At 56.4% G+C, this 45,224-nt stretch carries 41 protein-coding genes and 1 tRNA gene; 29 read left to right on the plus strand and 13 right to left on the minus strand.

Annotated features, from left to right (window positions below):
- Positions 1 to 50: 50 nt before the first annotated feature.
- The 5 genes from RBQ93_RS11080 to RBQ93_RS11100 all read left to right on the plus strand — a co-directional run bounded on the left by RBQ93_RS11080 (position 51) and on the right by RBQ93_RS11100 (position 3,962).
- Positions 51 to 314: a DUF2442 domain-containing protein gene (locus RBQ93_RS11080; RefSeq protein WP_320372182.1), complete on the plus strand. Its 264-nt coding sequence runs from the start codon at positions 51 to 53 to the stop codon at positions 312 to 314.
- A 1-nt stretch (position 315) separates the two neighbouring features.
- Positions 316 to 924, plus strand: a complete 609-nt coding sequence (gene gmk, locus RBQ93_RS11085) for a guanylate kinase (RefSeq protein ID WP_320372183.1) — start codon at positions 316 to 318, stop codon at positions 922 to 924.
- 58 nt (positions 925 to 982) lie between these two features.
- Positions 983 to 1,189, plus strand: a complete 207-nt coding sequence (gene rpoZ, locus RBQ93_RS11090) for a DNA-directed RNA polymerase subunit omega (protein WP_320372184.1) — start codon at positions 983 to 985, stop codon at positions 1,187 to 1,189.
- A 99-nt stretch (positions 1,190 to 1,288) separates the two neighbouring features.
- Positions 1,289 to 3,439 (plus strand): bifunctional (p)ppGpp synthetase/guanosine-3',5'-bis(diphosphate) 3'-pyrophosphohydrolase, encoded by a 2,151-nt coding sequence (locus tag RBQ93_RS11095; protein WP_320372185.1) that lies wholly within the window; start codon positions 1,289 to 1,291, stop codon positions 3,437 to 3,439.
- A 142-nt stretch (positions 3,440 to 3,581) separates the two neighbouring features.
- Positions 3,582 to 3,962, plus strand: coding sequence for a RidA family protein (locus tag RBQ93_RS11100; protein ID WP_320372186.1), 381 nt, complete (start codon positions 3,582 to 3,584; stop codon positions 3,960 to 3,962).
- 57 nt (positions 3,963 to 4,019) lie between these two features.
- Here the strand turns inward: RBQ93_RS11100 and rpmB are convergent, their stop codons facing one another.
- The gene (rpmB, locus tag RBQ93_RS11105; RefSeq protein WP_012470332.1) at positions 4,020 to 4,214 is read right to left on the minus strand and encodes a 50S ribosomal protein L28; all 195 of its coding nucleotides are present in this window, start codon (positions 4,212 to 4,214) and stop codon (positions 4,020 to 4,022) included.
- Between the two features lie 80 nt (positions 4,215 to 4,294).
- On the opposite strand from rpmB, the gene RBQ93_RS11110 reads away from it, so the two are divergent.
- From RBQ93_RS11110 to RBQ93_RS11120, 3 genes are all read left to right on the plus strand, one after another.
- Entirely contained in the window at positions 4,295 to 4,891 is a 597-nt protein-coding gene (locus RBQ93_RS11110) for a YdcF family protein (protein ID WP_320372187.1), read from the plus strand.
- An 88-nt stretch (positions 4,892 to 4,979) separates the two neighbouring features.
- The gene (gene thrC / locus RBQ93_RS11115) at positions 4,980 to 6,362 is read left to right on the plus strand and encodes a threonine synthase (RefSeq protein WP_320372188.1); all 1,383 of its coding nucleotides are present in this window, start codon (positions 4,980 to 4,982) and stop codon (positions 6,360 to 6,362) included.
- Between the two features lie 6 nt (positions 6,363 to 6,368).
- Positions 6,369 to 7,259: a zinc-ribbon domain-containing protein gene (locus RBQ93_RS11120; RefSeq protein WP_320372189.1), complete on the plus strand. Its 891-nt coding sequence runs from the start codon at positions 6,369 to 6,371 to the stop codon at positions 7,257 to 7,259.
- Here the strand turns inward: RBQ93_RS11120 and RBQ93_RS11125 are convergent.
- Entirely contained in the window at positions 7,256 to 8,593 is a 1,338-nt protein-coding gene (locus RBQ93_RS11125) for a DEAD/DEAH box helicase (RefSeq protein ID WP_320372190.1), read from the minus strand. The two genes, RBQ93_RS11120 and RBQ93_RS11125, sit on opposite strands and share 4 nt — an antisense overlap.
- Positions 8,594 to 8,774: 181 nt before the next feature.
- On the opposite strand from RBQ93_RS11125, the gene RBQ93_RS11130 reads away from it, so the two are divergent.
- The 5 genes from RBQ93_RS11130 to lgt all read left to right on the plus strand — a co-directional run bounded on the left by RBQ93_RS11130 (position 8,775) and on the right by lgt (position 12,599).
- Positions 8,775 to 9,743 (plus strand): polyprenyl synthetase family protein, encoded by a 969-nt coding sequence (locus RBQ93_RS11130; RefSeq protein ID WP_320372191.1) that lies wholly within the window; start codon positions 8,775 to 8,777, stop codon positions 9,741 to 9,743.
- 48 nt (positions 9,744 to 9,791) lie between these two features.
- Complete coding sequence (locus RBQ93_RS11135; RefSeq protein ID WP_320372192.1) at positions 9,792 to 10,313, plus strand: TlpA disulfide reductase family protein; 522 nt, start codon at positions 9,792 to 9,794, stop codon at positions 10,311 to 10,313.
- Between the two features lie 13 nt (positions 10,314 to 10,326).
- On the plus strand, positions 10,327 to 11,055 hold the full coding sequence (locus tag RBQ93_RS11140) for a cytochrome c biogenesis CcdA family protein (RefSeq protein ID WP_320372193.1): 729 nt from the start codon (positions 10,327 to 10,329) through the stop codon (positions 11,053 to 11,055).
- A gap of 3 nt (positions 11,056 to 11,058) precedes the next feature.
- On the plus strand, positions 11,059 to 11,493 hold the full coding sequence (locus RBQ93_RS11145; protein WP_320372194.1) for a VOC family protein: 435 nt from the start codon (positions 11,059 to 11,061) through the stop codon (positions 11,491 to 11,493).
- A gap of 332 nt (positions 11,494 to 11,825) precedes the next feature.
- Positions 11,826 to 12,599, plus strand: a complete 774-nt coding sequence (gene lgt / locus RBQ93_RS11150; protein WP_320372195.1) for a prolipoprotein diacylglyceryl transferase — start codon at positions 11,826 to 11,828, stop codon at positions 12,597 to 12,599.
- A 59-nt stretch (positions 12,600 to 12,658) separates the two neighbouring features.
- Here the strand turns inward: lgt and RBQ93_RS11155 are convergent, their stop codons facing one another.
- Entirely contained in the window at positions 12,659 to 13,906 is a 1,248-nt protein-coding gene (locus RBQ93_RS11155) for an HD domain-containing protein (protein WP_320372196.1), read from the minus strand.
- 135 nt (positions 13,907 to 14,041) lie between these two features.
- Here RBQ93_RS11155 and RBQ93_RS11160 point away from each other — a divergent pair, with 135 nt between their 5' ends.
- Positions 14,042 to 14,872, plus strand: coding sequence for a response regulator (locus RBQ93_RS11160; protein WP_320372197.1), 831 nt, complete (start codon positions 14,042 to 14,044; stop codon positions 14,870 to 14,872).
- A 74-nt stretch (positions 14,873 to 14,946) separates the two neighbouring features.
- Here RBQ93_RS11160 and RBQ93_RS11165 read toward each other — a convergent pair.
- Positions 14,947 to 15,032: transfer RNA gene (locus RBQ93_RS11165), tRNA-Leu, on the minus strand.
- A gap of 93 nt (positions 15,033 to 15,125) precedes the next feature.
- Between RBQ93_RS11165 and recG the strand changes: the two genes are divergently transcribed.
- Both recG and RBQ93_RS11175 read left to right on the plus strand, forming a co-directional pair.
- Positions 15,126 to 17,417 carry an ATP-dependent DNA helicase RecG gene (gene recG / locus RBQ93_RS11170; RefSeq protein WP_320372198.1) on the plus strand — a complete coding sequence of 764 codons (2,292 nt, stop codon included), beginning with the start codon at positions 15,126 to 15,128 and terminating at the stop codon, positions 17,415 to 17,417.
- A 31-nt stretch (positions 17,418 to 17,448) separates the two neighbouring features.
- Positions 17,449 to 17,790, plus strand: coding sequence for a hypothetical protein (locus RBQ93_RS11175; RefSeq protein ID WP_320372199.1), 342 nt, complete (start codon positions 17,449 to 17,451; stop codon positions 17,788 to 17,790).
- A gap of 232 nt (positions 17,791 to 18,022) precedes the next feature.
- Here RBQ93_RS11175 and RBQ93_RS11180 read toward each other — a convergent pair whose 3' ends face one another.
- From RBQ93_RS11180 to RBQ93_RS11210, 7 genes are all read right to left on the minus strand, one after another.
- The gene (locus tag RBQ93_RS11180; protein WP_320372200.1) at positions 18,023 to 18,784 is read right to left on the minus strand and encodes an ankyrin repeat domain-containing protein; all 762 of its coding nucleotides are present in this window, start codon (positions 18,782 to 18,784) and stop codon (positions 18,023 to 18,025) included.
- Complete coding sequence (locus RBQ93_RS11185; protein ID WP_320372201.1) at positions 18,781 to 19,320, minus strand: hypothetical protein; 540 nt, start codon at positions 19,318 to 19,320, stop codon at positions 18,781 to 18,783. Before RBQ93_RS11185 ends, RBQ93_RS11180 begins: the two co-directional genes overlap by 4 nt.
- Positions 19,321 to 19,356: 36 nt before the next feature.
- Complete coding sequence (locus RBQ93_RS11190) at positions 19,357 to 19,947, minus strand: DUF1566 domain-containing protein (RefSeq protein WP_320372202.1); 591 nt, start codon at positions 19,945 to 19,947, stop codon at positions 19,357 to 19,359.
- 175 nt (positions 19,948 to 20,122) lie between these two features.
- Complete coding sequence (locus RBQ93_RS11195) at positions 20,123 to 22,012, minus strand: hypothetical protein (RefSeq protein ID WP_320372203.1); 1,890 nt, start codon at positions 22,010 to 22,012, stop codon at positions 20,123 to 20,125.
- Between the two features lie 13 nt (positions 22,013 to 22,025).
- The gene (locus tag RBQ93_RS11200) at positions 22,026 to 26,027 is read right to left on the minus strand and encodes a hypothetical protein (RefSeq protein WP_320372204.1); all 4,002 of its coding nucleotides are present in this window, start codon (positions 26,025 to 26,027) and stop codon (positions 22,026 to 22,028) included.
- On the minus strand, positions 26,024 to 26,854 hold the full coding sequence (locus RBQ93_RS11205) for a hypothetical protein (RefSeq protein ID WP_320372205.1): 831 nt from the start codon (positions 26,852 to 26,854) through the stop codon (positions 26,024 to 26,026). The genes RBQ93_RS11200 and RBQ93_RS11205 overlap by 4 nt, the downstream gene beginning before the upstream one ends.
- 69 nt (positions 26,855 to 26,923) lie before the next feature.
- On the minus strand, positions 26,924 to 28,117 hold the full coding sequence (locus RBQ93_RS11210; RefSeq protein ID WP_320372206.1) for an NADase-type glycan-binding domain-containing protein: 1,194 nt from the start codon (positions 28,115 to 28,117) through the stop codon (positions 26,924 to 26,926).
- Between the two features lie 327 nt (positions 28,118 to 28,444).
- Here RBQ93_RS11210 and RBQ93_RS11215 point away from each other — a divergent pair, with 327 nt between their 5' ends.
- Both RBQ93_RS11215 and RBQ93_RS11220 read left to right on the plus strand, forming a co-directional pair.
- Complete coding sequence (locus RBQ93_RS11215; protein ID WP_320372207.1) at positions 28,445 to 28,714, plus strand: AbrB/MazE/SpoVT family DNA-binding domain-containing protein; 270 nt, start codon at positions 28,445 to 28,447, stop codon at positions 28,712 to 28,714.
- Entirely contained in the window at positions 28,704 to 29,000 is a 297-nt protein-coding gene (locus RBQ93_RS11220; RefSeq protein WP_320372208.1) for a hypothetical protein, read from the plus strand. Before RBQ93_RS11215 ends, RBQ93_RS11220 begins: the two co-directional genes overlap by 11 nt.
- A 67-nt stretch (positions 29,001 to 29,067) precedes the next feature.
- On the opposite strand, the gene RBQ93_RS11225 is transcribed toward RBQ93_RS11220, so the two are convergent.
- Entirely contained in the window at positions 29,068 to 29,547 is a 480-nt protein-coding gene (locus RBQ93_RS11225) for a tRNA (cytidine(34)-2'-O)-methyltransferase (protein WP_320372209.1), read from the minus strand.
- Positions 29,548 to 29,650: 103 nt separating this feature from the next.
- Between RBQ93_RS11225 and serA the strand changes: the two genes are divergently transcribed.
- From serA to RBQ93_RS11280, 11 genes are all read left to right on the plus strand, one after another.
- Positions 29,651 to 31,261, plus strand: coding sequence for a phosphoglycerate dehydrogenase (gene serA / locus RBQ93_RS11230; protein ID WP_320372210.1), 1,611 nt, complete (start codon positions 29,651 to 29,653; stop codon positions 31,259 to 31,261).
- A 191-nt stretch (positions 31,262 to 31,452) separates the two neighbouring features.
- Entirely contained in the window at positions 31,453 to 31,995 is a 543-nt protein-coding gene (gene pyrR / locus RBQ93_RS11235; protein WP_320372211.1) for a bifunctional pyr operon transcriptional regulator/uracil phosphoribosyltransferase PyrR, read from the plus strand.
- An 18-nt stretch (positions 31,996 to 32,013) separates the two neighbouring features.
- Positions 32,014 to 32,949, plus strand: a complete 936-nt coding sequence (locus RBQ93_RS11240) for an aspartate carbamoyltransferase catalytic subunit (protein ID WP_320372212.1) — start codon at positions 32,014 to 32,016, stop codon at positions 32,947 to 32,949.
- 90 nt (positions 32,950 to 33,039) lie between these two features.
- On the plus strand, positions 33,040 to 34,317 hold the full coding sequence (locus tag RBQ93_RS11245) for a dihydroorotase (protein ID WP_320372213.1): 1,278 nt from the start codon (positions 33,040 to 33,042) through the stop codon (positions 34,315 to 34,317).
- 20 nt (positions 34,318 to 34,337) lie between these two features.
- Positions 34,338 to 35,471, plus strand: a complete 1,134-nt coding sequence (gene carA / locus RBQ93_RS11250; protein ID WP_320372214.1) for a glutamine-hydrolyzing carbamoyl-phosphate synthase small subunit — start codon at positions 34,338 to 34,340, stop codon at positions 35,469 to 35,471.
- A complete protein-coding gene (locus tag RBQ93_RS11255) occupies positions 35,471 to 36,400 on the plus strand; it encodes a radical SAM protein (protein ID WP_320372215.1) in 930 nt (309 codons plus the stop codon). The genes carA and RBQ93_RS11255 overlap by 1 nt, the downstream gene beginning before the upstream one ends.
- Positions 36,397 to 36,726, plus strand: a complete 330-nt coding sequence (locus RBQ93_RS11260; RefSeq protein ID WP_320372216.1) for a DMT family protein — start codon at positions 36,397 to 36,399, stop codon at positions 36,724 to 36,726. Before RBQ93_RS11255 ends, RBQ93_RS11260 begins: the two co-directional genes overlap by 4 nt.
- Before the next feature lie 77 nt (positions 36,727 to 36,803).
- Positions 36,804 to 40,004: a carbamoyl-phosphate synthase large subunit gene (carB, locus tag RBQ93_RS11265; RefSeq protein WP_320372217.1), complete on the plus strand. Its 3,201-nt coding sequence runs from the start codon at positions 36,804 to 36,806 to the stop codon at positions 40,002 to 40,004.
- Positions 40,005 to 40,021: 17 nt separating this feature from the next.
- The gene (gene carB / locus RBQ93_RS11270; RefSeq protein WP_320372218.1) at positions 40,022 to 43,258 is read left to right on the plus strand and encodes a carbamoyl-phosphate synthase large subunit; all 3,237 of its coding nucleotides are present in this window, start codon (positions 40,022 to 40,024) and stop codon (positions 43,256 to 43,258) included.
- A gap of 15 nt (positions 43,259 to 43,273) precedes the next feature.
- The gene (gene greA, locus RBQ93_RS11275) at positions 43,274 to 43,747 is read left to right on the plus strand and encodes a transcription elongation factor GreA (RefSeq protein ID WP_320372219.1); all 474 of its coding nucleotides are present in this window, start codon (positions 43,274 to 43,276) and stop codon (positions 43,745 to 43,747) included.
- A gap of 15 nt (positions 43,748 to 43,762) precedes the next feature.
- Positions 43,763 to 43,972 (plus strand): DUF1858 domain-containing protein, encoded by a 210-nt coding sequence (locus tag RBQ93_RS11280; protein ID WP_320372220.1) that lies wholly within the window; start codon positions 43,763 to 43,765, stop codon positions 43,970 to 43,972.
- A gap of 74 nt (positions 43,973 to 44,046) precedes the next feature.
- On the opposite strand, the gene RBQ93_RS11285 is transcribed toward RBQ93_RS11280, so the two are convergent.
- Positions 44,047 to 45,024, minus strand: a complete 978-nt coding sequence (locus tag RBQ93_RS11285; protein ID WP_320372221.1) for a methyltransferase — start codon at positions 45,022 to 45,024, stop codon at positions 44,047 to 44,049.
- Between the last annotated feature and the right edge of the window lie 200 nt (positions 45,025 to 45,224).

A 45,224-nucleotide genomic window follows, 5' to 3' on the forward strand; every position in this document is an offset into this window, starting at 1 on the left:
CATACAGCTTTTAGTAATTGAGAACAGGTTGTTGTTGGAGGAGGCGTGGCATGGCTACTTTGGCGCTTAAATCAGATGAACGCGTAAAAAATGTGCTCGTAAATGACGACGTATTAGCTGTTGATCTTATGGATGGTAGAACCATTACTGTTCCTTTGGTCTGGTTTCCGCGCCTGGCGCAGGCGACCCAGCAGGAGCGAGAGCATTGGCAGACCAGTGGTGGTGGGTATGGAATTCATTGGCCTGAGATAGATGAAGATTTGTCAACCGAAGGTCTGTTGCGCGGCGCTCCTGCCGTGCGGGGTGGGCGCTAACATGCAACCCCAAGGACTCTTGATTGTTATCTCCGCACCGTCAGGAGCGGGCAAAACAACACTCTGTCGTGGTCTGACGCAGCGCTTTCCAGCCCTGCAGGAGTCGATCAGTTATACTACCCGCCAGCCGCGCCCCGGCGAGGTGGATGGGGTGGATTACCATTTTGTGCCGGAGGAGGCCTTCCGGCAGATGGTGGCGGAGCATGCCTTTATTGAGTGGGCCGAGGTGCATGGCAATCTGTACGGCACCGCCCTGGCCACCATCGAAGAGGCCCGTCGCAGCGGAGTCGATATCCTGCTGGATATTGACTGTCAGGGGGCAAAGACGCTCAAGCAGCGTGGCGTGGAAGGGTTGTTTGTGTTTGTGTTGCCCCCCAGTTTGGCCGAACTGAGAAGGCGGCTCGAATCCCGTTCTTCTGATGAGCGCGAAGTGATCGAGCGGCGTATCGTGCGGGCCACTGAGGAGATCCGTGAGGCCCGCTGGTATGACTATATAGTGATTAATGATCGGCTGGATGAGGCTCAGGAGTTATTGTCCTCCATTGTGACCGCCAGCCGAGCCACCACCAGGCGCATGTTGGGGCAGGTTGCGAAAATGTTTGATATTTGAGCTAGTACAGGTATAATCCTGTACCCATTTTGCGTTACGACGGAAGGAGTAGAAAAGTATGGCACGGGTAACCGTTGAAGATTGTCTCGAAAGGGTTGAGAACCGCTTTATGTTGGTGATGATGGCCTCCAAGCGGGTTAAGCAGCTTTACAAGGGGGCGCGTCCCCAGGTTTCCACCAAAAACAACCGCTTTGTGGTGACCGCGCTGCGTGAGATAGCAGCTGGCAAGCTTTCCGGCGAGTTGAGCACGAAGAAGGCGGCTTAATCGTTTGCGTAGTGAGGGGTGCGTCAGTGGTGGCGCGCCCCTTTTTTGTCTTCTGGCCGCTAGGCCTTCTGTACTACCTGACGCTGTGACCCATCCTGCATGATCCGACTGAATGACATCCTCGATACGGTGGCCAGTTTCAATCCCACCGCTGACCTGAACCTGATCCGCAAGGCTTACGTCTATTGCGCCAAGGTGCATCAGGGCCAAACCCGCCTTTCCGGTGAGCCCTACATCATCCATCCGCTTGAGGTGGCTGGTATTCTGGCTGAACTCAAGCTGGATGTGCCCAGTATCGTCACCGGATTCCTGCACGACACGATTGAGGACACTTTGGCCACCCCTGAGGAGCTGGCCGAGATGTTCGGCAGTGAGGTGACCGATCTGGTGGACGGCGTCACTAAGATCAGCAAGATACACTTCAAGACCAAGGAAGAGAATCAGGCTGAAAACTTCCGCAAGATGTTGCTGGCCATGGCCAAGGATATCCGGGTAATCCTGGTGAAGCTGGCCGACCGGCTGCACAATATGCGTACTCTGCAGTTCCAGCCCGAGCCCAAGCAGCGTTCGATCAGTCGTGAGACCATGGATATCTATGCCCCGATCGCCAACCGGCTGGGTATCTCCTGGGTCAAGGTGGAGCTGGAAGATCTTTCGTTCCGTTATCTGAATCCCCAGACCTATGCCGATCTTTCGGCCCGTATCCAGCGCAAGAAGCAGGAGCGCGAGCAGTACGTGCAGGAAACCCGTGAGATCATCGAGACCAAGCTGCAGGAGCATGGCATCGTGGGCGAGGTCTCCGGTCGCAGCAAGCACCTGTACTCCATCTGGCGTAAGATGGAGAAGCGCAATGTGGATTTCGAAGAGATCTACGATCTGACCGCCTTCCGGGTGCTGGTGGATTCGGTCAAGGACTGCTACGGGGTGCTGGGGGTGATCCACTCCTCCTGGAAGCCGATTCCGGGCCGCTTCAAAGATTACATCGCCATGCCCAAGGGCAACATGTACCAGTCGCTGCATACCACCGTGATCGGCCCCCACGGCGACCGGATCGAGGTGCAGATCCGCACCCATGAGATGCATCAGGTGGCGGACGCCGGCATCGCGGCTCACTGGAAGTACAAGGAGGGCAAGGGCTACGACGAGAAGGAAGTCAAGCGTTTTGCCTGGCTGCGTCAGCTCTTGGAGTGGCAGCAGGAGCTGCAGGACTCCCGCGAGTTCATGGATTCGGTCAAGGTGGAGCTGTTTCCGGAGGAGGTCTACGTCTTCACCCCCAAGGGAGATGTGAAGGGCTTCCCGAAAGGCTCAACCCCGATCGACTTTGCCTATGCGGTGCATACCGATGTGGGCCACCGCTGTGTCGGTGCCAAGGTCAACGGCAAGCTGGTGCCGCTCAAGCATCAGTTGCAGAATGGCGACATCGTCGAGGTAATCACCTCGCCGCACCATACTCCCAGCAAGGACTGGCTCAAGATCGTCAACTCCTCACGGGCCCGCAACAAGATCAGGGCCTGGATCAAGACCGAGGAGCGCAAACGTAGCATCGTGCTGGGCAGAGAGATCTGCGAGAAGGAGTTCCGGCGCTATTCGCTGAACCTGCAAAAGGTGCAGCGGGCCGGTGATCTGAAACGGGTGGCCCAGGAGGTGGGCTACAGCAGTGAAGATGATCTGCTGGCCGCCATCGGTTATGGCAAGGTGTCGGCCAACCAGGTGATCGGCAGGCTGATACCTGAAGAGAAGCTGAAAGCCCAGCAGGAACACAAAGAGTCGCGCATCAGCGGGGTGATCAACCGGCTGAAGGGCAAGTCGGCCAGCGCTGTTGAGGTGGGGGGCATGGAAGATATCATGATCCGCTACTCCAAGTGCTGCAACCCGGTGCCGGGTGATGATATCGTGGGCTTTATCACCCGGGGGCAGGGGGTGGCGATCCATACCGCCGATTGCCCCTTTGTGCGGGAGAGTGACCCGGAACGCCGGATTGAAGTAACCTGGGCCAAGGGCAAGAGCGCGGCGCTGCCGGTGCGGTTGCGTGTGCTGTGTCACGATGAAAAGGGTATTCTGGCCAACATGACCATGGCCATCACCAATGCCGAGGCCAACATCTCCAGCGCCCAGGTGAAGAGTACCGTTGACCAGCGTGGTGAGAACATCTTTGAGATCAACGTGTCTGACCTGGAGCATCTGCAGCGGGTGATGAATTCGCTGATGCGGGTGAAGGGGGTCATTAAAGTGGAGCGCCTGAAGAGTTAGGAGTGGTCTTTTTTCGCCTTGGCCGCGCCAATCTTCGAAATGTCTTGTGCGACGTACTGCATCAGTACGCCTCCGCGCCATTTCTTGATTGTCGTAGCCAGGACGAAAAAATCCTCACTCCTTTGATGCATGGAGGTAGGCTATGAAAATTATTGCGACCGACCAGGCCCCGGCTGCCATCGGCCCCTATTCACAGGCGGTGCAGGCCGGCGGACTGCTGTTCTGCTCCGGTCAGATTCCGCTGGATCCGGCCACCGGTGAGTTGGTGAGCGGTGATATCGGGCTGGAGACCCGGCGGGTGATGGAAAATCTGCGAGGGGTATTGACAGCTGCCGGGTGTGGGTTTGATCAGGTGGTGCGTACCACGATCTATCTGGTTGATATGGCTGATTTTCCAGTGGTCAATGAGGTCTACGGGGACTATTTCCCGGCTGCAAAACCGGCCCGGGCCACAGTGGCAGTGGCAGCGCTGCCCAAGGGGGTCCGGGTGGAGATTGATGCGGTGGCAGTGGCGAAAAACTAAACAAGCCGTGCGCAAACGAGTGCGCACGGCTGTTTAAGGGCTGTAACCGGCGAGGTGCTAGAGGGCCTTGGTAACGGAGCCGGAACGAATGCAGCGGGTGCAGACCTTGATGGTCGACACGCTGCCGTTGGCGGCCTTGGCCTTAACCTTCTGCAGGTTGGGGTACCAGGTGGTACGGGTCTTGTTATTGGCGTGGCTGACGTTGTTGCCGGTGCTGGGGCCTTTGCCGCAAATTTCACATTTTCTCGACATTGGATGATGTCCTCCCGTAAAAACTGAACGATAATTTCTAGCAGAAGGTGGTAGCTAATGCAAGGCAAAAATAGCAACCGATGAAGATTCTCAAGGCGCTACTTTCAATGCTGGTGATTGTCCTGCTGGTAGTAACGGCACTCTTTGTGGATTTCACCTACAAGACCTTTTCGGCCAAGCCACGCTCGATGGACGTTGATGCAATTGTGGTGCTGGTGGGCGGCAAGGGACGGGTGGAGGAAGGGGTGCGTCTGTTTCGCGAAGGACGGGCCAAGTGGCTGTTTCTGGTGGGTGTTGATCCTTCGGTGCGCAAGAGCGACCTGTACCGTCAGCGTCCCGGCGATCCGCCGCCGGAACGGGTATTGCTGGAAAAGGCATCGCGCAACACCCTTGAAAATGCCCTCTATGGCCGTGATCTGCTGCAGGCCCACGGCGTGCGCACGGTGCTGCTGATCACGTCGCGCTACCATCTCAAGCGGGCAACCCTGCTGTTGCGCAACGCGCTGCCGCCGCAGGTGGCCATCTATCCCCATCCGGTGGATAGTGCCAACATCAGGCAAAACTGGTGGTATCATGTCGGCACCTTTCGTCTCTTGTTCTCCGAATTTTACAAATACTGCCTGTTTCGTGGATTTTTTCTGTTTGCCCCTGGTGAACTGCGTCCGCTGGCGCCATAGCCCCCTTTTCATTTTTGGCTGAAACTGCTACATACGGAGGGACGACCGATGGTCGTCCCGTACTGTTTTTAGAGAGAAAGGTTGTGCGATGCGTTATATCAGTACCCGCGGTGGCATTGCGCCGATCCGTTTTAAAGATGCTGTGATGATGGGGCTGGCCGATGACGGCGGCCTGCTGTTGCCCGAGATGATCCCCTCGTTCACCAGCGCTGAACTGGAATCCTGGCGTGGTCTGACCTATCCCCAGCTGGCCTTTGAGATCATCTCGCGCTATGTCGATGATATTCCGGCCGACGACCTGCGTGGCATTATCGACCGCTCCTACGCCACCTTCAGTCACCCCGAGGTGACGCCGGTGGTTCGACAGGACGGGGTCTTTATCCTGGAGCTGTTCCACGGCACCACCCTGGCCTTCAAGGATGTTGCGCTGCAGTTTCTGGGTAACCTGTTCGAGTACATCCTGGCCGAGCGCAGGGAGCGGCTGACCATTGTGGGTGCCACCTCCGGCGATACCGGCAGTGCTGCCATCCATGGGGTGCGGGGGAAAAAAGGCATCACCATCTTCATCATGCACCCGCAGGGCAAGACCTCGGCGGTGCAGGCCCTGCAGATGACCTCGGTGCTGGATGATAATGTCCATAACATCGCCGTGCAGGGCACCTTTGACGACTGCCAGGATATCGTCAAGACCCTGATGAACGATCTTGAGTTTAAGCAGCGCCACAAGTTGGGGGCGGTCAACTCCATCAACTGGGCCCGGGTGCTGGCCCAGGTGGTGTACTACATCTATGCCTGGTTGAAGGTGGCCCAAGCAGGACAAAAGGTGCTGTTTTCGGTGCCCACCGGCAATTTTGGCGATATCTTTGCCGGCTATGTGGCCTGGCAGATGGGGTTGCCGGTGCAGCAACTGCTGCTGGCCACCAATGAGAACAACATCCTGACCCGCTTTATCAACCAGGGCGACTATTCGGTGGGGCAGGTGGTGCAGACCGTGTCGCCCTCGATGGATATCCAGGTGGCCTCTAACTTTGAGCGCTACCTGTTTTACCTGTTCAATCGCGATGCTGCCCGGGTGCGCACCGCCTTTGCCCAGCTGAAAAACGAGGGGCGGATCGTCTTCAGCCCTGATGAGCTGGCCCAGGTGCGGCATGATTTCTGTTCCGCCTCGATCAACCGCGAACAGACCCTGGCCACCATCGGCTCCTTCCTCAAAGAGACCGGCTATCTGCTGGATCCCCATACGGCGGTGGGTGTCAAGGCCGCCCGTGATCTGGCGGCTGGCGATATGTTGCCGGTCTGTCTGGCTACGGCCCATCCGGCCAAGTTTGGTGAGGCGGTGCAGGAGGCCACCGGACAGCCGGTGCCGTTGCCGCCGGCCATTCAGAGGCTGCTCGGGCTGCCGACCCGTTGTGCCCTGTTGCCGGCCGATCAGCAGCAGGTGCGGACCTTTATTGAACAGCACGTGGAGTAGCGGCAGATGCGGATCGAATGCCCCCATTGCAAGGCCAGCGGCACCATCAATGATCTGGAGATCCCGGAAGAGGGACGGTATCTGAACTGTCCGCGCTGCAAGGAGAGCTTCCAGGTCAAGAAGCCCCGTCGCCAGATGACCTCGGCCTACGCCACCAATACATGCCCCTCGTGCGGCTACAGCACTTGCTGCGAGGAGGTCTTTGACCAGTGCCCCCAGTGCGGGGTGGTGGTCAAGACCCTGATGGAACAGAGGTTTGCACAGCAGGCGCAGCAGCGGGAGCACCAGACAAGTCTGGGCCAGATACACGCCGCTCCGTTGGCACCAGCCCTGCCGACTGGCGGTTCCAAGTATCTGCGCTCCGATCCTGATCCGGTTGAAAAAAAACCTCTTCTCACGTTGGCCGGTTTTGGTAACGGGTTTGAACCGGTGGCAGCCGTGGGCTGGGGGGCGGTTCTGGTTGCAGTCATTCTGCTGGCTATCGGGCTTAAAGGGGTTCTGCACTACCACGGCACCGACATACAACTCCAACTGTCGGAGCAATCGCTGGAGCCTGTCTCGGCTTGGCAGGTCTTCTGGGGGTACGGTTTCTGGCCCTGGGTAGCTACACTCTTTGGTGGCGCGGTGCTGGTGGCGGCCTTCGGCTTCCTGCAGCGTCAGGCCTGGGGGCTCCAGGCCATGGAAGGGGTGGTGCTGGCGGCAGTGGTATTGGTGCCGTTGTACGAACTGGCCGGGTATGTGGTCTGGATAGTAAAGTCCATCGCACCCCCCTGGTGGGCCTATCTGGTGGAACTATTCAGTGTCCTGCTGATCTCGTCACTCTGCGTGGTACCACTGTTGCTGCTCGTGCAGTATCTGCGTGGTGACCGTTTCAACCACCGGTATCGTAACGGCTAGTTGCTGCTTGTGCCGCCATCCGGATTCCCGCCGCCACTCGGCTTTTTGCGCCGTGGGCGGCTTCTTTTTTTGGCATCGCCGCTTGCAGCCGCCGGTGCTGCAGTAGTTTTGGCGGCTGGTTTGCCGCGTTGCTGGCCGCGCGCGGGACGTGCCGCAGCAACCGGTGCCGGTCTGTGCTTGGGGCGCTTGTAGTCGTGCACAAACAGCTCGTCTTCAGCCCATTCCACCGGAATTTTGTGCCGGATGTATTCCTCAATCGCCTCAACATGAAAGGCGCCGTCCTCGTCGGCCAGGGAGATCGCCTTGCCTTCTGCGCCAGCCCGGGCGGTACGGCCGATCCGATGCACATAGTCCTCTGCATCCTGGGGCAGGTCGTAGTTGATCACATGGGAAACCCCGTCGATATGCAACCCCCGTGAGGCAACGTCGGTGGCTATCAGGATCGGCAATTCGCCCCGTTTAAACTGCTCCAGAATGTTGAGCCGCTTGCGCTGCTCCACATCGCCGGAGATCACCCGGCTGGGAAACCCGTTCTCATTCAGGCGATCCTGCAGCCGTTCGGCTTCCCGCTTGGTGTTGACGAAGACCATCGTGCGGACCATTCCCTCCCGCCGCAGGAGGCCCAGCAGTAACGGGAATTTTTCCTTGTTGGCAACATGGTAGAGGGTCTGCTCAACCCGCTCGGCGGTCATCTTTTCCGGGGTAACCGAGACCTTCTGGGGTGCGTTCATGAACTCGTAGGATAGTTCCATCACCCGCTGGTTGAGGGTGGCCGAGAACATCAGGTTCTGACGTGCATCAAAGGGAGGCAGCCGCCGCAGGATAAAGCGCAGGTCCGGTATGAAGCCCATATCGAACATCCGGTCTGCCTCGTCGATCACCAGCATCTCGATATGCTTGAGGGTGTAGACTTTTTGCTTGAGATAGTCGATCAGGCGGCCCGGAGTGCCAATCACCACGTCAGCGCCATCTTTGAGTGCGTTTTTCTGCTTCATATAATCCACGCCGCCATAAATGGCCTGGATCGACAGACCGCAGTGGGCTCCCAGCACCTGGGCATCCTTTTCGATCTGTACGACCAGTTCTCGGGTGGGGGCGAGGATCAGGGCCCGTGGACGTTTGTTGGCCTCGGTGGGGGTCCGCAGCAGCTTGGTCAGCAGGGTGATCAGAAAGGCAGCGGTCTTGCCGGTGCCGGTCTGGGCCTGACCGGCCACATCCTTGCCAGACAATGAGAGGGGCAGGGTCTGGGCCTGTATTTGTGTGCAACTGCTGAAGCCGGCGTCAATCACGCCTTGCATGACCTGCTGGGGTATATCGAGTTCGTTAAACTGCATTATGGTGAGGCGCTCCTTAGTGTCGTTCGTGTCCTTTGTAAGGCTTGTTAGATATACACGCTTGACGGTTGTGAAGCAATGCCAAACCACGGCAAACGCACTGTAAAAAGCCAGAAATGCTTTGACAAAACCGCTGTGCAGCACGTAGGATTGGCAAAATTTACGCGAGGTGTTGACAGGCATGCAGGCAGCGTTGGAATTGATCGGCAACGACCTCAGGTCGGTGGAAGAACAGTTCAGGAAGGACCTGGCTTCGGATGTTCCCTTGATCCGCAAGGTGGGAGAGTACGTCCTCTCCAGCGGTGGCAAGCGAATCCGTCCGGCCATGTTGTTGTTGGCTGCCAGGCTGTGCAACTACTCTGGCAATCAGGCCATTCCGCTGGCCAGCGTCGTCGAATTTATCCACACCGCTACCCTGCTGCACGATGATGTGGTTGACAGTGCCACCCTTCGCCGCGGACAAGCCTCGGCCAACACCCTGTGGGGTAACGAGGCCTCGGTGCTGATCGGCGATTTCCTGTTCTCGAAATCCTTCTCGTTGATGGTTGGGGTCGGCAGCCTCGATGTGCTGCGGGTCATGTCCCAGGCCACCACGGTGATTGCCGAGGGTGAAGTGATGCAGTTGCTGTACACCGGCGATCTTGACCTGACAGAAGAGAACTATATCGGCGTAGTACGGGCCAAGACGGCGGTGTTGCTGTCGGCGGCCTGCCAGTGCGGCGCCATCCTGGGCAAGGCCACAGGCGAGCAGGAACAGGCCCTGGCCGCATTCGGCATGGAGTTGGGTATCGCCTTTCAGTTGATGGACGACCTGTTGGACTACACCGCTTCCGAGGCGGACTTTGGCAAGAGCATCGGACACGACCTGGAGGAGGGCAAGATGACCCTGCCTCTGATTCATGCCCTGCAGCACTGTACTGCTGCGGAACGTGACCAGATCGCCGCTATTGTGGAGAAGGATGAACTTTCTACCCAGGAGTTTACCTGGGTTACCGAACTGGTGCGACGCCACGGTGGTATTGATTACACCATCGAACGGGCCCGGGCCTGCGTTGACTCCTGCCGTTGCCATCTGGCCGTTTTCCCCGACAGCCAATGTAAAGACGCACTGCTTGAGCTAGCCGAATACGTCGTTACCCGCAACCGTTAAACACTCTTGTATTCCCCATCGTTTCGTGATGTTTCTGGAGGATAAGGCATGAAAAAATGGTTAATGGTGGTCTGCTGTTCGTTGCTGCTTGTTGCGGGCTGCTCAAAAGAGGGCAGCCAACCTGCCAGAGGCGCGAAACCGCTTGAAAAACACAAGGCGCCAGAGATCAGCGTTGTTGCTCTGGATACCACCCCATTGACCTTGGAATCTTTGAAGGGCAAAGTGGTACTGCTCAACTTCTGGGCCACCTGGTGTCCTCCCTGTCGTGAAGAGATCCCTTCGATGATGAAGCTGAATCAGGCCATGGTCGGCAAGCCGTTCCAGATGGTCTGCGTCTCGGTTGATGAGGGCGGTAAGCAGGCGGTGCAGGATTTTTTCAAAAACACCGGTTTTTCTCTGCCGGCTTACCTGGACCCAACTGGACAGGCCGCTGCAGCCTATGGCCTGACCGGGGTGCCGGAAACATTCATCATCGATAAGCAGGGCGTAATCGCCAAGAAGGTGATCGGTGGTCTTGACTGGGCCAGTCCCGAGGTTATCGCTTTTCTGGAAGGTTTGATGCAGCAGTAGTTGAGAGGCAAGCATGGAAACACCTAATATTTCATATATTGGCGCCTTTGTGGCAGGACTGCTGTCGTTTCTGTCGCCTTGCGTACTGCCGTTAATACCGTCCTACATCACCTACATCACCGGTCTGTCTTTTGGTGATCTGGATGCCGAGCATCCGACCCAGCTGGTGCGTCGCAAGACCCTGTTGCATTCGTTGTCCTTCGTTGCCGGCTTTACTATCGTATTTGTGTTGCTGGGCGCCTCAGCCACCCTGCTGGGCAACTTCATGCAGCAGCATATGGATCTGATCCGCAAGCTGGGCGGGGTGCTGGTGGTGCTGTTTGGTATCCATGTCACCGGTCTGGTGCCGCTCAAGTGGCTGTTGGGTGAACGGCGGGTTTCGCTCAAGCATAAACCGGCCGGGTATCTGGGCAGTCTCCTGGTGGGACTGGCCTTTGCCGCCGGCTGGACCCCCTGCATCGGTCCGATCCTGGCCTCGATCCTGATGATCGCTGCCACTGAGGAAAAGGTGGGGCAGGGGATCATCCTGTTACTGCTGTACTCGATCGGCCTGGGTATTCCGTTTTTGCTGTCGTCCCTGGCCTTGCACCGTTTTATCGTCCTGTTTAATCGCTTTAAGAAATATATCCGGCTGTTTGAGATTGTCACCGGACTATTCCTGATCGTGGTAGGTGTGCTGATCTTCACCAACTGGCTGTCGGTGCTGTCAGGCTATGCCAATAGCCTGTTCATGACGTACTAGCCAATGGTAAAGGCCCATCGCGCACAGCATTCAATACAGTTGACCGTTTCGCAACTGGTGGTTACCGAGGCCTTTTATGCCGGCATTCTGGAACTGCCGGTACAGCGCTCCTTTTCCGCTGTTGGCGCCCCAGATCACCTGATGGTGGATATGGACGGCATCGCCCTGGTGTTTGTTGAGGAGAGCGATGTGGTGCGGACCCACCCGGTGCTGGAGCATCGATTCAGTATGTTTCCCAAGGGAATCGGCATGACCCTGCATTTTGAGGTGCAGGACATCGAAGGGATCAGGGACGCCATCCTCGAGGAGGATATGGAGATTCTCTATCCGCTGGAGGAGAAGCCCTACGGGGTCAAGGAGATGTGGTGCTTTGACCCGGATGGGTATCTGGTGGTGCTGGAGGAACCGGTTGCACGACGCACAAAGGCCGGCCGCTAAAGAGCAGCCGGCCTTTGATCCGTCTGGTGCAATCTATTTTTTGGTGTCTTTTTTGGTCTCACGCGACGCGGGAGTGCAGGCATCGGACATTCAGGTGGGTACTCCCATTTTTGGCAGCAGGTATTTGTTAACCACATACCAGACCACCACAAATACGATGATCATCAAGATTTCTTTCATAGGTGCAGCCTCCTTTGCAGGCGTTTATATATAGCATAGAACCGTTTGTGTCGATATAATTTTGTATCTATTTCGCGTTGTTGAGAACCTGTAAGTTCCTATTGCCAGCCATCGTTTTTGTGAGTTTTAGCAGCACGGGAGTCGTCGCTCATATGCCTTTTCCATCCATTGATCCGGTATTTTTGAGACTCGGTCCGCTTCAGTTCCGTTGGTACGGCCTGATGTATGTACTTGGCTTTATCCTGAGCTATTTTATCATTCGTAGTGAGGTGCGTCGCAAAAAGCTTGAGCTGGACGCTGAAGGGATTGCCGACCTGATCTTCAGCATGGCCGTTGGGGTCGTGCTGGGGGGGCGCCTGGGCTATGTACTGTTCTATGACCTGGCCGCCTATCTGGCCAGGCCGCTTAAAATCTTCTACATCTGGGAAGGGGGCATGTCATTCCACGGTGGCATGCTGGGGGTTGCCGTGGCGGCCATCTGGTTTGCCCGCAGCCGCAAGCTTCCGCTGCTGCAACTGGCTGATCTGGCCGCTCTGGCAGCGCCGGTAGGGCTGGGTCTGGGTAGAATCGGCAACTTCATCAACGGCGAACTGTACGGGCGTCCCACCGATCTTCCCTGGGGCATCATCTTTCCGGAAGGCGGGCCGCTGCCACGTCATCCTTCGCAGCTGTACGAAGCCTTTCTGGAAGGATTGGTACTGTTTTTTGTGGTCCGTTGGTGTGCCCGCCGGATTCCGGTGAACGGCGCTGCTATGGCCGCCTTTCTGGCTGGCTACGGTCTGTTTCGCTCCTTTGTGGAGTTGTTCCGCCAGCCCGATAGCCAACTGGGACTCTTTTGGGGCTTTTTCTCGATGGGTCAGTTGTTGAGTCTGCCGCTGTTTGTGTGTGGCGTTGGACTGTTATGGTGGCTGTGGCGCAAAAAATAACGCACAGGAGCATAGTGACGCACAACGGCCCGACAGAACATCTGCCGGGCCGTTGTGCGTTATGTCGGTAGCAAGGCATCGGTGCGAGATGCTCTCAGTGCCTGCACACGTCTGTCAAGAATCAGATCTTGCAGTGCCTGTGGTTGCAGATTGTGCAGCCGTGTCTGATCTATCCCCAGCTCGACCGTGGTGAGGTTGATGATGTCAAGGCACAGCTGCCACTGCCGTGCTGTCGATGTTGCTCCAGGCTTGTCTGCCTGGGCCACCAGCGGCAGCAGGTCTGCAATACCGGCCTTTTGGGCCTGTTGTGCCAGCCGCAGCCGGGTGGCGTCACGCAAGGTGTCCCAGAGGCCCATAGTGGTATGCAGCCGGTTAACGCCCGCCAGCGCCCGGCGATAACGAACCGGCAGCCGTAAACGGTTGCAGAGCTCCACAGCCAGGGTTGCGCCCGCCTGGTCATGACCATGATGGCGCGGATACAGGTCTGGTGGTGTCTGTAGCTTGCCGAGGTCGTGAAATAGTGCGCAAAAACGGGTCAGTGGGTCGGGCGTCTGATCTGTCGCCCGTTGTAGCACCTGCAGGCTGTGGCTGAGCAGATCACCTTCCGGGTGGTGCTCCGGCGGTCCGGCCGGTACCTGGGGCATACGGAACAGCTCCGGCAGCCAGTGTTGGCCGATCCTGAACTGCAGCATCCGTTGGAAAAAGCAAACCGGATTGGCAGCCGCCAACGCCCTGAGCAGCTCTCGGCTGAAACGCTCTGTGGGTAGTGCCGCCAGGCGTGTCGACCAGTCCTGGCTGGCGATAAGCGTCGCGCTTTTCTCTGTCAGTTGCCAGCCGTCCGCCTCAAAGCGAAAGGCACGAAACAGCCGTAGCGGGTCATCAAAAAAGCAGCTCGGCGAGCAGGCAACCAAGCGTCGTTGCAGCAGGTCGTTGCGGCCGTTTAGCGGATCATACAGCTGACCGTCCAGCGAAACGGCCATGGCGTTGACCGTAAAATCCCGGCGGGCAAGTTCGTGCTGCAGCAGATCAAAAGAGGCGAGGGTAGTTGCTTCGATGGTGCCCAGCCTGCGGTCAGCGCGAAACCAGATCGGCTGGGTGCTTTTGGCGATAACTTGGCGAAAACCGAACTGTTGCAGAGTCTCTTTCGATAGCGTGGTCACAAGGTCAATATCTTGCTGGGTTTTTCCCAACAAGGCGTCACGCACCGTCCCCCCCACCAGGAAGACCTGATCGTCGGCGGTTTTGGGAAATATCCGTCGTAGTGCAGTTGTCAGATTAGCGGGCAGCAACGCTGTTGTCTCGGTCATCTCAGGCTCGGGCCAGGGTGTTGATTTTGTTGGTGTGCGATCTGATGTAAGATGTTGACTTATGGGCCATAGTGTAGCAGATATATGCGCCTGTGAAAGCTCGTGATACGGCACTATCATCAGAGGTCAGCGATTATGCAGGAATGGAAACAGCTGGGCCAGATACTGATTGAGCGGGGCATCCTCACCGCCACGTCATTCGAACGGATGCTGGCCATATCACGCAAGGACAAGAAGCGGATCGGCCTGATACTTGAGAATTGCGGCCTGGTTACCGGTGAAGAGCTGGCTGCAGCCCTTGCCCAGCAGTTTGGCCTCAAGGTGATCGCTAATCTCACCAGTTATGCCTACAGTCCGCAGGTGCTCGATCTGGTTCCCTCTGATCTGGCCATTCAACGGCTGGTGTTTCCGTTAAAAGTAGAAGGCAACAGGCTGCTGCTGGCGGTTGCCGATCCGACCGAGACCAAGTTTGTGGAGAATCTGGCAGCCAACAACGGCCTGCAGATCACCCGTTGTGTGGCCACGCGGCGTGAAATTTATGGTGCTATCTGCAAATACTACCTCAAGCAAGAATTCAACGAATCAACCACAGAAACCGTGCTGATCATCGATGATGAGGCAACCACCCAGGCCCTGGCGCAGGAATTTCTCAGTAAGGAAGGGTACCGGGTGCTGGTCGCCAATGATGGACTTGAAGGTTTCAATATGCTGATTGCCCAGAAGCCCCACGTCATCATAACCGATAAGGTTATGCCCAAGCTTGATGGCGTGCGGCTGTTGCAGTCCATTCAGGCCATACCCGAATTTCAGGCGGTGCCGGTCCTGTTGATGAGCGACAAGCTCACCCCCCAGGAGGAGATGAGGGTGTTTGAGATGGGCTTTTTTGACTACATCGCCAAGCCGATCAGCCGGATCCCGGTGGTGTCCAGGGTAAAACGTGCCTTCCGGCACTGCGTAAAAAAATAACGGGATCAGTTTTCATCGTCGTCCACAAGAAAAGGCCCATCAGCAGTAGCTGAGGGCCTTTTCTGTGTTTGCTATGGTACCAGAGGCCGGACTCGAACCGGCATGAGGTTGCCCTCGGCAGATTTTGAGTCTGCTGTGTCTACCATTTCACCACTCTGGCAAGGGATCGACACTATACCCGCAACACTGGCGGGGCGTCAAGAGGAAAGGCCGGGCTGACTTTCTGATGAGCGTGGTGTATAAAACGCTGAACATGAATAGGCTAATCATTGACCATAGCGGCGCAGTGACCATTCCGGCCGCGGTGTTGGATAAACTGGGGTTGCAGCCGGATGATGCCGTGAACGTCGAAACTAACGGCACCGAGCTGGTGTTACGTAAGGCCATCCCAGCGGCAGTTCCTTCATTACAGCAGAGCATCGCCCGCAAGAACCTGACCGTGGGGATGCAGTTCATCAAGGGGATCGGTCCCAAACTGGCCGAGCTGCTGGCCAAGCGGGATATCCGTACGGTTGAGGACGCCCTGTTCTGCCTGCCTCACCGCTACGAAGACCGACGCAGCCTGGTGCCGATCCGTCAGCTGAAGCCGGGCGTCAGTCAGGTGTTTCAGGGCACGGTGATGTCGGCCAATGGGGTCACCACCAAGGGCGGCCGCAAGGTGTTCGAGGTGCTGGTGCAGGACGATTCCGGCAGCATGCTGCTGAAATGGTTCCACGCCAATGCTGTCTGGATGCAGCGCACCTGGAAGGTGGGGCGGCGGGGGGTGTTTACCGGTGAGGTGACCTCCTTCGGCTTTCAGCGGGAGGTGCATCACCCCGATGTGGAGTGGCTGGAGGAAGGGGCCGACGTGCAGGCGGTGATGGCGGCCGACCCGGTAAACTTCGGCCGGATTGTGCCGGTCTATCCCCTGACCGAAGGTCTGCATCAGAAGAGTATGCGCAAGGTGATGCGTCAGGTGGTGGACGGTTTCCTTGATAATGTTGAAAACGTCCTGCCGACGTCATTACTCAGCCCCCACGGTTACCTGCCGTTGCGGGAGGCATTGGGGCAGGTACACCTGCCGCCGGCCGAGGCGCAGCTGGCTGATCTGAATGAGGGGCGCACCCCGGCCCACCGTTCGCTGGCCTTTGATGAATTCTTTTATTGGGAGCTGGGCCAGGCCCTCAAAAAACGAGGCATCGCCCTGGAGGAGGGGATCGCCTTTCAGGTGACTCATCGCTACACCAAGGAACTGGCCCGCTTGCTGCCGTTCCAGCTCACTGCGGCCCAGCGCCGGGTATTGGCGGAGATCAAGGAAGATATGATGGCTCCCCATCCGATGCACCGGTTGGTGCAGGGGGATGTGGGCAGCGGCAAGACCCTGGTGGCGCTGATGGCAGCCCTGGTGGCGGTGGAAAACGGCTATCAGGTGGCGATCATGGCCCCCACCGAGATCCTGGCCGAGCAGCACTGGCATAACATTCACCACTGGTGTGAACAGCTGGGGGTCAGTGTGGTGCTGTTGACCGCCGGCCTGAAGGGGGCAGCCAAAAAAGAGGCCTTGGCCCAGGTGGCCGATGGTCGGGCCGCCATCGTGATCGGCACCCATGCCGTGATTCAGGACAAGGTGGAGTTTCAGCGCCTGGGGTTGGGGATCGTGGATGAACAGCACCGTTTCGGGGTGCTGCAGCGGGGCATCCTCAAAAAGAAGGGGACTAACCCTGACATCCTGGTGATGACCGCCACCCCGATCCCCCGTACCCTGGCCATGACCCTGTTCGGTGACCTCTCCCTGTCGGTGATCGACGAATTGCCGCCAGGCAGAACCCCCATTGATACCAAGATCTATTTCGAATCTCGCCGCAATCAGGTCTACGACCTGATCCGCTCTGAGGTGGCCCAAGAGCGACAGGTTTACGTGATTTACCCGCTGGTGGAGGAGTCGGAGAAGAGTGACCTGAAGGCTGCCAGCCAGATGGCCGAGCACCTGCAGCTGGAGATCTTTCCCGGCTTGCGGGTGGGGCTCCTGCATGGTCGGCTGAAGCCGGAGGAAAAAGAGGCGGTGATGGCCAGTTTTAAGAACCGGGAGCTGGATATCCTGGTGGCCACCACCGTGATCGAGGTGGGGATTGACGTGCCCAACGCCACCTTGATGGTGATCGAGCACAGTGAGCGGTTCGGCCTGTCGCAGTTGCACCAGCTGCGGGGCAGGGTGGGACGTGGGGCGCACCGTTCCCGCTGCATCCTGCTGACACCGGGAAAACTGTCAGAAGATGGCGAGCGGCGTCTGCGGGTAATGGAGTCCACCAGCGACGGTTTCCGGATCGCCGAGGCCGATCTGGAGATCCGCGGTCCGGGCGATTTTCTGGGCACCCGTCAATCCGGCATGCCTGACTTCCGGGTGGCCAGCATCCTGCGGGACGGCCTGATCCTGGAACAGGCCCGGCAGGCGGCCTGCGGGCTGCTGGAGCATGACGGCGCGTTGGCATCATCTGAGGGGCAACGGATTAAGGCTGAACTGATTCGACGTTGGGGCACCCGGCTGGAACTGGCCGGGGTGGCCTGATTGTGTATTCTAACCATAGAAGGAGGTTGGCATGTCTGAACTACTCCAGATGCCTGAAGGTATGGTCCTGGAAAAGGTGATTCTTAGCAAAACGGTCAGTAACGGCATCTATCAGGTGGATGTGGCTCTGGTGCTGCACAAGAAGCAGTACGAGGCTGCCCTGTTCCTGAACCGCCAGTACAAGCCGGGACCGCCCTTGCCACGACCGTTGGAAAAACCGTCCGCAGCCGCCACCCACTGGATGTCGGTGCGGCCCCGCATCGGTTTTACCGAAGAAGAGGCCACCCTGATCAGTGATGAAGTGTTGAGCGAAAACCGGGTGAAAAAGATCACCTTCAAGGATGCTTGGGGGCCGGAGCAGGATGATTTTTAACTGAGCGTGGTGCTGCTACAAAAAAAGCCGGGTCATCCCCGGCTCTTTTTGTTTGTAACGTTCAGTCGTGCAGCTATCCGGGAACAGTTTTCCTGTGAAATCTATTCCAGCACCCGGCCTTTGGGCAGTGGCGCCTGGGCCGCTTAGTGACACGGTAGCGGCAGGACGCCAAGTTCCTCCATCTCCCAGAGGATGGCCTGAGTATTGGCAGCAAAACGAGCATGACGTGTTCCTATTCAAGCAATGCCACAACAGGACAATTGCCCCTGCTTTTCGCTACGCTTAAAGGAGTATCTCCATTCCTGTTGGCAATGGTCGGGTTCGCCCCGTTCGCCAGTAGAAGCTTGACCGTATCAGCGGAACCGCCACCTTTGTGCAGTACTCCGGTGGCAGCAAGCAGCAGTGCTGTGTTGCCCATAGTATCCTTCATATTAACTTTTGCACCGCCTGCAAGCAAAGTGGCAGCGGTTTGCGTGTGTCCTCGCAATGCAGCTGACATAAGGGCGGTTGTTCCAAGATCATTTGTAGCGTTAACATCCAACCCCATGTCAAGAAAACGCAGAACCAATTCATTATGACCACCGGCAGCCGCAGCCATAAGCATGGTATCGTTTTGTTGTGAGCATAAACAAGGATTTGCGCCTGATTCAAGCAGCAAGGCTACTATATCCCTATAACCACCTGCAGATGCCATCATCAGGGCTGAACGGTTCTGGCTATCAGCCGCGTTGACATTGGCGCCATGCGACAACAACAGCTTCACCATTTCAAAGTGTCCTTTACTGGAAGCCCAGAGGAGCGAGTTATGACCCATAAGGGCAAGCTGGCCATTCTGTTCACGGCTGTTTACGTCAGCTCCCTGCCTCAGCAGCCTTTCTGCCTTAAAAACATCCCCTTGCTTTGCCGCTTCAACAAGTTCCCTGCTTAAGTCACCAGATTGGCATGCAACGAAAGGTAACAAAAGAAGCAGGACAAGAAAGTGCAGAATTCTCATTTTAGTTCGAATGCCTGATGTCGGGTTATGATATTGATCTCCCCGTTTTCAAGATTGACACGAAAGAAACGGTCATAGCCGAGTTTGCCCCCAACCATCCCACGCGACGGTGGGGGATTCGGAGTTTTATCCAGGGCTGGACTCTCTTCAATGGTGGGTACCATGATCGTTACCTGGCGTAGAGATTCTTTGCTCCGCCCTTGCAGATAGTGCTGATAGTCGCTGTTAAGATCTTTGCTGGCGCGGCCTTCCGGGGTCCTGACCCAATTTGCAAAGGTCATGATCTCTTCCCCGGCCACCTGGATAAAGGTATAAGGTCCCACTCCCCATGTCGGCCCTTGGCATAACCAGAAGGCTCCTTTTTCACACAACGCAAGTTTTTCGCTGCTTGCTGCATCGTACCGCACAAGGACAGAATTTCCGGTCAAACGCTTTCCATCAAGAAAAAGAACAATAGCGTCATTCGCAAAAATTGCTCCCCAGCCGCAGATTGATGCAAGAACGAAACATGCTGACAGTAAAAGGATTTTATTCATTTTATCCTCTCAACCAAAGCAGTTTTCCTATGAAACCTATTCCAGCACCCGGCCCTTGGGCAGTGGCCCCGGGGCCGTCAACGGAACAGGGGGGATCGCTGAAACTGGAATCGGCTGAAGCGGGGCGTCAGGAGTTTCTGAAAAGGCCCGTACACAACGAACGCGATGTTTGGGCCACTTGTTACAGTAAAGCTGTTTTCCGTTGGTGAAATTGTAATACCAGGCATAACCCTTGGAGGTTTCTGACGAGCTCCAGTACTCGCCAAGGCCAAAACCGCCGAGGTCATGTTTGTGTAAATGCCTATAGATTGCATTGAGTTCATCAAGAGAGGGTAAAAACCAGTCATCCTTGTCTCCCCCGCGATAATTGGCACACATCCGCGCAGCAGTGTCGGGCTCTTCACATTCCCGTAGGATTGCACTGGTATTTCTCATGCCGGTGCCAATAGTGGTATATCTGGCACCGGGGATCGTTTTCCCGTTACAACCCCATGGCATCAACCCCTGATGTCTCCAGCTCAGAGGTGTCTGATCCTCCGGCGCGGCTTCCAGATATCTCCAGCCGTCAGCTTCATTGCCTTTGTCGTGAATGATCCAGCCGCCGGTCGGTCCACGGTCGCCGATCACGTAAGGCCCCTGACTCCTAACAATAAGTGGCACTGCAGACGGAGAACCACAACCATTCAAAAAGGACAAACATACCAGCAAACCTATTGGAACACTCTTTTTTAGCATATTTCCCCCTTAAAGAATGAATCTGGTCATCCATTATGGTGGCAGCGGTTCTCTACTGGCGCATCTTCTAGTCCAGCACCCGGCCCTTGACGGGCGATACGGGTTTTTGCTGCTCCTGTAACATTCCCCCTTTGTTCTTGTTCGGCAACTTTACCTCAAGATTAGTCGAGACGGTGCCGTACCAGCTTGAGGCGCTTGCTTGCAGGTAACCATGGTTTGGATTTTTGCTGGTCCGCGAATGTTTGTCCCGATAAGTGCCAAAGGCCAGCAAGTTGCCGTTGGGCAGCGAAAGCAATCCGATACCCTCGGAAAACTCCGGCTCATTTGAAAAACTTTGCGGCCAGATACAAGGAGTGAACGATTCACCCAATAAACCTTTTTGGTTGAATCTCGTAAACCATGTGCGCCCGGTTCCGCCATCACTTTCAACTTTTCTTCCTATGCCGACATACATATCCTCAGTCTGGGGGGCGACTGCCCAGAGAGCATTTACGGTTTGTTTTGTTTCTCCTCCAAAGCGTTTTTCCCATTTGACTCTGCCGGTGGCATCATAATTCACCACCAATGCCTGCCCGCGCGCCATCGACGTCAACGGAATTCGAGATACCACTACTGTGATCATTACACCGCCTTCCTTCGTCGGTAGCAGTGAGGATGGGCCAACGAGCATTCTTGGGGTGCTCTCTCCGGGGCTCACCTCAACCTCCCATAGCTTGGCCAGGGACGGTGAGAATTTAACCAGCCATGCCTTTGTTTCACGAGGAGTTCTGCTTGACTGACCATAAGCAAATATTTCCCCGTTTTTATTTACTGCGAGCATGAGACGCCCTTCAGAACCATATACACTACCCAGTTTCTCGTACTGAACCATGTCTCCGTTCATGTTTGTTTTTATAATGGCTTCACCTTTGAGATTGCCCACCGCTAAAAAACCACCGTCACCTGAAATGACCTGTCTTATTTTTATTTTTGACGTATCGTCCATTGATTTAAGTCTTATATCCTGCCCACGCTCACCTTTCTGGTTAAAGACAACAATCTTATCCTCACAAGGTATAAGCACTTTGTTTTCTCTGTTCAGAGAAGGTAAAAATGGAAAATTGAATTCAGCTTTACACTCAGGTACTGTGTGTTCCCATAGTATCTGTCCTTCTAGGGTTGTGGAAATTACCCATAATTCCGGTTTTGATTGACCCATCCTCGACCCGCTGAAAATAATGTTATTATTCGGGAGTGCTATACCACCATGGATATGCCCATGCTCGATTGTGAATACCCGCCCACCTTTCGTATTGCAGACCATCGTCTCGGTACCCTTGACTTCTTGACTGGGTGGCACGTTCTTATTATCAATGTGCAGCGCGGTTGATTGTTGGGCAGGGACGGGCTCAGGCGCCGCTTTACCATAGACTCCGCCAGTTCGTTTGCCATTGACAAAGGTCCCCTCGTAGCGGTTTCCGTTCTTCCATGTGTAAATCCCCTTGCCGGTCCGTTTGTCGTCGACAAAGTCCCCTTCGTAGCGGTCCCCGCTCTTCCAGATATAAATCCCCTTGCCGGTCCGTTTGTCGTCGACGAAGTCCCCTTCGTAGCGGTCCCCGCTCTTCCAGATATAAATCCCCTTGCCGGTCCGTTTGTCGTCGACGAAGTCCCCTTCGTAGCGGTCCCCACTCTTCCAGGTAACGACACCCTTGCCATGCCTGGCGCCCGCCAGCACCGGTCCGACATAGCGCGATGTTTCAACCCCGTCCTTGAACCAGACCTGGGTGCCGCTGCCTTTGGCGAATCCGTTGACGCAGCCACCCGACCAGATAACTTTCTTGCCCGGCTGCGGCGTTCCTACATGTTTGCATCCGTTCTGGTCGACAATCCCGCTATCCCCGGCCGCGCCTGCCGCCAATCCTGCACAGGCCAGAAGCAGGATGACGACGATTGCTGCTAACGATATTTTTCTTCTCATGAACACCCCCAATTCATTTATAGAGCGGCTTGTAGCCGAACTCTTTTGCCAATGGCGAATCGTTTGCGATTTCAATACATCTTTCAATATTGCCTGTGCGCCATGCCACCGAAATAACGTCATGAAGTGTTGCAATTTCTTTTTGTCGTTTGATCAGGCTATCGCGTTTATTGACTAGGCTGTTATGTTGCCTTGTTTTTTCATTGTATCGTGTTTCAAGTTGCGCAGCCCGCTGAAACTCTGCGCCATACCTAGCCATGAACTGTTCTCTTGTCATGGTCCGCGCCTTGGCGCCAAGCGGCGTGGCGATACTCTTCAATTCAGCCAGGTCTCGGGCAAGCGTTTTTTTGGAATTATCGATGGAATACTGCAGAACGCTGATGTCTCCCGCCATTTTTCTGACTCCCATCTCGAGGTTGGGGGCAAGTGCTTTGAGGCGCTTGACAGCCTCGTCGCGGAAGGCAGACGAGCTCTTACCGGCATCCTCTCCTGACGCCCGTGTTACCTGCGCCGGCCCGATCAGGGCCTCAACGCCGGGACCGTAGTTCACCAGCGGCGTCCCCTCCAACCCCTTGCCGATATGGCCCGATGAATCAAAACGCGTCCTTGAAAATACATCTCGGTATTTTCCCTGGTTGATGTCATTTGCGATCTGCTGCGCCTCACGCGGTTCCAAAGTTCCGTAAGCCTTTACGACAACATGGTAGTGGCCGGCGGTGCCGGAAACCGGCTGAGAGAAACCGGTGACCGGCGGCTGATTCCCGGTTGTGACCTGGGCGCGCATGGTTGTTGCATTGCTGTTTCTACTCCAGGTCAACGTGTTGACAACCCAATAGACAATTTGGGGTTTGCTCTCTTTCTGGGGCACCTTCACTCGTGGTTCGGGGATCGGGCCCTGCCGGGGAAAAGAAGCGCTCTCTTTGCCGGAATATGAAGGGAATGCGGGCACGGGCGCCGAAGGGGACAATCGGGGCGCAACGGGAGGGGGAGAATACTTCGGCGGGGAAGAAAACTTTGGAGCAGGCGGAATGTAAGTGGGGTCTTTTGACTGGCGCGACAAAACAGCCACTGGTGATGTTGATGTTCTTTTGTCTGATGGAATATCAAGCGTCTTTTCAACCGGATTTGTACTGACCACCCTGAAAGAAAGCGTTGCAGATGTTACGGATTCAGAATGTGCCGTTAAGAAATGTTTCAGAACAACCTGATACTCGCCTTGCTCAAAGCTTCCAAGTTGGAACCTGAAACGGTAGTTTCCAGTCCCTGTAGGTTCAGTGACCTGCTCCTGCTTTGCAAGTCCCGCTAGAGGTCTGCCGGCAGCGTCAAGTACCTGCCAGAAAAGCTGTGCAGGCTCAGCCGGATACGTGTGTTTTATAACGGCCTGCAAGGCCAGAATATCACCATTGCGAAGCGCAGATGCCAACGGTGGGCCATTGTAGTCCCCCAGTGTGGCTCGGATACTGAAAGGTTCAGCTTTCTTCTGTTGTTTTCCCAGGCGTATTTCAATCTGCTGATGTCCCAGTATCTTGCGGGTCGGTCCGGCTGTGTCAATAATCCGCACGGCAACGCGATAATTTCCACTATCCATCCCGGTCGAATCAAAACGCAGTCTATCTGCATTTTGATTCTCGCCGTTCTGGGTTTTGTAATTTTCACCATTTACCAGCCACTGAACCTCGTGTTCTTTTGTCCACCTGCCAATACGGGCCACATTAAAGGCTAGAATATCGCCGGGCTTGAGGGTAATCAACTGCTGTCCGCCCGTTGTTGAAAACAGGGGTGTGCCATTTTCGTGCAGGTATTTGTCTCTTGCCGCAGCAATAGGGCCAATTCCGATTTTGCCAGATACGGTAAAAGTGGCATCTCTGGAATCAACCTGAAGCTTGCTGGCACTCTCGAATATACGAATGCTAACGGTGTGAGCACCGGGAAGGAATCCAGCCCCAACATCTATGCGCCGTCTGGCTGCCTCAGGGTCGTCTGCTCTCATGGAGGCTTCGTAATCACCAGGCTTGGTAACCGGCTGCAAGATATCGGTTCTGCCATCAGGCGTTGTAAGTTCCCAGCGTACAAAATAATCATTTGTCCATCGATCATTTTTCTGAACAACAAAGGCTATGGTTTCGCCAACCGCAACCTCACCAGCCAAAGGTCCGCCTTCAAAGCCGCCACGCCGCCCATACAGGCCACCCAGATCAAATGCTTGCGCCCTGGCATGTGAAGCGCTTTTCATCTCACGCAACAGCCGCTGCTGCTCCGCATGTCTGAAGTCAGCAAGAAAATTTCGTCCGGTATCCCTGAAAAGATAGCCGGTCTCCATAACCGCTTCACCCCCCTTGGTGAGTGGATCTACAAACATGGCGTTAAAGGTATCAAAAGAAACTGTCGAAACTGCGGCGAACATGACAAAGGCGGGGTCTGCCTGCCACCCGGTAACACCCCGTCGGGCCAGGTCGTTTATATAGTCCTGTGCCCGCTGATCAGCGCTTTTGGTGCGTTCCAGCAGATCAATTACCGGTATGGGGGCCAACTCAATACCGGCAACAGCGCTCATTTTTAGAATTTTTTTAAGATGACTGTCTGTCTTGGCAAGATTGAAGAGCAGATGCTCCCCCCGAGATGCTTTATCCAGCTCACTGGAAATACTCATAATATCGCCGAACAAACCCATGGCATTGCCGACTTTATGCAGACGACCTTCAGGCGTAACTGCTGTTTTGCCCTGAAGTCGTGGGCTGGCCGGATGCTTCTGCATCTCTCCGGTAACTCCAGTAACCAGTCGTGGCGAAGCGTTGCTGTCATGGAGACGCGCCAGCATTTCTCCTCGCTGGGCCGGTGGCAAACCTTCGCTCAGTTGAATAATCCGTTGCTGAAATGCAGGTGTCCGGTCAGGTTGCTGTTGTGACAGTTGAGCAAGCACCCGAACTTCATTTATTGTATCCTGATATTTGAGATGTGTGGAGAGAGAGTCGGCAGTTGCGGAAGTTATCTCTCGCTGCCGCTGGCTGACATCTGCTGATGGGGCTCGCTGTTTTGCTTTGCCAGGAAGGTCGGACTGACTTGCCTTTATAAGATCCTCCATCGGAATCTTGCGCTGCTGGCGGGATGCCGGATCCCACACCGTGGTATCACCAGCCATTTTGGCAAGTTCGAGCGTAGCCTGCTGGGCACGCTGGTGATATTTGCTGCGTTGGGCCTGAATTCTTTGCAGGTCAGCCTCAAGCTGCATACGCCGGATAAAGGCATCAGATGGTTCTGCAGCAGGATCTGGATACTGTTTGCGATGACGCGCTAATTCCTGAGCACGCTCCTGAACTTGCCCGGCTTTCTTTAACTGTAAATCGGCCATTTCTTCTTTGTAGGCCATTGTCTTCACATAACTCTGAGAGCGGCCGGTGCGGGCGTTTGCCTCAAATGAAGCTGCTCCAGGCCTTTTGTACGCATCGTTATTGATCTGCGCAATTTTTTCAAACTCCGCCTGACTGACCCCGTCAGGATCTGCCATGAAATCAACGTCATTTTTTGTGGCAAAGTCTATTCCAGCAGGGTCAACTCCCTTTTTACGAATAATTTCAGAAAAATCATCGTTAAAGGTGTTGCGGATTTTTTTGATCTGTTCTGCTGACTCAGCTTTCTTAAGTATAAAATCGGTATCTGTACCAGCGTCGATCGGCTTGGAAGAAGCTGTTTTCTGTCTTTCAAGCACGGTCCCTTGCCGTTCTGCTGCTGCTGTCGCCGTAGCTGTGGTTATTTGATTATAGTAAGCCTGACTTCGTTGGAAGGCGTCATCTGAGATGACCCCCTTGATCCGCATCTGATTGATCTCACGGTTATTCTTTAGAATCAGGCCTTCATGGTACGAAGTTGCCTTTCCGGACTGCATGGCTTTGACCGCTTCAAACAGTTCATCAGTCCAGGAGAACGAAGAAGTTGCACAGGAAAGAGAAAAAAGCAGCACACAGAAAATTGCTTTGGGACGTAACGTTTTGGGGGATTTGACAGAGAGGCTTTTCATGGTTTACCTCCCATCTGCCATCGGGTCTGAAGTAGTCTGGCATACTCCTGTTCAGATTTAGTTCCTAGTTTTTCATGTTGAATCTGCTTCAGCTCTTTATCGGCCTCACTGTTTCTGTTGTTGTTCTGCAAAAGGATGGCAAGGGTTGTGCGAAGCGGGGCAGACTTAGGATGTTTGTGGGAGAGGTTTTTAAGATAATCTAGCCCGAATTCAAGATAGTCACCTGCCAGATAGCAAAAGCCCAACGGCGCTAGTACCAGACCGGTAACCATTTCCGGATATGCCTCAAGTAGCAACTGATACTGTTCTGCCGCAAGCCGGAACTTCCCTTGTTCCTGGAGCACCTGAGCCAGTGCGAATCGTGCCTGGCGATGGTCAGGTTGTAACTCAAGCACAGACAAAAAGCTGTCAGTGGCTTGCGTCAATGATGCCGGGCTAGCTTTAAGGGAGGCATACAGCATCCCTTGGAAAAAAAGATATTCGGAAGCATCAGGAGTTATTTCAATGGAGGAGTTTATATGAAAAAGCGCATTGTGAAAATCTTCAGGCTGGCCCTGTTTCAGCCAGCGTTCATAATCCTGAACAGCATGATGAAACATCTGTGCCGCAATAGTATGGTAATCTTGAGTTGCCAAGTCGGAATGCATTTTTAGCAGAAAAGCAGGGAGGGGGGAGGTAATTTTCTGTTTTTCCTGGCTTGTACGAGTGTATTTTTGCGCAGGAGTAATTGCTGAAGAGGTTGGAGAAGGTTTTTCGGCAGCCCCGACAGACGTTATAGTTGCACTTAAAAACAACAGGACAAAAAACAGTCGATTGTAAATCAACATGCTGGCCTCCTCTTAAGTTATCATGGGTAACCTCAATGACAATCAATCAGTTGTAATCAATGTGAGCAATTATTCTGTCAATAACTTTATTTCAGATATAAAAGGCGTTTTACTGCCGCATTGTTCCGGCCATAATCCCGGTGCTATTTCATCAATGACAAGCTTGATAGAACTGGTTTTTACCGGCTTGATTGCATGGTGCTGGATGATCGGTATATCCTGAAAAACAAGGTATTGTTTGGTACCATCAGGGAAAAGCAGGTGAGCCTTACGTATTCTGCTACATTGCATGAAGCGGAAATCAGGAGCCCTTCCCGGTAGCACGCCTAGTGTTTTTATAACCCGTGGCGTCTCGTCAGAAAAAACAATCCGAATCCATTCACCAATGCCTTTTTTTGTATCATTCGGACCCCAGGCAGTCGAGGGATCTCCATCAAAAGCATATTCAGCATCATAAAGAATTGGAGGGATACCTTTGCTTCTAAGTACTGAAGATGCCTGATCAGTCATGGCCATAAATGGCAGCCCTTCCAGCTCATAAAATATCTGCACATCATGTGCGGCGTCTGGTTTCAGGTCCGTAAAGGTCCAGGCAAGCGTTTTTCCTGATGAATCCATGCTGAATCCGTCAGGTTCTATGACAATCCCGGAACGAGCAAGTCTTTTGCCGGCATATACAAGGCCCTCATCAAGTTTTGCAGTAATCTGAATCTTTCCGATAGTTCCTTTCCAGCTTGCCCCTGTTCGCATAATGTAGGAAAAACTTCTTAATCCCCGATATTCTGTAGCATAAACCCAGTAACGATTGCTAATCTTTCTCAGTTGATTTGGTTTGAACTGAACCGTATATGTATACCAGTTCAGTAACCCCTTTGTTGTATCTAACTTGTTAGCATCAACCGAAACAAATTTTACTTTTATCGGATTATTGTCAGAACTTGCAAAAAAATTGTAAAGTGTTTGTGTAAATTCACCAGGTTGTTCAGGAAAACCCATTTCAACTTGTAATGGTTTGTCTGAAATATTTTTAAAACTATAGTTTATGTCAAACTCTATAAAATCTTTATGAATAGTAATATTTATACTCTCGTCAACCATTCGAACATATGAATTGTTATTAATACGTATTTGTCCGCCAGTAGCACCAGTAATGCTTGCAGTATCGGCAACACCAGAACTGACCGTATAGAGCATACAATAAACAAACAATAGGATAATTAGCAGTGTTTTTCCAGTTAGTCTCGAGTTTGATGGGAAATACATGCACGCTCCTTGCTTTATTTCGAGAATTCCTTGGGTCCTGTGAATGATTTTGTGTAAATGGTTTTCGGTCATTTTATAGAGTGTCCATTTAAACGAAATGTTCTTCAGGGCCAGGAACAGCAGCTTGAAAATGCTGTTATCATTGAGAAAAGACCCCTCGGTATTCTTGGGACAGTATATGTGTTTAAGTTTCGGCTTTTGCCCTGGTTTTTGTGGTCTGAGCAGCCGCCAGACGGTTCTGATGGTCGTATTTATGTGCCACGTGGGTTAATGGGTATTGCCCCGAGATTGCGCCTGTGATACTAATGAATTAAGGAGGAACTATACATGCTACTACAAACAGATGCCAGACGACGCATTACACTTCCCCCCATAGTTGGCATTAAACCTGGGGATGCCATTGATCTTGAAGTTCTTGATGATGGCAGAATTATGCTGATTCCTGTAGAGCCGATCCCCAAACACCAATTGTGGGCCTGGACGGCTGAAGCAAAGCAGTCTGTAAGCAGTTCTCTGGCAGATCCGCGGGCTTCTGTTGAAGTCACAACGGCGAAACAGGCTGAAACAATAGCCAAAAGGTGGGCTGATGAACATTGAGATCCGGCCTGCTTTTGATGAAGCGGTGATGGCAGCTGAGTTGCCTGTCCGTAAGGCTGCGGCTAAGGCGTTACAACTGCTGCAATCTCTGGATTTACCTCAACTGTGGAACCATCCAGGCCTGAATTTTGAGAAATTGCACGGCATGGTAGAACCGATAACAGATCAGCAACTTTACTCTATCCGCATTACCGGCAGTGCCAGGGCGATTATCTGCCTGCTTACCGGTCCCACCATAGTCCTTGTAAGCCTGCATACGCAGCATGACAAGGCATACAGAAAGTGATTCGCCTCCGCTCCACGGCTCATGCTTGGGGGCATGCGGTTGTCAAAGATCGGTACGATTGTAACGTTCAATCGTGCAGTTGTCCGGTCTGGCGCAGTGCCTCGTACAGCACCACCGCCACGGCATTGGAGAGGTTCAGGCTGCGCACCTGACCCGGCATCGGGATGGTCAGGCAGCGCTCCTGATTGGCGGCCAGCAGTTCGGCCGGCAGGCCGGCGGTCTCTTTGCCGAATACCAGGAAGTCACCCGGTTGGTAGAGGTCCTGCTCATAACAGTTGCGGGCCACCTTGGTGCTTAAGAACCAGAAGCGGCCATCGGGAAAGGTGGCCTGCAACTCTTCCAGCGAATGCCACTGCCGCACCTGCACCTTGTCCCAGTAATCCAGCCCAGCCCGCTTCAGTTGGCGGTCATCGATGGAAAAGCCCAGCTTGCCCACCAGATGCAGGCAGGCGCCGGTGGCGGCGCACAGCCTGGCCACGTTGCCGGTGTTGGGCGGGATCTCCGGTTCGATCAGCACAATGTTGAAAAGTGGTTGTGAGGTAGTCATGCAGCTGTGTATACCACAAGACTGTTTTGGTCGGCTTGCATTTTTTCTTCTACAGGGCTAGGATGCAGTTTCCTGAATATCCCCACCAGATGAGGTAGATTCCATGAAAGTTATCGTAACCGACGAAGTTGCCGCCGAAGGGCTGGCACTCTTACAGCAGGACCCCCGTGTGACCATGGACGTCAGGCTGGGGCTGAAAAAGGAAGAACTGCTCGCCATCATCGGCGAATACGATGTCATCATCACCCGTAGTGGCACCACGGTGGACAAGGACCTGCTGGATGCCGGTAAGCGCCTCAAGATGGTGGCCAGGGCTGGAGTGGGGATCGACAACGTCGACCTGGACTACGCCAGCTCCAAAGGGGTGATCGTGGTCAATGCCCCCTTTGGCAATACCAACAGCGCGGCTGAGCATACCATGGCCCTGTTGATGGCGGCCTGCCGCAACGTGACCGTGGCCAACGCCTCGCTGAAGAGCGGCGAATGGAAGCGGGCCCCCTTTACCGGGGTAGAGCTGAAGGGCAAGGTGGCCGGCGTGATCGGTCTGGGCAAGGTGGGCGGCCGGGTGGCCACCCGTCTCAAGGCCTTTGAATGCGAGGTGCTGGCCTGTGACCCCTACATCGCCGTCAAACGGGCCCACGACCTGGGGGTCAAGCTGGTCTCCCACGACGAGATCTACAAAAACTGCGACATCATCACCGTCCATACCCCGCTGACCGACGAAACCAAGGGGATGATTGGTGCCCGCGAACTGGCCATGATGAAGGACGGCGTGATCGTGATGAACGTGGCCCGGGGTGGCATCATCGACGAGCCGGCCCTGTTGGATGCCCTGAACAGCAACAAGATATCCATCGCCGGGGTAGATGTCTGGAGCCAGGAACCCCCCACTAGCGACACCTTGAAGGCGCTGATCGCCCATCCCAAGATGACCGTGACCCCTCACCTGGGTGCCAATACCCAGGAGGCCCAGATCAACGTGGCGGTGGATGTCTCCAAGGAGATCCTCAACTATCTGGACGAAAAACCGCTGGAGAATGCGGTCAATATCCCTCGTTTTGATATGGCCCTGATGGACCAGATGCGCCCGTTCCTGAACCTGATGAACGTGATGGCCGATTTCGGCATCCAACTCTTGGACAGCCACCCCAGCAAGCTGACCTTCAGCTATGCCGGCAACATCGCCCATTACGATTGCTCGCCGTTGACGGTCTGCGGTCTGGCGGCCCTGCTGGACCGGGTGGTGGACCAGGAGGTAAATATGGTCAACGCCAGCCTGATCGCCGACCAGATGGGGATTGTGGTGGAGGAGACCAAGACCACCTCGGCCGACGCCTTCTCCAATCTGATTACCCTGATTGCCGAAGGTGACGGCAAGCGCCGCACCATCGCCGGCACCCTGTTCGAAGGTGCGCCGCGTATCGTCCGGCTGCGTGACTACGCCATGGACTTCACCCCGGAAGAGCATATGCTGCTGCTGCACTACGCCGACCGGCCCGGCATGATCGGCAAGCTTGGCACCATCATGGGCCAGCGTGACATCAACATCGCCGCCATGAACCTGGGCCGCAGTGAGAAGCGGGGCGAGGCGATGGTGATCCTGTCACTTGATTCAGCCGTGCCCACGGAGGTGATTGAAGAGATCCGCCAGGCCACCGATGCCAGTTTTATCCGGCCGATCCATATGCCGGCCCTCAAATCAGAAAAACGGTAACGGATTTTAATCTTTCTTCCCCTTGACCGTCCGGGCGGGGGGTGCTAGAGTACCGCAACGTTTCACATAACCGGCCTTTTAAACTAACCCCGTGAGGTTAACAAAGGTGTACGATAACCAGCCAGATATCAGGAAGGGTCTTTCCGTGCACGCGCGGAAAGACCCTTTTTTTATCTCCAAGGAGGACAGCAATGGCAGGTGATACGACCAAGACCGTAATCCTGGACAACAGCGGTATCCGGCGGGCAATGACCCGCATCTCCCACGAGATCCTGGAAAAAAACAAGGGGCTCTCGAACGTGGTGCTGATCGGTATTCAGTCCGGCGGCGCCCATCTGGCCCGCGAGATATCCAACTGTATGGAGCTTATCGAGGGGGAGCGGGTGCCGGTGGGCTCGGTGGACATCACCCTGTACCGGGACGATTTCAAGAGCCAGGCGCCCCATAAATCGGTGGGCAAGACCGACATCACCTTTTCCCTGGAGGGGAAGCGAGTGGTGCTGGTGGACGATGTGCTGTACACCGGCCGCACCATCCGGGCCGCCATGGACGCCCTGATGGATTACGGTCGGCCGCAGCTGATTCAGCTGGCGGTGCTGATCGACCGGGGCCACCGCGAACTGCCGATCCGGGCAGACTTTGTGGGACGTAACGTGCCCACCAGCCAGAAAGAAAATGTGGAAGTGCTGTTTGACGACAAGCAGCAGCCGGTTGAAGTGGTGCTGGAAAAATAACCCAGGGGGGAGACCAACGTGGCCACCGAGTTCAAGCATAAGGACATCATCGCGCTCAGGGATCTGAACAAGGACGAGATCGAACTGCTCATCTCCACGGCGGAGAGCATGCGTGAGGTCAACAGCCGGTCCATCAAGAAGGTACCGACCCTGCGGGGCAAGACCATCATCAACCTGTTCTATGAATCGTCCACCCGTACCCGTACCTCCTTCGAGATCGCCGGTAAGCGGCTTTCGGCCGACACCGTCAACATCGCCCCCTCCAACAGCTCGGCCACCAAGGGGGAGACCCTCTCCGACACGGCCCTGAACCTGCTGGCCATGAAGCCGGACATCATCGTGATGCGCCATGCCGTCTCCGGCTCCCACTACTACCTGTCCAAGAAGGTGGGCTGTTCCATCATCAACGCCGGTGATGGCGCCCATGAACATCCCTCCCAGGGGCTTTTGGACATGCTGACCATCAAGGACCGTTTTGGCCGGCTGGATGGCCTCAAGGTGGCCATTGTGGGCGATATCACCCACAGCCGGGTGGCCCGTTCCGACATCCAGGGCCTGACCAAGATGGGCTCCTCGATTTACCTGGCCGGTCCGCCTACCATGATGCCCCCTGGCGTTGAGCGCTTGGGTAATGTCACCGTCTGCGGCACCATGAAGGAGGCTATTGCTGACGCCGACGTGGTAATCATGCTGCGCATCCAGCAGGAACGCCAGGGCAAGACCCTGATGCCCAATGCCCGTGAATACTCGCGCTACTTCGGCCTGAATCCTGAAAACCTGAAATGGGCCAAGCCGGATGCCATGGTGATGCACCCCGGTCCGATCAATCGCGGGGTGGAACTCTCCTCCTACGTGGCTGACGGCGGCCAGTCCCACGTGCTGAAGCAGGTGGAAAACGGGGTGGCGGTCAGGATGGCGATGCTCTACCATGTGTGTGGTGGCGAACTGGAGTAACAGGTTAAGGCTGAGGTTTAGGTTGAGCTCAAACTAAACCTGAACCTGTGAACAAGGTGAACGAAAACCTATCTTTTGCGAGGTGAACATATGAATCTTCTGATCAAAGGCGGCAGGGTGATTGATCCTTCACAGGGTATTGACGATACCCTGGATGTCGTGGTGGAAAACGGCAGGGTCAAGGAGATTGGCAAGGGGCTGGCAGCACCGGCCGGGGCGGAGACCATCGACGCCAGCGGCAGGTATGTGGTGCCGGGCCTGATCGATATGCACGTCCACCTGCGGGACCCGGGTCTGGAGTACAAGGAGGACATCGTCTCCGGCACCAGGGCGGCGGTGGCGGGCGGCTTCACCTCAGTGGCCTGTATGCCCAACACCAAGCCGGCCATCGATAACAAGGCCGTGGCCAGCTACATCATCAACAAGGCAAAAACCGAAGGCTTCTGCAATGTCTTCCCGGTGGGCACCATTACCCAGGCCATGCATGGCGACCGGCTGGCCGAGATGGGTGAACTGAAAGAGGCCGGTTGTGTGGCGGTCTCGGACGACGGCAAGCCGGTCAAGAACAGCGAACTGATGCGTCGTGCCCTGGAGTACGCCAACGGTATGGGTATCCTGGTGATCTCCCACGCCGAAGAGCTGGAACTGGTGGGTGAGGGGGTAATGAACGAGGGCTTCACCGCCACCGAGCTGGGGCTGAAGGGGATTCCCCGGGTGGCCGAGGATATCGCCACCGCTCGTGAGATCATGCTGGCCGAGTACGTGGGCGCTCCGGTGCATATCGCCCATGTCTCCACCGCCGGCTCGGTACGGATCATCCGTGAGGCCAAGGCCCGTGGCGTGAAAGTGACCTGCGAGACCGCCCCTCACTACTTCACCCTGACCGACGACGCGGTGCGGGGCTACAACACCAACGCCAAGATGAACCCGCCTCTGCGGGAGGCGGCCGACGTGGCGGCCATCAAACAGGGCCTGAAAGACGGTACGATCGACTGCATCGCCACTGACCACGCGCCACACCACCTGGACGAGAAGGATCTGGAATTCAATGAGGCCATGAACGGCATCATCGGCCTTGAAACTTCTTTACCACTCTCCCTCGGATTGGTGCGGGAAGGGGCGATAAGCTTGCAACAGTTGGTGGAGAAAATGAGTTGCAACCCATCAAAGATACTTGGAGTTGATCGTGGAACCTTCAAGGCAGGCAGTGTGGCCGACATCACCGTGATCGACCCGGACAAGGCGTGGACCGTTGAGGCTGATCAGTTGGCCAGCAAGTCTAAGAACTCCCCCTGGCTGGGGGAGCGCATGACCGGCGCAGCCGCAGCAACTGTGGTGGCCGGTAAGGTTGTTTTCAGCGGTAGATAGAATCTCAGTTAGGAGCAGCAATGAGTACGAAAGCGATCCTTGCGCTGGCAGACGGGCGCATCTTTGAGGGCAGATCATTCGGGGCCGGCGGTGAAGTGACCGGCGAGGTGGTGTTCAATACCGCCATGACCGGTTATCAGGAGGTCTTGACCGACCCCTCCTACAAGGGGCAGATGGTCACCATGACCTACACCCAGATCGGCAACACCGGCATCAACCCTGAGGATATCGAGAGCCGCGGCCTGTTCCTGTCCGGCTTGATCGTGCGGGAATACCTGGACTTCCCCTCCAACTTCCGCAGCACCATGTCTCTGGATGCCTACCTGAAGGAAAACAACGTGGTGGGTATTCACGGTCTTGATACCCGGGCCCTGACCCGTCACCTGCGGGACCACGGCGCCCAGAACGGGATCATCTCAACGGTTGACTTTGACCACTCCTCGTTGGTGGCCAAGGCCAGGGCGGTGCCCAGCATGGCCGGCTTGGATCTGGCCTCCGGCGTGTCGGTGGACAAGCCGTATCACTGGACCGAAGGGCTCTGGCAGTTGGGGACGGGCTATCCCCAGGTTGATCCCGCCAGCCTGAACTACAAGGTGGTGGCCTACGATTTCGGCATCAAGTACAACATCCTGCGTTGTCTGGTGGATGCCGGCTGCGACGTGACCGTGGTGCCAGCCACCTTCCCGGCCGATGAGGCCCTGGCCCTGAACCCGGACGGTATCTTCCTCTCGAACGGCCCCGGCGATCCGGAGCCGTTGACTGAGTCCATCGAGATCATCAAGCAGTTTGTGGGCAAGAAGCCGATCTTCGGCATCTGCCTGGGGCACCAGCTGCTGGGCCTGGCCCTGGGGGGCAAGACGGTCAAGCTGCCCTTCGGCAACCACGGCTCTAACCTGCCGGTGATGGACATGGCCACCCGCAAGGTTGAGATCACCTCCCAGAACCACGGCTTTGCGGTGGACCTGGATTCGTTGGGGGATGCCGCCTGTCTGGGGCATGAGAACCTGAACGATCAGACCGTGGAGGGGATCAGCCACTGCACGCTGCCGATCTTCTCGGTGCAGCATCACCCCGAGGCCTCGCCGGGGCCCCATGATTCGCATTACTTGTTTTCGCGCTTCGTGGCAATGATGGAAAAACATAAGCAGCACTGATGCAGCCGTACCACGCCCTGTATCAATCAGGAGAGCTGCTGCAGCGGGTTAAGGAAGGCTACCGACGGTTGGCGGCCTGTGACCTCTGCCCGCACCGCTGCGGGGTGAACCGGATCAGGGGCGAACAGGGCAGGTGTCGTAGCGGTTTTAAACCGCGCATCGCCTCGGCCAACCTGCATCGTGGTGAAGAACCGCCGATCAGCGGCAGCAAAGGTTCCGGCACGATCTTCTTTTCCGGCTGTACTTTGAGTTGCGTCTTCTGCCAGAATTTCCCGATCAGCCAGCAGAACACGGGCGAGACGATGAGTACTTGGGAACTGGCTCGCCGGATACTGCAGTTGCAAAAGCGGGGCGCCCACAACCTGAATCTGGTGACCCCCAGCCACTGGCTGCCCCAGTTCTTGGCAGCGCTCTGGCTGGCCATACCGCAGGGGTTCAAGCTGCCGGTAGTCTGGAATTCAAGCGGTTACGAGACGATGGATGCCCTGCAACTGCTGGATGGTGTCGTGAGTCTCTACCTGCCGGACATGAAATACAGCGACGACCTGCAGGCCAAAGAACTGTCCGACGCGCCTGGGTACACGGCGATCAACCGGCTGGCGGTGCAGGAGATGCTGCGCCAGGTCGGTCCTCTGCAGACCGATGACCACGGTATTGCCACTCGGGGGTTAATTGTTCGCCATCTGGTGCTGCCGCAGGGCAGGGCCGGCTCGGCAGTGACCTTGCCCTGGATTGCCAAACACCTTGGGCAGGAGACGCACATCGCCCTGATGAGTCAGTATTTCCCGGCCCATCGGGCAGCAGCCATGTGCGGAATCGACCGTGGTCTGACCCACCAAGAGTATGATGCCGCCGTGTCAGCCCTGGAAGATGCAGGATTGGAGAACGGCTGGGTGCAGGAGCTGGATGAGGAGCGGGGATCTGTATGAGAACGGTAGTTCTGTTGATCATCTCCAACATCTTCATGACCTTTGCCTGGTACGCCCACCTGAAGAACCTGAGCAACCGGCACTGGCTGATTGCGGTCTTTGTCTCCTGGGGCATCGCCTTTTTTGAGTACCTGGTGCAGGTGCCGGCCAACCGGATCGGCTACCACGGCTCCTATTCACTGGCCCAACTCAAGATCACCCAGGAGGTGATCACCCTGACCGTGTTTGTACCCTTTGCGGTATTCTATATGGGAGCGCCGCTCAAGCTTGATTATCTTTGGGCTGGTTGTTGTCTGGCCGGCGCAGTGTACTTTATCTTTCGCTGAGAAATGTGCTCTTTCGCCAATCTCAGCCTTGACCTTGACGAAACAATCACATTTCGAATTTTTACAAGGAGTTGTTCATGCCAAAAAGAAACGACATCCACAAGGTACTGATCATCGGTTCCGGCCCGATCATCATCGGCCAGGCCTGTGAATTTGACTACTCCGGCACGCAGGCCTGCAAGGCGCTGCGCAAGCTGGGCTACCAGATCGTGCTGGTCAACTCCAACCCGGCCACCATCATGACCGACCCCGGCACGGCCGATGTGACCTACATCGAACCACTGAATGTACCAACCCTGACCCGGATTATCGAAAAGGAGCGGCCCGATGCGCTGCTGCCCAACCTGGGCGGCCAGACCGGTCTCAACCTGTCCAGCGCCCTGGCCGAGGCCGGTGTGTTGGAAAAGTACGGAGTCAAGGTAATCGGTGTCAATCTTGATGCGATCAAGCGCGGTGAGGATCGTGAGACCTTCAAGCAGACCATGGATAGCCTGGGCATCGAGATGGCCCGCAGCGACATTGCCCATACCCTGGATGAGGCCAAGGCGGTGCTGGAGATCATCGGTTTCCCGGTGGTAATTCGGCCGGCCTACACCATGGGCGGCACCGGCGGCGGCTTTGCCTATAATATGGAAGAGTTCGAGACCATCGTCAACCGCGGTCTGTCGGTCAGCCCGATCAGGCAGGTGCTGGTTGAGGAGTCGATCCTGGGCTGGGAAGAGCTGGAACTGGAAGTGGTGCGGGACGCCAAGAACCAGAAGATTACGGTCTGCTTTATCGAGAACGTAGATGCCGTGGGGGTGCATACCGGCGATTCCTTCTGCACCGCCCCGATGCTGACCATTACTCAGGAACTGCAGGACCGCCTGCAGCGCGACGCCTACAAGATCGTCGACGCCATCGAGGTGATTGGCGGCACCAACGTGCAGTTCGCCCACGATCCCACAACCGGCCGGGTGGTGGTGATCGAGATCAACCCGCGCACCTCACGCTCCTCGGCCCTGGCCTCCAAGGCCACCGGCTTCCCGATCGCCCTGGTCTCGGCCATGTTGGCCGCCGGCCTGACCCTGGACGAGATCCCCTACTGGCGTGACGGCAGTCTGGAGAAGTACACCCCCTCCGGCGACTACGTGGTGGTCAAATTCGCCCGCTGGGCCTTTGAGAAGTTCAAGGGTGTTGAGGACAGGCTGGGCACCCAGATGCGGGCCGTGGGCGAGGTGATGAGCATCGGCAAGAACTACAAGGAGGCGCTGCACAAGGCGATCCGTTCCCTTGAGAACGGCCGCTATGGCCTGGGTTTTGCCAAGGATTTTAACAAGCGCAGCCTGCCCGAGCTGATGGAACTGCTGGCCGAGGCCACCAGTGAGCGGCAGTTCATCATCTATGAGGCCCTGCGCAAGGGGGCCAGCGTCGAGCAGCTCCACCAACGCACCCATATCAAGGCCTGGTTCCTGCAGCAGATGCAGGAACTGGTGGCGCTTGAGGAAAAGATTCTGGCCCACCAATGGGGACAGCTGCCGAACGAGCTGCTGATACAGGCTAAAAAGGACGGTTTTGCTGACCGTTACCTGGCGCAACTGCTCCATGTCCCAGAGGAGCAGATCCGTGAGCGGCGTATCACCCTCAATATGCTGGAAGCGTGGGAGCCGGTGCCGGTCAGTGGTGTGGAGGATGCGGCCTACTACTTCTCCACCTACAACGCGCCGGACAGCGTGGCGGTATCGCAGCGCAAGAAGGTCATGGTGCTGGGAGGCGGCCCCAACCGGATCGGCCAGGGGATCGAGTTCGACTACTGCTGCGTACACACCGCCTTTGCCCTCAAGGATGCCGGTTTTGAAACCATCATGGTCAACTGCAACCCGGAGACGGTCTCCACCGACTACGACACCTCAGACAAGCTCTACTTTGAGCCGTTGACCGTAGAGGATGTGCTGTCGATCTACGCGAAGGAGCAGCCTGAAGGGGTGCTGGTACAGTTCGGCGGCCAGACGCCGCTCAACATCGCCCGTCAGCTGCAGGAGGCCGGCGTCAGGATTATCGGTACCCAACCCGATACCATCGATCTGGCCGAGGATCGCGAGCAGTTCAACGCCATGATGCGCAAGCTTGGTATCCCTCAGCCCGAATCGGGCATGGCCAGCAAGCTGGAAGACGCCATTGTGATTGCCGAGCGGATTGGCTATCCGATCATCGTGCGCCCTTCCTATGTCCTGGGTGGCCGGGCCATGGAGGTGGTTTACGACGAGGAGATGCTGCGGGAGTATCTGGCCAAGGCGGTGGATGTGACCCCGGAGCGGCCGATCCTGATCGACCGTTTCCTTGAGAACGCCATCGAGGCCGAGGCCGATGCCATCAGCGACGGCGTTGACGCCTTTGTGCCTGCGGTGATGGAGCATATCGAGATGGCCGGGGTCCACTCGGGCGATTCGGCCTGCGTGATCCCGCCGGTCAACATTCCGCAGAAACATATCGATACCATTGACGAATACACCCGCCGCATCGCGGTGGAGATGGGGGTGGTGGGCTTGATGAACATCCAGTACGCCATTGCCGACGACAAGGTCTACATCCTGGAGGCCAACCCCCGGGCCAGCCGCACGGTGCCACTGGTCTCCAAGGTCTGCAATATCCCGATGCCGCGCATCGCGGTGCAGGTGATGCTGGGGGCCAAACTGAAAGAGATGGGACTGGTGCGTAAGCAGCTGCCGCACTTCGGGGTCAAGGAGGCGGTCTTCCCGTTCAATATGTTTCCCGAGGTTGACCCGGTGCTGGGCCCGGAGATGCGTTCCACCGGCGAGGTGCTGGGGATGGCGCAGAGCTACGGCATGGCCTTCTACAAATCCCAGGAAGCCACCGGTGGCCTGTTGCCACTGGATGGGGCGGTGCTGATCACCGTGGCCGAGCGGGATCGTGGACAGCTGCCGGCAGTGGCGCAACGCTTTGCAGAGCTGGGCTTCTCGCTGCTGGCCACCCAGGGTACGGCTGCCTATCTGCAGCAGCATGGCATTACTGCCAAGCCGGTGCTGAAACTGTATGAAGGGCGCCCTAATGTTGGTGATGTCATCACCAACAAAGAGGTGCAACTGGTGATCAACACCCCTGCGGGCAAGAGCAGCATCCATGATGACTCCTATATCCGCAAGGCAGCCATCAAGCACAAGATTCCGTATATCACCACCATGGCGGCCGCCGTAGCCGCTGCCGAGGGGATCGCTGCCCGCAAGAGCGGTCAGGAAGCGATCCGCAGCCTGCAGGAGTACCACGCCTCGCTGGCGTAAAAAGGAGCTGAAGGTAGATGCCGAAACGAACCGACATTAAAAAAATTCTGATCATTGGCGCAGGGCCGATCGTGATCGGCCAGGCCTGCGAATTCGACTACTCCGGCACCCAGGCCTGTAAGGCGCTGAAGGAGGAAGGGTTCGAGGTGGTGCTGTTGAACAGCAACCCGGCCACCATCATGACCGACCCGGACTTTGCCGACCGCACCTACATCGAGCCGGTCACGCCGGAGATTCTGGCCAAGATCATCGAAAAAGAGCGACCCGATGCGGTGCTGCCGACCTTGGGCGGCCAGACCGCCCTCAACACGGCGGTGGCGGTGGCCGAGATGGGGATACTGGATAAGTTCGGGGTGGAACTGATCGGCGCCAAGCTGCCGGCCATCAAGAAGGCCGAGGACCGGACCCTGTTCAAGCAGGCCATGGAGAAGATCGGTCTGGAGATGCCCCGTTCCGGTCTGGCCCATAACCGGGAAGAGGCGCTGGAGATCATCAAACAGGTTGGTTTCCCGGCCATTATCCGGCCTTCCTTCACCCTGGGGGGCACCGGCGGCGGTATCGCCTACAACCTGGAGGAGTACGAGCGGATGGCCATGGCCGGCATCGAGGCCTCGCCCACCGATGAAATTCTGGTGGATGAATCGATCATCGGCTGGAAGGAGTACGAGCTGGAGGTGATGCGTGACACCGCCGACAACGTGGTGATCATCTGCTCCATCGAAAACTTCGACCCGATGGGAGTCCACACCGGCGATTCGATCACCGTGGCCCCGGCCCAGACCCTGACCGACAAGGAATATCAGCTGCTGCGGGATGCCTCCCTGAAGATCATCCGCGAGATCGGTGTCGATACCGGCGGCTCCAACATCCAGTTCGGCATCAACCCCCGCGATGGCCGTCTGGCGGTGATCGAGATGAACCCGCGGGTTTCAAGGAGTTCTGCGCTGGCCTCCAAGGCTACCGGTTTTCCGATTGCCAAGATCGCGGCCAAGCTGGCCGTGGGCTACACCCTGGACGAGATCACCAACGACATCACCCGCGAGACCCCGGCCTGCTTCGAGCCGACCATCGATTACGTGGTGACCAAGATCCCGCGCTTTACCTTTGAGAAGTTCCCGGCCGCCGATGCCACCCTGACCACCCAGATGAAGTCGGTGGGGGAGGTGATGGCCATCGGCCGCACCTTCAAGGAGTCGTTCCAGAAGGCGCTGCGTTCACTGGAGATCGGCGTCTGTGGCCTGGATTCCAAGCTGTTCGATCTGGCCGAAGAGACCCGTCGCAGCCTAACCGAGAAGGAACAGGGGCTGCTGCTGGAAAAGCTGAAGACCCCCAATGCAGAGCGGGTCTGGTATCTGGGCGATGCCCTGCGCAGTGGCATGAGTGTGGAGGAGGTCTTTCGGCATACCGCCTTTGACCCCTGGTTTGTGCACTGCATCCGTCAGATCCTGGAGAAGGAAGAGGAGCTGAAGCGGAATAAACCGGAGACCATTACGGCCGAGCAGCTATTCGAGGCCAAGCAGTACGGCTTCTCCGACAAGATGCTGGCCAAGCTCTGGAAGACCACCGAAGATGCGGTGCGGCAGCTGCGGTGGAAACTGAATATCCGCCCGGTCTACAAACGGGTGGATACCTGCGCAGCAGAGTTTGTGGCTCACACCCCCTACCTCTACTCCACCTACGAGCAGGAGTGCGAGGCCGAGGTCAGTGATCGCAAGAAGATCATCATTCTGGGCGGTGGCCCCAACCGGATCGGTCAGGGGATCGAGTTCGACTACTGCTGCGTACATGGCGTCTTCGCCCTGGCAGAGGACGGCTATGAGACCATCATGGTCAACTGCAACCCGGAGACGGTTTCCACCGACTACGACACCTCCGACCGGCTCTACTTCGAGCCGCTGACTCTGGAGGATGTGCTGGAGATCGTGGCTAAAGAAAAGCCCTATGGAGTTATCGTCCAGTTTGGTGGTCAGACTCCGCTCAAGCTGGCGGTGGCCCTGGAACAGGCCGGGGTACCGATCATCGGCACCACCCCGGATGCCATCGACCGCGCCGAGGACCGGGAGCGGTTCCAGGAGATGCTGCACAAGCTGAAGCTGCTGCAGCCGGCCAACGGCACGGCCCGTTCCACTGAAGAGGCGCTGGTAGTTGCCAACCGGATCGGCTATCCGGTGGTGGTACGCCCCTCCTATGTGTTGGGTGGCCGGGCCATGGAGATCGTCTATGACGACGAGAACCTTACGCGCTACATGACCACTGCCGTACAGGCCTCGCCGGAGCACCCGATCCTGGTGGACAAGTTTCTGGATGCCGCCATTGAGGTGGACGTGGACGCCCTGTGCGACGGCAGCCAGGTGGTGATCGGCGGCATCATGGAGCATATCGAGGAGGCCGGCATCCACTCCGGTGATTCGGCTTGCTCGTTGCCGCCGTACTCGCTGGGGCCTGAGCTGATCGCCGAGATCCACCGCCAGACCGAGGTGATGGCGCTGGAGCTGAACGTCAAGGGGTTGATGAACGTGCAGTATGCGGTTAAGGACAACACTATCTACGTGCTGGAGGTCAACCCGCGGGCTTCGCGCACGGCGCCGTTCGTCTCCAAGGCCACCGGCCGCCCTCTGGCCAAGATCGCGGCCCGGGTCATGGCCGGCAAGAGCCTGGCTGAGCTTGGTGTGTCGGGCGATATCGTGCCGGACTATTTTTCGGTCAAGGAGGCGGTCTTCCCGTTCGTCAAATTCCCCGGTGTGGATACCCTGCTGGGGCCGGAGATGAAGTCCACCGGCGAGGTGATGGGGATCGGTGACAGCTTTGCCGAGGCCTTTGCCAAATCCCAGATGGGGGCAGGGGTCAAGCTGCCGATGGCCGGCAACGCCTTCATCAGTATCCGGGACAGCGACAAGAAACATGTTGTAAACGCGGCAGAAAAGCTGTATAAGGCTGGCTTCGGCCTGCTGGCAACGGCAGGCACTGCTGTTTTTCTGGAAGAAAAAGGGATACCGGTCAAACGGGTCAACAAGGTCAAGGAAGGACGGCCGCACATCGTTGACGCCATCAAGAACGGCGAGGTGCAACTGGTGATCAATACCACCCAGGGCGCCCAGGCCGTGGCCGATTCCTTCTCGATCCGGCGTGAATCATTGATGCATGGGATCGCCTATTACACCACCACCGCCGGCGCCAACGCCGCAGTGGATGCGATCAAGGCGCTCAAGGAGCAGGAACTGCAGGTCAAGCCACTGCAGGATTATTTATATTAGGAGTTGCTGCAAACGATGTCGAATACCATTCCGTTAACCAAAGAGAGCTACGAGGCGTTGCAGGAGGAGCTTAAGCGTCTGATTCGCGAGGAGCGACCCAAGGTTATCCAGGATATTGCCGAGGCGCGCAGTCATGGTGATCTCTCGGAAAACGCCGAATATGATGCTGCCAAGAATCGTCAGGGCTTTATCGAGGGGCGCATCCTCGAACTGCAGGGCAAGCTGGCCCGGGCCCATGTGGTCGATCTGACCGGCTTAAAGCCTGACAAGGTGGTGTTTGGCGCCACCATCACCCTCTATGACACCGCCACCGAGGAGGAGATCACCTACAAGATCGTGGGTGAAGACGAGGCTGATATCAAGCAGGGCAAGATCTCCTGCACCTCGCCGGTGGGCAAGGCCTTGATCGGCCACAAGCTGGATGATTCCGTCAAGGTAACGGTGCCGTCCGGCACCAAGGAATATGAGATTATCGAGATCAAGTATTAAAGCAGGGGATGAACCATGGCAAAGAAAACAGCTAAAATCACAAAAGACACCATCTTTCTGGAGATGCTGAAAAGCCATCCTGAGACCGCCAAGGTGCTCAAGAAATACAATCTGGCCTGCGCCAGCTGCATGGGGGCCCAGAGTGAACCGATCGAACTGGGTGCCATCAACCACGGTCTCGACCCGGAGCAGTTGCTAGCCGATCTGAACGCCGCCATCAAGTAGCTGCAACGGTCGAACAATCACAAAGGCCCCCAGGGATAACTCCTTGGGGGCCTTTGCTTTTTAGGTGTACTGCATTAACGCCGGCTAAGCGGTCGATGGGCGATGGTCAGACTGTTACCGGCCACCATGCTGCTTGTTGGCCGCACAAAACCGGCCTGCCTCAGCAGGCTGCGGATCTCCTGGGGGGTATAGCAGTGGCCGCCAGGGGTGTTGACCAGCATGTTAACGCTGAACAGCGCCCCCTGGGTTGGCGAGGTGCGGGAGGGGTTGAGCGGAAACTCCTGCACCACGATCCGGCCACCGGGCTGCAAGGCGTGGCAGACCTTCTGAAAGGCTGTCAGGGTCTGTTCCGTTGAAAAGGCGTGAATCAGCTGGCTGAGCAGGATCAGGTCATAGCCTTCGCCCAGCTGATCCTGCAGGATGTCCCCTGATTTGAAGGCGATGTCGTCCAGGCCGGCCTGTTTGACCATCTTTTTGGCGATTGTTGTGGTATTCGGCAGGTCAAAGTGGGTGACGCTGGCCGCCCCCTGACGTCGCATCTCCATGGCGTAGGTGCCGGGACCGCCTCCCAGGTCAAGGGCCTTTTCAACCCCCTGTACGTTGATCGCCTTGATGACATCCGGTGCGATCAGGCTGGCGATGTTATGCATCCCCATGATGAAGGCGTTATGATCAAAGGCCACTTTGCTGACCGGTTTGCCGGTCTTGACCACGTTGTCCAGTTGTGACCAGCTCTGCCAGAGGTTGTCGGCATGCCTGAGGATGTCGCCCTGATAGTGCGGTGTGCCGCTAACCAGGAATTTGGCGCTTAAGGGCGCATTGCTGTAGCGTTCATGCTGCTTTTTTACCAGTCGCAGTGCGGTCAGGGCGTCCAGCAGCACCTCGGTGGCCCGCGGGTCGGCCTTGATTGCCCGTGCCACGGTGCAGGCATCACGCGGTTCTGTCAGCTGATCAAAGATGCCAAGATTATTGGCGCTGATGATGATGCGGGAGCTCCAGAACCCTCCCCAAAGCATCCGTAATCCTACGGCCTCGTGATGTTCTTTCGGCATATGCTGTCCTCCCAGGTAGAAAGCTGCTGCGCTGCGCTCTGGTCTGTCAGTAGCTGATGGCGGGGCTGTTTGTCAAGGTTCCTCGTCGTTTCAAGTGGGTTGAGGGTATAGCGAGTTGAATCTGAGCTTGCCTGCAATGATGTAGGCCATGGTAATCAGATTCTTGGGGTTGCGATATCCTCGTGCCCGCGCCTTGGCTG

The organism is Trichlorobacter sp., assembly GCF_034008105.1.
Taxonomy (GTDB): domain Bacteria; phylum Desulfobacterota; class Desulfuromonadia; order Geobacterales; family Pseudopelobacteraceae; genus Trichlorobacter.

What these genes read in the sequence shown, in the direction of transcription:
- RBQ93_RS11135 (WP_320372192.1), top strand. Translation starts at nt 9,792, where the DNA reads ATGAAAAAATGGTTAATGGTGGTCTGCTGTTCGTTGCTGCTTGTTGCG.
- carB (WP_320372217.1), top strand. Translation starts at nt 36,804, where the DNA reads ATGCCAAAAAGAAACGACATCCACAAGGTACTGATCATCGGTTCCGGC.
- RBQ93_RS11095 (WP_320372185.1), top strand. Translation starts at nt 1,289, where the DNA reads ATGATCCGACTGAATGACATCCTCGATACGGTGGCCAGTTTCAATCCC.
- RBQ93_RS11185 (WP_320372201.1), bottom strand. Translation starts at nt 19,320, where the DNA reads ATGAATAAAATCCTTTTACTGTCAGCATGTTTCGTTCTTGCATCAATC.
- greA (WP_320372219.1), top strand. Translation starts at nt 43,274, where the DNA reads ATGTCGAATACCATTCCGTTAACCAAAGAGAGCTACGAGGCGTTGCAG.
- RBQ93_RS11140 (WP_320372193.1), top strand. Translation starts at nt 10,327, where the DNA reads ATGGAAACACCTAATATTTCATATATTGGCGCCTTTGTGGCAGGACTG.
- pyrR (WP_320372211.1), top strand. Translation starts at nt 31,453, where the DNA reads ATGGCAGGTGATACGACCAAGACCGTAATCCTGGACAACAGCGGTATC.
- carA (WP_320372214.1), top strand. Translation starts at nt 34,338, where the DNA reads ATGAGTACGAAAGCGATCCTTGCGCTGGCAGACGGGCGCATCTTTGAG.
- RBQ93_RS11225 (WP_320372209.1), bottom strand. Translation starts at nt 29,547, where the DNA reads ATGACTACCTCACAACCACTTTTCAACATTGTGCTGATCGAACCGGAG.
- RBQ93_RS11195 (WP_320372203.1), bottom strand. Translation starts at nt 22,012, where the DNA reads ATGAGAAGAAAAATATCGTTAGCAGCAATCGTCGTCATCCTGCTTCTG.
- RBQ93_RS11260 (WP_320372216.1), top strand. Translation starts at nt 36,397, where the DNA reads ATGAGAACGGTAGTTCTGTTGATCATCTCCAACATCTTCATGACCTTT.
- RBQ93_RS11280 (WP_320372220.1), top strand. Translation starts at nt 43,763, where the DNA reads ATGGCAAAGAAAACAGCTAAAATCACAAAAGACACCATCTTTCTGGAG.
- serA (WP_320372210.1), top strand. Translation starts at nt 29,651, where the DNA reads ATGAAAGTTATCGTAACCGACGAAGTTGCCGCCGAAGGGCTGGCACTC.
- RBQ93_RS11125 (WP_320372190.1), bottom strand. Translation starts at nt 8,593, where the DNA reads ATGCAGTTTAACGAACTCGATATACCCCAGCAGGTCATGCAAGGCGTG.
- RBQ93_RS11175 (WP_320372199.1), top strand. Translation starts at nt 17,449, where the DNA reads ATGTCTGAACTACTCCAGATGCCTGAAGGTATGGTCCTGGAAAAGGTG.
- RBQ93_RS11245 (WP_320372213.1), top strand. Translation starts at nt 33,040, where the DNA reads ATGAATCTTCTGATCAAAGGCGGCAGGGTGATTGATCCTTCACAGGGT.
- RBQ93_RS11285 (WP_320372221.1), bottom strand. Translation starts at nt 45,024, where the DNA reads ATGCCGAAAGAACATCACGAGGCCGTAGGATTACGGATGCTTTGGGGA.
- RBQ93_RS11220 (WP_320372208.1), top strand. Translation starts at nt 28,704, where the DNA reads ATGAACATTGAGATCCGGCCTGCTTTTGATGAAGCGGTGATGGCAGCT.
- rpmB (WP_012470332.1), bottom strand. Translation starts at nt 4,214, where the DNA reads ATGTCGAGAAAATGTGAAATTTGCGGCAAAGGCCCCAGCACCGGCAAC.
- thrC (WP_320372188.1), top strand. Translation starts at nt 4,980, where the DNA reads ATGCGTTATATCAGTACCCGCGGTGGCATTGCGCCGATCCGTTTTAAA.
- recG (WP_320372198.1), top strand. Translation starts at nt 15,126, where the DNA reads ATGAATAGGCTAATCATTGACCATAGCGGCGCAGTGACCATTCCGGCC.
- RBQ93_RS11120 (WP_320372189.1), top strand. Translation starts at nt 6,369, where the DNA reads ATGCGGATCGAATGCCCCCATTGCAAGGCCAGCGGCACCATCAATGAT.
- rpoZ (WP_320372184.1), top strand. Translation starts at nt 983, where the DNA reads ATGGCACGGGTAACCGTTGAAGATTGTCTCGAAAGGGTTGAGAACCGC.
- RBQ93_RS11130 (WP_320372191.1), top strand. Translation starts at nt 8,775, where the DNA reads ATGCAGGCAGCGTTGGAATTGATCGGCAACGACCTCAGGTCGGTGGAA.
- RBQ93_RS11080 (WP_320372182.1), top strand. Translation starts at nt 51, where the DNA reads ATGGCTACTTTGGCGCTTAAATCAGATGAACGCGTAAAAAATGTGCTC.
- RBQ93_RS11145 (WP_320372194.1), top strand. Translation starts at nt 11,059, where the DNA reads ATGGTAAAGGCCCATCGCGCACAGCATTCAATACAGTTGACCGTTTCG.
- RBQ93_RS11210 (WP_320372206.1), bottom strand. Translation starts at nt 28,117, where the DNA reads ATGTATTTCCCATCAAACTCGAGACTAACTGGAAAAACACTGCTAATT.
- RBQ93_RS11110 (WP_320372187.1), top strand. Translation starts at nt 4,295, where the DNA reads ATGAAGATTCTCAAGGCGCTACTTTCAATGCTGGTGATTGTCCTGCTG.
- RBQ93_RS11155 (WP_320372196.1), bottom strand. Translation starts at nt 13,906, where the DNA reads ATGACCGAGACAACAGCGTTGCTGCCCGCTAATCTGACAACTGCACTA.
- RBQ93_RS11215 (WP_320372207.1), top strand. Translation starts at nt 28,445, where the DNA reads ATGCTACTACAAACAGATGCCAGACGACGCATTACACTTCCCCCCATA.
- RBQ93_RS11100 (WP_320372186.1), top strand. Translation starts at nt 3,582, where the DNA reads ATGAAAATTATTGCGACCGACCAGGCCCCGGCTGCCATCGGCCCCTAT.
- lgt (WP_320372195.1), top strand. Translation starts at nt 11,826, where the DNA reads ATGCCTTTTCCATCCATTGATCCGGTATTTTTGAGACTCGGTCCGCTT.
- gmk (WP_320372183.1), top strand. Translation starts at nt 316, where the DNA reads ATGCAACCCCAAGGACTCTTGATTGTTATCTCCGCACCGTCAGGAGCG.
- RBQ93_RS11200 (WP_320372204.1), bottom strand. Translation starts at nt 26,027, where the DNA reads ATGAAAAGCCTCTCTGTCAAATCCCCCAAAACGTTACGTCCCAAAGCA.
- RBQ93_RS11160 (WP_320372197.1), top strand. Translation starts at nt 14,042, where the DNA reads ATGCAGGAATGGAAACAGCTGGGCCAGATACTGATTGAGCGGGGCATC.
- RBQ93_RS11180 (WP_320372200.1), bottom strand. Translation starts at nt 18,784, where the DNA reads ATGAGAATTCTGCACTTTCTTGTCCTGCTTCTTTTGTTACCTTTCGTT.
- carB (WP_320372218.1), top strand. Translation starts at nt 40,022, where the DNA reads ATGCCGAAACGAACCGACATTAAAAAAATTCTGATCATTGGCGCAGGG.
- RBQ93_RS11205 (WP_320372205.1), bottom strand. Translation starts at nt 26,854, where the DNA reads ATGTTGATTTACAATCGACTGTTTTTTGTCCTGTTGTTTTTAAGTGCA.
- RBQ93_RS11255 (WP_320372215.1), top strand. Translation starts at nt 35,471, where the DNA reads ATGCAGCCGTACCACGCCCTGTATCAATCAGGAGAGCTGCTGCAGCGG.